The following is a 54,744-nucleotide window of genomic DNA, read 5'->3' on the forward strand; positions in this document are numbered from 1 at the left end:
AGTTCTCAAGGAACGGACGCTTCCTTTGTACTCACCCTCTCGGGCTTTCCTCCGGGCGCTTCCCTTCGGTCTTGCGTTTCCGACTCTATCAGATCCTTTTCGGTCCGATTCCCCGTCGGCGGGGTTTTGTCTGGGGTCTCGGACTTTCGCCCGTCGGCCTTTCGACATTCACTACGCTAGCCGATTTCTCCGTGGACTCATAATCGGGTCCGGCGAGTTGAATTCAGGCATGCGGGCACGCCGAATTCGCTCCCGCTCAGGGAAGTCGTAGGTAGTGGGTTGGCCGCTCTCGGCTGCTGGCGAATGCCGTAACCGGGTCAAGCGGCTCGGGCTACGTTACGCGCCCCCCAAAGGAGAGTCAACTTCGGCGCCGCTTCGGGACATGGGCCCGATACGGGCTGACCGTCGGGTCGTCGGCGACCCAGTAGCGCCACGGATGAACGCCGCCCTCGCCGGCCACGCCGGTCCGTGGACCGTTGCGTACCTGGTCGCGGGGCACGGCGGCGCCGGTCAGGATGCGCAGCGGGGTGTCCTCGGACGTGCACGCGTCGGTGCCGTCCAGGGCTCGGTCCACGCCCAGGGCGGTGGCCAAACGGGCCGGTCCTTTGGCCAGTTCCTTGTCATTGCGGGCGGAGAGTCGACGAGTCCGGGCCAGCTCGGCGCCCTCGATGATCTCGCCGGCGCGGAGCAGGACGGCGCTCGCGGTGCCGTCGGGACCGCACACCAGGTTCATGCAGAACCACATGCCGTAGGTGAAGTAGACGTACACGTGTCCGGGCGGACCGAACATCACGTCGTTGCGGGGGGTCCGACCGCGGTAGGCGTGCGAGCCGGGGTCGTTCTGACCGTCGTAGGCCTCGACCTCCGTCAGGCGGAGGGCGATCGGACCGTCCGGGGTGTCGCGCACGAGGATGCGGCCAAGGAGATCGGGGGCCACCTCGAGGACGGGCCGGTCGAAGAATTCCCTGGGCAGGGGCGTACGGTCGGGGCTCGCGATCATGCCGTCCGAGCGTAACGCAGCCGGGTCCGTGCGCGGGGTGGCCAGGGGGCGTCCGGCTTGCCAGGGTGTGGGACGCGGAACCGGCCACGGCCGGATCGCGTTTGTAGGGATCAAGGGTTCACACGCAAGCCTGGAGGAGAGACATGGCGTTCAAGAAGCTGCTCGCGAGCCTGGGGGCCGGCGGGGCTTCGGTCGAGACCGTGCTCAATGAGGTCAACGTCGTACCGGGGGGTGTCGTCCAGGGCGAGGTGCGGATTCAGGGCGGATCCGTCGACCAGGAGATCGAGGGGCTGTCCGTCGGGCTCCAGGCCAAGGTCGAGGTGGAGAGCGGCGACCAGGAGTACAAGCAGGACATCGAGTTCACCAAGGTGCGGCTCGGTGGGGCCTTCGAGCTGAAGGCCGGTGTCGTGCACGCGGTGCCGTTCGGTCTTGAGATCCCGTGGGAGACGCCGATCACCATGATCGACGGACAGTCGCTGCGCGGGATGAACATCGGCGTCACCACGGAGCTGGAGATCGCGCGTGCCGTGGACTCCGGTGACCTGGACCCGATCAACGTGCATCCGCTGCCGGCGCAGAAGGCGATCCTGGACGCGTTCATCGGGCTGGGCTTCCGGTTCAAGAGCGCCGACATGGAGCGTGGCCACATCCGGGGTACGCGGCAGCAGCTCCCCTTCTACCAGGAGATCGAGTTCCTGCCGCCGCAGCAGTACCGGGGGCTGAACCAGGTCGAGCTGAGCTTCGTGGCCGACGCCCAGGCAATGGACGTCGTCCTGGAGATGGACAAGAAGCCGGGGCTGTTCAGCGAGGGCAGCGACACCTTCCGCTCCTTCAAGGTGGGGCTGAACGACTACCAGGGCACCGACTGGACGGCGTACCTCAACCAGTGGCTGTCGGAGGTCGGCAGCAAGCGCAACTGGTTCTGATGGATCTAGGCTCGGTCATCTCTGCACCAGACATTCAGGAGGTACCGAGGTGACCGAGCTGAAGCGGCGTCCGCTCCCCCATGACTTCCACCCGCCCGTGCCGTCGTTCACGGTCACGAGTGACGACGTCCAGGAGGGCGGGGCGCTCAAGGACGCTCAGGTCCACGCGGCCGGCGACACCTCTCCGCACCTGCGGTGGGAGGGCTTCCCCGCCGAGACCAAGAGCTTCGCCGTGACCTGCTACGACCCGGACGCCCCCACGGGCAGCGGGTTCTGGCACTGGGTGGTGTTCGACATCCCGGCGTCGGTGACCGAGCTGCCGGTGGGTGCGGGCAGCGGCACGTTCGAGGGGCTGCCCCAGGGTGCCGTACACGCGCGCAACGACTACGGCAGCAAGGACTTCGGCGGTGCCGCGCCGCCGCCCGGGGACGGGCCGCACCGGTATGTGTTCACGGTGTACGCCGTGGACCAGGAGAAGCTCGGCCCGGACGCGGAGGGGAGCCCGGCGTTCGTCGGCTTCAATCTGCGGTTCCACACGATCGGGCGCGCCCAGCTGATCGGTGAGTACGAGGTGCCCGCCGACAGCTGAGCGTTCCGAGCGTTCATGGAACGTTTGCCCGCCCCCGGTCTTGGAATGGATCAGGGGCGGGCATTTTTATTGCCAGGGGTGGCGGGGGGGGATCGTCGCCCCTGGAGCAGCGGATATTGCGTTGTCCATCTCGGCGTGCCCGGCCAGAGTTGATCCCAGCCCGCCACGGGGTGGGCCGGTGCACACGGGAGGTGGGCTGGTATGCGGGACACGCTGGTGCTGAACGCGAGCTTCGAGCCGTTGTCGACGGTGACGTTGAACCGAGCCGTCGTTCTGGTGCTCCAGGACAAGGCCGTCGTCGAGCAGGCCCACCCCGAACTGCGGATGCGCGGAGCCGCGCTCGACATACCGGCGCCACGGGTGATCAGGCTCTGCCAATACGTACGGGTGCCTTTTCGAAGACGCGCTCCCTGGTCGAGGCGGGGCGTGCTGGTCCGGGACCGGCACCGGTGCGCGTACTGCGGGCGGCGGGCGACGACCGTCGACCACGTGGTGCCGAGGTCGCACGGTGGGCAGGACTCGTGGCTGAACACGGTGGCCTCGTGTGCGGAGGACAATCACCGCAAGGCGAACCGGACGCCGGAGCAGGCGGGGATGCCGTTGCTTCGGGAGCCGTTTGAGCCTACGCCCGCTGATGCGATGTTGCTGGCGCTGGCTCGGGACGACTTCGATGCGCTGCCGGGGTGGTTGGTGCTGGACGCGGCGTGACGGCTGCGCCGTCGGGGCATGGGTGGTCTTCGGGCTGCCGGCCGTCCGTGGCTGGTCGCGCAGTTCCCCGCGCCCCTGAGGGCGCGTACCGCGCCTTCAGTCGATCGTCGGCTTCTCTCGGCGTTCCTGGGCGGGGACGCTGGGGGTTCCGCCGCCGCCCAGGCCGCCGAGGTTGCCCATGGCGCCGGACAGGCCCTTGAGGGCGTCGCCGATTTCGCTGGGGACGATCCAGAGCTTGTTGGCGTCGCCCTCGGCGATCTTCGGGAGCATCTGGAGGTACTGGTAGGAGAGCAGCTTCTGGTCCGGGTCGCCGGCGTGGATGGCCTCGAAGACCGTGCGGACGGCCTGGGCCTCGCCCTCGGCGCGCAGGGCGGCGGCCTTGGCCTCACCTTCGGCGCGCAGGATCTGGGACTGCTTCTCGCCCTCGGCGCGCAGGATCTCGGACTGCCGGACACCTTCGGCCTGGAGGATGGCGGCGCGCTTGTCGCGGTCGGCGCGCATCTGCTTCTCCATCGAGTCCTGGATGGAGGTGGGCGGTTCGATGGCCTTGAGCTCGACGCGGTTGACGCGGATGCCCCACTTGCCGGTGGCCTCGTCGAGGACGCCGCGCAGGGCCGCGTTGATCTCCTCGCGAGAGGTCAGGGTCCGTTCCAGGTCCATGCCGCCGATGATGTTGCGCAGCGTGGTGACGGTGAGCTGCTCGATGGCCTGGATGTAGCTGGCCACCTCGTAGGTCGCGGCGCGGGCGTCGGTCACCTGGTAGTAGATGACGGTGTCGATGTTGACGACCAGGTTGTCCTGGGTGATGACCGGCTGCGGCGGGAAGGGGACGACCTGTTCACGCAGGTCGATGCGGTTGCGGATGGTGTCGATGAACGGGACCACGATGTTGAGGCCCGCGTTGAGGGTCCGCGTGTAGCGGCCGAAGCGCTCGACGATGGCGGCGCTGGCCTGCGGGATGACCTGGATGGTCTTGATCAGGGCGATGAAGACCAACACCACCAGGATGATCAAAACGATGATGACCGGTTCCATCGTGGTTGTCCGTCCCCTTCTCCGACCCTGACGACTGCTGATCTTACGGCTGTTGAGGATCTTGCTGGTCGAGTCTGACAGACCGTCGCACGACTCGGGGCCCGTTCGGGCCAGTTGTGCGCGGCGGGGTCACATGACGATCGCCGTGGCCCCCTCGATGTCCACGACGTCCACTTCCTCACCCGTTTCGAAGGCGCGCCCGGTGTCCAGGGCGCGTGCCGACCAGATCTCGCCGGCGAGTTTGATCCGGCCGCCGGAGCCGTCGACCCGCTCCACGACGACGGCCTGTCTGCCCTTCAGGGCGTCGACTCCCGTGGCCAGTTGGGGCCGTTGGGAGCGATGTCGCGCGGCGATGGGCCGTACGACCGCGATGAGGGCGACCGATACGACGACGAAGACGAGGACCTGGACGACGAGGTCCGCGCCGAACCCGGAGGCCACGGCGGCGGCGACCGCCCCGACGGCGAACATCCCGAACTCCGGCATCGCGGTCACGACGAGCGGGATTCCGAGCGCTGCCGCGGCGACGAGCCACCACACCCATGCGTCGATGTCGTTCACATGGTCATGGTAGGTCCGTCGGGTGGGCTGGGGACAGGGCGCACGGGGGGCGGGTCAGGACAGCGGCAGGCCCTGTGCGGTCCAGCGGTCGCCGTTCTGCTCGACGACGAGCGGGAGTCCGAAGCAGAGGGAGAGGTTGCGGGAGGTGAGTTCCAGCTCCAGCGGGCCGGCGGCCATGACCTTGCCCTGACGGATCATCAGGACGTGGGTGAAGCCCGGCGCGATCTCCTCGACGTGGTGGGTGACCATGATCATGGAGGGCGCGATGGGGTCGCGGGCGAGCCGGCCGAGGCGGCGGACGAGGTCCTCGCGGCCGCCGAGGTCGAGGCCGGCGGCCGGCTCGTCCAGGAGCAGCAGCTCGGGGTCGGTCATCAGGGCGCGGGCGATGAGGGTGCGCTTGCGCTCGCCCTCGGAGAGGGTGCCGAACTTCCGCTCCAGGTACTCGGTCATGCCGAGGCGGTCGAGGAAGGCGCGGGCGCGCTGCTCGTCGATGTCCTCGTAGTCCTCGTGCCAGCCGGCCGTCATGCCGTAGGCGGCGGTCAGCACGGTCTGCAGGACGGTCTGGCGCTTGGGCAGCTTGTCGGCCATGGCGATGCCGGCCATGCCGATGCGCGGGCGCAGCTCGAAGACGTCGGTGCCGGGCTTGCCGAGCGTCTCGCCGAGGATGGTGGCGGTGCCCTGGCTGGGGTAGAGGTAGCTGGACGCGACATTGAGGAGGGTGGTCTTGCCGGCGCCGTTGGGGCCGAGGATGACCCAGCGTTCGCCCTCCTTCACCGACCAGGAGACCTGGTCCACCAGAGCCCGGCCCTCGCGGACCACGGATACGTCCTGAAGCTCCAGAACATCGCTCATGAGCGCGTTGTCTCCCCTTGCATTGTGGCCGGTCTCGGCTGTCGCGTACGCCTTGGCTCGGGCCGCCGCGCCGGTGGGCGCAGGCCCTCCAGGAAATCTACGCCACCGGTCGGCATGACCGTTCCATCGGTCCGGTCCTTAGGGTGGGGGCATGCTCTCGGAACCACGCGCAGGGCGCCTTGCCGCCTGGGGAAATGCCCTTATTGCCGGAATGGTCTCGCCTGATGACGCCGCGGTGGCGATCGTCGGGGAGGACGCGGTGCATCGGGTGGAGGGGCTGCCGGGCGAACCGGCGCCCGTCGGTCTCACGCTGGCGCTCGGCCGGCTGCGGGCGCTCGGGGCGACGGGGCTGCGGGTCGCGCTGCCCGCGCCGGGGCATCCGCTGGGCCTGAGCGGGCCCCCGGACTTCAACGCGCGGGCGCTGGAGGCGGAGGAGGCGGTGGTCTGTCACGGTGCGGCGGTGGGGCTGGTGCCCGAGGTGCACGAGGCCGGGCCCGAGGGTGACGTGCATGTCGAGGTCGTCTGGCACTGCCTGCCGGTGCGGGAGGCGCCGCCCGCGGACGTGCCCACGCTCGGGGAGGCGGAGCGGGAGCTGGCGGAGGCGCTGCGCGACGCGACGGAGATGCTGACGCGGCTGGACGTGGCCGGGTCGGGACCGGTGGCGGAGGCGGCGGTCGCGGCGTACCGGGCGCGGGCCGAGCGCGGTCGGGAGGTGCTGGCGCCGGGGTATCCGCCGCGGGCGGTGCGGGTGCTGGAGTTGGCGCAGCGGGTGGGGGCGCTGGTGTCGCTGGCGTATGAGAACGGTCACGGTGGTGCGGTGAGCGCGTCCGAGATGGCGGCGCGGGGGGAGGCCTTGCGGCCGGTGGAGCGGACGGCTCGGCGGGCGCAAGTTGCGGCGTACAACTCCGTTGTGGAGGAGCGGGGTCGGTGACCGCAGCGGCTCTGACGAGGTGCCGCTGCGCCCACCCGTGCCGCCCCAGCGGCACGACTGCCCGCAGCTGTGCGGGAGGACCGAGGGGCGGCGTGGGGCCGGCTGGGTCAGTGGTTGACGCCCAGGTTGCCGAAGGCCGGGTTCAGGACGCCGATGACGTTGACGCTGTTGCCGACGGCGTTGACCGGGATGTGGATCGGCGCCTGGACCAGGTTGCCGGAGGCGACGCCCGGGGAGCCGATGGCCTCGCCGTGGGCCTGGGACCCGTCGGTGGCGGAGGCCATCCCCGCGCCGGCGGCGATCAGCCCGCCGGCCACCATCGTCACGGCCGCTGCCTTCTTCAGGTTCTTCACTTACAAGCCCTCCTTGCGATCGCCGCGGCAGTCGCCGCGGCACGCACTGGAGAACGGCCGGCCCCCGCAAAGGATGCGCCATATGGGGGACATTCCCACGACGGTATGAATCTCCGACCGGAAGGGAACCTTCCGTCAGCCGGTCACGCCGTGGCGTACGGCCCACAGCGCGGCCTGCGTGCGGTCCGACAGGTCGAGCTTCATGAGGATGTTCGAGACGTGGGTCTTGACGGTCTTCTCGGAGAGCACCAGCGCCCGGGCGATCTCCCGGTTGGAGCGGCCGTCCGCGATCAGACCCAGCACCTCGCGCTCGCGCTCCGTGAGTGAACCCGCCCTGCCCTGGCCGGAATTGCCCTCGTCCTGGCTGAGCAGGGCGCCGGCCACCTCGGGCTGGAGCAGGATGTGGCCGGCGTGGACGGAGCGGATGGCACCGGCCAGCGCCTCGGGGTCGACGTCTTTGTAGACGTAACCCGCCGCGCCCGCGCGCAGGGCCGGGACGACGGTGCGCTGCTCGGTGAAGCTGGTGACGACCAGTACGCGCGCGTGGTTGTCCAGCTCGCGGAGCCTGCGCAGCGCGTCGACGCCGTCCATGCCCGGCATCTTGACGTCCATGAGGATCACGTCGGGTTTCAGTTCCTGGGCGCGGTCGACTCCTTCGGCGCCGTCGGCGGCCTCCCCGACCACCACGATGTCGTCCTGCACCTCCAGGAAGGTGCGCAGGCCCCGGCGGACCACCTGGTGATCGTCGACGAGCAGCACCTTGATTGCGTCAGCCACCGGGGACCTCCATCTCGATCGTGGTGCCCTTGCCGGGCGCGGACTGCACGGTGAGTCTTCCCCCGGTGCCGTTGGCCCGGTCGCGCATCGAGACCAGGCCGAGGTGGCGTCCCGCGCGGCGCACGGTGCGCGGGTCGAAGCCGCTGCCGTCGTCGGTGACCCGCAGTACGGCGCCGGTGCCCTTCCGGTGCAGGGTCACGTCGACGCGTGCCGCCTCGGAGTGGCGCAGGGCGTTGTGCAGCGCCTCCTGGGCGACGCGCAGCATCGCCTCCTCCTGGGCGGCGGGCAGGGCCTTGACCCCGTGTCCGGCGAAGGTCACGCGCGCGCTGTGGGCGCGGTCGAGGACCTGGATCTGGGTGCGCAGGGTGGCGACGAGGCCGTCCTCCTCCAGGGCGGCGGGGCGCAGCTCCACGACGGCGGCGCGCAGCTCGTCGGCGGCCTCCGCGGCGAGGGCGGCGACCTGCTGCAGCTCACCCTTGGCCCGCGCGGGGTCGCGGTCGACCAGGGCGGTGGCGGCCTGGGCGGTCAGGCGCAGCGAGAAGAGCTTCTGGCTGACCGCGTCGTGCAGCTCGTGGGCGAGGCGGGAGCGCTCCTCGGCGATGGTCAGCTCGCGGCTGCGTTCGTACAGGCGCGCGTTGGTGAGGGCGATGGCGGCGTGCTGGGCGAGGATGCCGAGCAGTTCCTCGTCGTCGGGCGTGAAGCCGCAGGTGCCCTCGGGTTTGGGGCCCGGGGGGTGTGGGGGGTGTCCCTCCACAGGGCACAGCTTGTTGGCCAGGAACAAGGCGCCGATGATCTCGTCGCCGTCGCGGATCGGCAGGCCCAGGAAGTCGACCAGGTCGGGGTGGGCGGAGGGCCAGCCGCCGAAGCGGGGGTCCTCGCGGACGTCGGCGAGCCGCTCGGGCGTGGCCTCGTGGAGCATCGCGGCGAGGATGCCGTGCTGGCGCGGGAGGGGGCCGATGGCCTTCCACTGCTCGTCGCTGACGCCGTCGACCACGAACTGGGCGAAGCCGCCGTGGTCGTCGGGGACGCCGAGGGCGGCGTACTGGGCGTCCAGCAGCTCGCGGGCCGAGGCGACGATCGTCTTGAGGACGTCGCGCACCTCCAGGTGCCTGCTCATGGCCAGCAGCGCGGAACTCACCGCGGCGAGGCCGGACCGGGGGCCGTGACTCATGTCCTCACGGTACCGGCGGGGGGTGACAGGGGGGATCGGACCTGTGGCCGCCGCCGCCTAGGGCGGTGGGCCTAGGTCCGAGGTCCCGCCCTTCCGGCCTAGGGCGAAGGACCCTGCCCGGTTGGGGCCGGTGCCCGAGGCGGCGGGTGGGGCCCGGTTCCTACGTTGAGGATCACGCCGTACCGGACGGGTGGCGGCGGGGACGACGAGGGGACGTGTGTCATGCCGGTCGCGATCATCACGGGAGCGTCGAAGGGGCTGGGCCGAGCGCTCGCCGAGGCGCTGGCGGCTCGGGGCTGGGATCTGGTGCTGGACGCCCGGACCCCCGAGGTGCTCAAGGACACGGCGGCGGCGCTGGAGGCGTACGGCACGCGCGTGACGGCGTTGCCCGGGGACGTCACCGATCCCTGGCACCGGACCGGGCTGGTGACGGAGGCGGGGCGGCTGGGCGGGGTGGATCTGCTGGTCAGCAACGCGAGCGCGCTGGGTGCGGAGCCTCTGGTGCGGCTGGCGGAGCTGCCGGCGGACGGGCTGCGGCGGGCCCTGGAGGTGAACGTCGTGGCCGCGCTCGGCCTGGTCCAGGAGGCACTGCCTGCGCTGCGGGCGGCCCCGGCGGGCGCGGTGCTGACGATCAGCTCGGACGCGGCGGCCGAGGCGTACGAGACGTGGGGCGGCTACGGGGCGTCCAAGGCGGCGCTGGACCAGCTGGCGGCGGTGCTGGGCGTCGAGGAGCCGGGGCTGCGGGTCTGGGCGGTGGATCCGGGGGACATGGCCACGGACCTGTACGCGGCGGCCGTACCGGACGACGACGATCCGAGGCCCGATCCGGTGCGTGTCGTTCCGGCGCTCCTGCGGTTGCTGGACGAGCGGCCGGCCAGTGGGCGCTACGGGGCTCCGGCCCTGCTGGAGGCGCGGTCATGACGGTGGCGCTGAGGGTGCCGGAGGAGCTGTCGGCGCGGGTGCCGGCCGAGCAGCGGGGGCCGGGCCTGGACCGGGACGGCGTACGGCTGCTGGTGTCGCGGGGCACCGAGGTGTCGCATCACGTGTTCGGTGAGCTGCCGGGGCTGCTGCGGGCCGGTGATCTGCTGGTGGTCAACACGTCGCCGACGCTGGCGGCCGCGGTCGACGGGTCCGTCGGGCACGCGCGTGTGGTGGTGCACTTCTCCACGCGCGGGGACGACGGCCGGTGGGCGGTGGAGGTGCGGGAGCCGGACGGGAGGGGCACCACCACGCGCGCGCGTGCGTGCGTGGCGAAGGGGACGGTGGTGCGGCTGCCGGGCGGTGGGCGGCTGGTGGCGGAGGAGCCGCTGAGTACGCGCGGGGACCGGTTGTGGTGGGCGCGGGTGTCGGGGGCGGAGGTGACCGCGGTGCTGCGGGAGCACGGGCGGCCCATTCGCTACTCGTACACGGAACGGGACCAGCCGCTGTCCGTGTACCAGACGGTGTTCGCGCTGCCGACGCCCGACGGGACGGGCAGCGCGGAGATGCCGAGCGCGGCGCGCCCCTTCACGGCACGGCTGGTGACGGAGCTGGTGAGCCGCGGCGTGCAGTTCGCGCCCGTGACGCTGCACACGGGGGTGGCTTCGGCGGAGTCGCACGAGCCGCCGTATCCGGAGCGGTTCTCGGTGCCCGGGGAGTCGGCGCGGCTGATCAACGCCGCGCGGGCCGCCGGACGGCGGGTGGTGGCCGTGGGGACGACCGCCGTGCGGGCGGTGGAGTCGGCGGCCGGCGGTGACGGTGTCGTACGGGCCCGGGCGGGGTGGACCGATCTGGTCGTGACCCCGGAGCGCGGGGTGCGGGTGGTGGACGGGCTGCTGACCGGGCTGCACGAGCCCGAGGCCTCGCATCTGCTGATGCTGGAGGCGGTGGCGGGGCGGGCCGCGATCGACCTCGGGTACGACGCGGCGGTACGGGGGCGCTACCTGTGGCACGAGTTCGGCGACGTGCATCTCCTCCTGCCGTAGGAGAGGGTCGCGCAACCACTCACACAGTGCATTGCTCCAGCAACCAACGGTGAGAACGACGGGGGGTCGATGTGAGCCCGGGCATAGGGCGCACGTCACGTACGAAGAGGAGTAGGAGTACCACTCGTCCGTTTTGAGCGGGGCAGATAGTCCAATATGCCCCGTTTCGCCGTTCCCTGATCCACTACCCCGGATCGTACGTCACACCTTTGCCTCCGGATTTTGCGGCCGCTAAGAATTGCTCTCGTCGCTCAGCGCCGCGGGTTCTCCCGGGCGGCGTTTGTGCCGGAAGCACCCCTGTCCCCACCGGACGAGAGCGACCTCCGCGCTATTCGAAGAGGTCCATCCCGCCATGCTGAAGAACATCCTTTCCCGTGGTCGCAGTCGTTCCATGACCCGCACCCAGAAGGCCGCCATAGCCGGTGTCGGCACGCTCGGCGCCGCCGCCGTCGCCCTCACCGCCGTGCCGGCCAGCGGCCAGACGACCACGAGCGAGGCCGCTCCGACGGCCAAGGTGGCGTACAGCACCAAGCAGATCCAGGACGTCCACGCCGGCGTCACCGGCCAGCTGGCCGGTGCCAGCCAGAAGGTCGCCACCATCGAGGCCAAGAAGGAGGCGGCCGCGAAGAAGGCCGCCGCCGAGAAGGCCGCGGCGAAGAAGGCCGCGAAGAAGGCCGCCGCCAAGCGTGAGGCGAAGGAGGCCGCCAGCCGGTCCGCCAAGCGCGCCGAGGTCAAGAAGTCGTACCCGGACAACCTCGACGGCTGGATCCGCGAGGCCCGGGCCATCATGAAGAAGCACGACATCCCCGGCTCCTACGAGGGCATCCACCGCAACATCATGCGGGAGTCCTCCGGCAACCCGAAGGCCATCAACGACTGGGACATCAACGCCATCAACGGCATCCCGTCGAAGGGCCTGCTCCAGGTCATCCCGCCGACCTTCGAGGCCTACCACGTGGCCGGCACCTCGAAGAACATCTGGGACCCGGTCGCCAACATCGTCGCCGCGTGCAACTACGCCGCGGACAAGTACGGCACCATGGACAACGTCGACAGCGCGTACTGAGGTCGGCGCGGACCTCTTCACACCGACGCCGACACAGACGCCGCACCGAACGCCGAAGGGCGGCACCCTCCTGACGGGGTGCCGCCCTTCGGGGCGTCTCGCCGCGGTCACCCGCGGTCACGCGTCACTTGCGCATGACCTCGGGTTCGTGCCGGCGCAGGAAGCGGGCCACGAAGAAGCCGCAGATCACGCCGAGGACGATCAGCGCGGCCATGTCCATGCCCCAGGCGCCCACGGTGTGCTCCCACAGCGGATCGGCCTCGGCGCCCTCCTCGGGCGGACTGATCTTGTTGAAGTCCAGCGTGGCGCCGGCCGCGGCCACCGCCCAGCGCGAGGGCATCAGGTACGAGAACTGGTTGACGCCGACCGCGCCGTTCAGCGCGAAGAGGCAGCCGGTGAAGACGACCTGGATGATCGCGAACATGACCAGCAGCGGCATGGTCTTCTCGGCGGTCTTCACCAGCGACGAGATGATCAGGCCGAACATCATCGACGTGAAGCCCAGCGCCATGATCGGCAGGGACAGCTCGACGAGGGTCGCGCCGCCGAGGATCAGGCCCTCTTCGGGGATCTCGCGGTTGGCGAAGCCGATCACACCGACCAGCAGACCCTGCAGCACGGTGATCATGCCGAGCACGAAGACCTTGGACATCAGGTACGCGGACCGCGACAGGCCGGTCGCGCGTTCCCGCTCGTAGATCACCCGTTCCTTGATCAGCTCGCGGACCGAGTTCGCGGCGCCGGCGAAGCAGGCTCCCACCGCGAGGATCAGCAGGACCGTGGTGGCGGTGCCGTTCGGGATGATCCGGCCGCTCTGCGGATTGGGCGGGTTGGGCAGCAGGCCCTTGTCCGCGTCGATCAGCAGGCTCACCGCGCCCAGCACGGCCGGCAGGATCACCATCAGGGCGAGGAAGCCCTTGTCGGAGACGATCACCGAGACGTAGCGCCGCACCAGCGTCACGAACTGCGACATCCAGCCCTGCGGTTTCGGCGGCTTCATCGCCTGCATCGCCGGAACCGGTACGGACTGCGGGGCGACGGCGTCGATGTCCGCGGCGTACATCTGGTAGTGCTGCGAACCCTTCCAGCGGCCCGCCCAGTCGTAGTCGCGGTACTCCTCGAAGGCGGAGAAGACGTCGGCCCACGTGTCGTAGCCGAAGAAGTTCAGTGCCTCCTCGGGCGGACCGAAGTAGGCCACGGAGCCGCCCGGCGCCATCACCAGCAGCTTGTCGCAGATCGCCAGCTCGGCCACCGAGTGGGTGACGACGAGGACGGTGCGGCCGTCGTCGGCCAGCCCGCGCAGCAGCTGCATGACGTCGCGGTCCATGCCCGGGTCGAGGCCGGAGGTCGGCTCGTCCAGGAAGATCAGCGACGGCTTGGTGAGCAGCTCCAGGGCGACGGAGACGCGCTTGCGCTGGCCGCCGGACAGGGACGTGACCTTCTTGTCCTTGTGGATGTCCAGCTTCAGCTCGCGGAGCACCTCGTCGATGCGGGCGTCGCGCTCCGCGGCCGTGGTGTCGGCCGGGAAGCGGAGCTTCGCCGCGTACTTGAGGGCCTTCTTGACGGTCAGCTCCTTGTGCAGGATGTCGTCCTGCGGGACCAGACCGATGCGCTGCCGCAGCTCGGCGAACTGCTTGTACAGGTTCCGGTTGTCGTAGAGGACCTCGCCCTGGTCGGCCGGCCGGTAGCCGGTGAGCGCCTTGAGCAGGGTCGACTTGCCGGATCCGGACGGTCCGATGACCGCGATCAGCGACTTCTCGGGCACGCCGAAGGAGACGTCCCGGAGGATCTGCTTGCCGCCGTCGACCGTGACGGTCAGGTGCCGGGCGGAGAAGGAGACCTCACCGGTGTCGACGAACTCCTCGAGCCGGTCCCCTACGATCCGGAACGTCGAGTGGCCGACGCCGACGATGTCGGTCGGGCCGAGCAGCTGCGAGCCGCCCTTGGCGATCGGCTGGCCGTTGACGTACGTGCCGTTGTGCGAGCCCAGGTCACGGATCTCCATGCGCCCGTCGGGCGTCGCGTGGAACTCCGCGTGGTTGCGGGAGACCTGGAGGTCGGAGACGACCAGCTCGTTCTCCAGGGCACGGCCGATGCGCATCACACGGCCGAGCGAGAACTGGTGGAACGTGGTCGGGCTGCGGTCGCCGTAGACCGGCGGCGCCCCCGCCGCGCCACCGGAGCCCTGCTGCTGGGGAAAGTGCGGCGCGCCCTGCTGCTGCGGCTGCTGCCAGCCGCCCTGCTGGGGCTGCTGGTGCGGCTGCCCGTGCTGGGGCTGCTGGTGCGGCTGCCCGTGCTGCGGGACCTGCTGCGGCGGCTGCTGCGCCGGGGCCTGCTGGGCCCAGCCGGCGTTCGCGCCCTGCGCGGCGTACGGCTGCTGCTGGGGCTGGGCCTGCGGCGTCTGCTGGGGCTGGGCCTGCGGCGTTCCGGCCGGGGCCTGTACGCCGGTCAGCTCGACGCGCGGTCCGTCGGTCGCGTTGCCCAGGTTCAGCACGCTGCCGGCGCCGAGCTCCATCCGCTGGACGCGCTGCCCGTGCACGAACGTGCCGTTGGTGCTCCCGTGGTCCTCGACGACCCAACTGCGGCCGTTGAAAGTGATCGTGGCATGACGCCAGGACACCCTGGCGTCGTCAAAGACAAGCTCCCCCTGCGGATCGCGTCCGAGCGCGTATGACCGGGACGGATCGAGCGTCCAGGTCCGTCCGTTGGATTCCAGTACGAGTTCCGGCACTCCAAGCCCCACTGAGTTGTCCCCCGATGTACCCCCGTCGCGGGGAGTCTAGGGATGTCGAACATCGGGGGGAACTATTTCAGGCTCGGGCCCCTGACCGAAAGTCGGGCCTTGTGAAAACTGCGTAGGCACCCATCGGCCGATCCCGTTGACGGGGTTGAAACCTGCTCGGAGAGTGGTAATCCACGCGAGGGGGACATGCGCGGCAACTCCGCCGCGCAGCGGATCGGGGGGTCTGCCATGAGCGCGTGCACGAGCGTCGGGTCCGAGGGGTATGCCGCCAGGGTGCCGTGGGGAGACGTGCTGCTGTCCGCGATCGCCGCTGTGAGCTGGGCGTTGATCGGCATGGCGGGAACGGCGGCGCTCGGTCTGCACCTGCTGGACGCGGACGCGGCGGGCTCGCTGGGCCCGATGACGGCGGCGGTCGTGGCGCTGGGCGCGGGCGGTTCGGTGACACCAGACGGAGACGTGTCGGCGTTCGGGCTGAAGGGGGCGGAGGCGTACTCGGCCATCGAGATCACGCCATTGGGCGTGAGCGTGGTCGGCGCGCTGCTGCTGTCGTACTTCTTCCTGCGCTCCCTGCGCGGGGCCGGAGTTGTCGTCTCCCCCGCCGAACTCCTCGCACGCGCGGGTGCGGTGGTCGCCCTGTTCGTGGCGATGACGGGTGGTCTGGTCTGGGCGGGTCACGACATCATCACGATCGACGGCGGTGCGCTGGGGATCGACGAGCTGCCCGGCGGCGGCGTGGAGATTCCGGGGCTCGGGGACGTGGGTGACATCGGCGGGCTGCTCCCCGACCGGATCGGTGACCTCGTCGACGCCGAGGCCGCGGTCGGTATCAGCGTCGACACCGCGCCGACCCTGCTGGGCGGGCTGGCCTGGTCCGCCGGGGTTCTGCTGATCGCGCTGCTGGCCTCGCGCAGTACTCCGCTGCCGCGCGGGTGCGCGGCCGTGCACCGGGTGGTGCGGCCCGCCGTGTCCGCCGTGGTCACGGTGGCCCTGACCGCGGTGGCGGCCGGCATCGCGGCGGCCGTCTACGCGGCGGTCGGCGACGACCATCCGCGGCGGATCGCGGCCGCCGCGCTCCTCGGGGCGCCGAACGGGGTCTGGCTCGGCGTCCCGGTCGGCCTGTTCGTGCCGTGGGACGGGCGGGCCACCGGCGAACTCGTGCGGGTTCTCCCCGCTCCGCTGGACGACCTGCTGGGCGCGGGCGCCGACGAGCCGGTCACGCTGGCGCGGCTGGCGGAGCTGGACGGACGGGTGTGGCTGCTGGGGGTGGCGGCGGCCCTGATGATGTTGCTGGCCGGGGTCCTGACGGCGGTACGGACCCCCATGGCTCCGGGCGAGGGGCGCTCCCCCGCTTTCGTGGGGCGCTGCGCGCTGCGGCTCGGCCTCGCGACCGGGGCGGCGCTGCCGCTGCTCTCCTGGCTGAGCGAGGTGTCCGTGGACGCCTCGCTGTCGGTGCTCGGCATCGACGCCTTCGGCGCGGGCCTCGACCTCCGCGCCCACCTCGGCACGGCTCTGCTGCTGGGCGCCCTGTGGGGTGCGGGGGCGGGGGCCGCCGGGGCGTTGCTGGCGCGGGCGAGCGGGGCGGCGGGGGTGCGGGCGACGGGGCTGGCACGGGGTGCCGGGGTGGTGGCGGCGCCGGATGCCGGTGGCCTCGATCACGGGGCGTCCGCCTCGGGTCCGTGCCCGGGACCTGGGCAGGGTGCCGCCGGACAGTACGCCGACCCGCACCGCCGGGCGGGCGACGACGTGTACGGCGCCCCGACCGTGGCGGGCCCGCTCGGGCCGCCGCCGGGAGCACCCCGGCGGCCACCGCACCCGGGGGAACGGCCGCCGTCACGCCGCTGGGGCGAGGTCCCGCCGCCCCCGCCTCCGCCACCGCCCGCGCCGCCGAGGAGGCCGAGGGACGGGGAGTGAGAGGTGATGCAGGGTGGTGCGGGGCAGTGGCGCTGTCCGTCAGGCGGACCTCGAGGGCGGCAGGCACCGGGTGCCGGATACGGTTGGACCACCATGAGCGCTACGCAGACCTCTGACGTTCCCACGCTTCTCGTCAAGATCTTCGGCAAGGACCGGCCGGGCATCACGGCCGGCCTGTTCGACACCCTCGCCGCCTACTCCGTCGACGTCGTCGACATCGAGCAGGTCGTCACCCGTGGCCGGATCGTGCTGTGCGCGCTCGTGACCGAGCCGCCCCGCGGTCTGGAGGGCGATCTGCGGGCCACCGTCCACGGCTGGGCCGAGTCGCTGAAACTCCAGGCGGAGATCATCTCCGGTATCGGCGACAACCGGCCGCGCGGTCTCGGCCGCTCGCTGGTCACGGTGCTCGGGCACCCGCTCACCGCCGAGGCGACGGCCGCCATAGCGGCCCGGATCACCGAGGTCGGCAGCAACATCGACCGTATCTTCCGGCTGGCCAAGTACCCCGTGACCGCCGTCGAGTTCGCGGTGTCCGGCGTGGCGACCGAGCCTCTGCGCACGGCGCTGGCCACGGAGGCCGCGGCGCTCGGTGTGGACGTCGCGGTCGTCTCGGCGGGGCTGCACCGGCGGGCGCAGCGCCTGGTGGTGATGGACGTGGACTCCACGCTGATCCAGGACGAGGTCATCGAGCTGTTCGCCGCGCACGCCGGGTGCGAGGACAAGGTCGCCGACGTGACGGCGGCCGCGATGCGCGGGGAGCTGGACTTCGAGCAGTCGCTGCACGCTCGCGTGGCGCTGCTGGCGGGGCTGGACGCCTCCGTGGTGGACAAGGTCCGCGCCGAGGTGCGGCTGACGCCGGGTGCCCGCACCCTGATCCGCACGCTGAAGCGGCTCGGCTACCAGGTGGGGGTCGTCTCCGGCGGATTCACGCAGGTCACCGATGATCTCAAGGAGCGGCTGGGGCTGGACTTCGCCCAGGCCAACACCCTGGAGATCGTCGACGGCAGGCTGACCGGCCGGGTCACCGGGGAGATCGTGGACCGGGCGGGCAAGGCGCGGCTGCTGCGACGGTTCGCCGCCGAGGCGGGCGTACCGCTGTCGCAGACCGTGGCGATCGGTGACGGCGCCAATGACCTGGACATGCTGAACGCGGCGGGTCTCGGGGTCGCCTTCAACGCCAAACCGGTGGTGCGCGAGGCGGCGCACACCGCGGTGAACGTGCCCTTCCTGGACACCGTCCTCTACCTGCTCGGCATCACCCGCGAGGAGGTGGAGGCCGCGGACACGCTGGACGACGGTCTCGGCGAGGACCTCGGCCTGCCCTCCGACGGGCTCTGAACCTGCGACGAGGGCCCGGACCGTACGGCGCCGGGCCCGCCGCGTCAGCGGTGTGCGCCGGGTGCGGCCCGGTCAGTCGGTCGGCGCCCAGTAATCGACCAGGGAGGCCGCCCCGGGCTCCACGTCCTTCCAGGAGCCGGTGAAGGTCAGGACGGCGAAGGCGGCGGTCGGGAAGCCCCGGCGCCCCATCCGTCCGCGCGCCTCGTCCTCGGCCGAGCCGGCCAGGATCTCGGCGAGTCCCTCCATGCCCGGGTTGTGGCCGATCACCAGCACGTTCCGCAGGTCGTCGGGGGTCTCGTTGAGCACGGCGATCAGCTCGCCGGGCGAGGCCTCGTAGATCCGCTCCTCGTAGACGGTTTTCGGCCGGTGCGGGAACTCGTGGACGGCGAGCTTCCAGGTCTCGCGGGTCCGGGTCGAGGTGGAGCACAGGGCCTGATCGAAGGCGACACCGGTGTCCGCCAGCCGTCGCCCGGCCTCTGCGGCGTCCTTGCGACCCCGATCAGCGAGCGGTCGCTCGTGGTCGGTCACCTGTGGCCAGTCGGCTTTCGCATGCCGGAAAAGGACAATCCTGCGGGGTTCTGCGACGCTCATGGCATCCAGCTTCGCATGAAACAGGCCACGGGGCGCAGGTAGTTGACATGCGGATTCACCGCCGTACGCGCGTCCGGGCCCGGGTCCGGCCTCAGCCCACGGTCAGCTGGAGCAGCCGCTCCAGCAGGTGGGCGATGGCCGGCTGCTCGGTGGCCGCGTGCGCGTCGGCGGGGTTGAGTATCAGCAGGAGCAGCGTCACGAAGGCGAGCACGGGCAGGGCGAGGGCCCACCAGGGGAGCCGGCTGTCGACGCCGCCCCGGGTCGCGCGGGGAGGCCGGGTGTAGGTAGGGGCCGACATGAGTGCCTCCGCTGGTCTTCGAGCGTCCCTGGTCCGTGCTCCGCGTCCCGCCTGTCGCGGGCACATCTCGAAGCTACGGAATCCGCGGGCCCCGACCCATCCGGAGGTCCACCCACTTGACCCTGACCCTTACCCCCTAGGGGATGGGGGGTTAACCCCACCATCCGGCCGGGGCGGGGTCACGGCGAGGCGATCGTCGCGATGATGCCGATGATCACGAAGATCGCGAGGAAGCCGCCGAAGACGAGCAGCATCTTCTTCTGGCCGTTCTGGGGGTTCGGGTCGAGGACTGGCATGCGGCAAGTCTCCCATCCGCCCCCGGCGCGGTGCCGGGCGGGCCGCCCGCCCGCTCAGCGGGCCGCCTCGTCCTCCACCGTGCGGTCGCGTCCGGCCAGGACGCCCACCACGATCTGCGGCACCATCAGCGCGCTCATCAGCGCGATCGGCAGGCCCCAGCCGCCGCTGTGCTGGTAGAGCACGCCGACCAGGAGCGGGCCGGGGATGGAGATCAGGTAGCCGGTGCTCTGCGCGAAGGCCGAGAGCTGGGCGACGCCCGCGCCGGTCCTGGCCCGCATGCCGACCATGGTCAGCGCGAGCGGGAAGGCGCAGTTCGACACGCCGAGCAGCAGGGCCCAGGCCCAGGCACCGCCGGCCGGGGCGAAGTACAGACCGGCGTAGCCGGCGAGGCCGCACAGGCCCAGGACCAGGACGATCGGGCCCTGGTGGGGCAGGCGGGTGGCCACGCGCGGGATGACGAAGGCGAGCGGCACGCCCATCACCATGATCACGGCGAGCAGCAGCCCGGCCGTGCCCGCGGAGACTCCGGCGTCCCGGAAGATCTGCGCCATCCAGCCCATCGTGATGTAGGCGGCGGTGGCCTGGAGGCCGAAGAAGACGGCGAGCGCCCAGGCCGTACGGCTGCGGGTGATCCGTATCGGGGCCTGACCGGCGGCCGGCTCGGCGGGCCGCCCCGGAGACGGGGCGGGCGACACGGCGGAGGGCGCCTCGCGGTGGCGCACGAACGGGATCCACGGCAGGACGGCGGCCGCCCCCACCACGGCCCACACCGCGAGGCCGGGCTGCCAGTGGCCGCCCAGGGCGTTCGTCACCGGCACCGTCGCCGCGGCGGCGACGGAGGTGCCGAAGGCGAGGGCCATCGAGTAGAGGCCGGTCATGGAGCCGACGCGGTCGGGGAAGTAGCGCTTGACGATGACCGGCATCAGGACGTTGCTGACCGCGATGCCCATCAGCGCGAGCGCGGTCGCGGCCAGGAAACCGGCCGTCCCGCCGGCGTACGGCCGGATCAGCAGGCCCGCGGTGATGGCGGCCATGCCCGCGCAGACCACCGCGCCGGGCCCGAAGCGGCGGGCCACCCGGGGTGCCATGACCCCGAAGACGGCGAAGCACAGCGGGGGGACGGAGGTGAGCAGTCCGGCGGCGCTGCCGCTCATGCCGAGCCCGTCGCGGACCTCCTCCAGGAGGGCGCCCAGGCTGGTGATGGCGGGGCGCAGGTTGAGCGCGGCCAGGACGATGCCGAGGATCAGCAGCCGGGTCGTCCACGGCGTCCACGCGCGCGTGCCGGGCGCCTGGAGCGCCGTCGCCGCCTCGCCGGGTATCTCACGCATCCGCGTTTCCGTACGTGTCTCCGTGCGCGTCTCCGTCCGGGTGTCCGTCCGGGCTTCCTCACTAGCCATGAGGCCCATCATAGAATCATGGGATGATTGATTGTCCACTCCTATGTTGTCCACTCCACGTGCGAAGGTGAGCCATGCCTCTCAGCCATCCCCGTCGCTCGGCGCTGTCCGAGCAGGTCATCGCGGCGCTGCGGCAGCAGATCGCCTCGGGCGAGTGGCCGGTCGGTTCCCGCATCCCGACGGAGCCCGAGCTGGTCGAGCAGCTCGGGGTCGCCCGCAACACGGTCCGGGAGGCGGTCCGCGCGCTGGCGCACAACGGCCTGCTGGACATCCGTCAGGGCTCCGGCACGTACGTCGTGGCGACCAGTGAGCTGGCGGGCGTGATGCAGCGCCGCTTCGCCGAGGCCGACCCCCGGCACATCGCCGAGCTGCGGTCCACCCTGGAGTCGGCCGCCGCCCGGCTCGCCGCGGAGCGACGCACGGAGAAGGACCTCAAGCAGCTGGACGCGCTCCTGGTGCGCCGCGAGGAGGCCTGGGAGTCGGGTGACGCCGAGGCGTTCGTGACCGCGGACGCGACCTTCCACCTGGCCGTCGTGGCCGCCTCGCACAACGACGTGATGACCGCGATGTACGCGGACCTGGGCGAGGTGATGCGGGACTGGCTGCGAAGCGACGTCGGCAGCGAGCTGACGCCCGAGAGCCACATGGACCACACCAGGCTGGTGGACGCGATCCGCGCGGGCGACGCCGGGACCGCGGAGGCGGAGGCGGCGGGCTACCCGTTCCTGTGCCGCCCGGGCCGGTTCACCGCACCCTCCGGTGGCTGACCCACGCCGACCGGACCTCCTTCCAGCACCGCCCGTCCAGCCGTACGGTCTGCGCCGGCCCGGCCTCGACCGGCGCGGCGTCGCCGTCGAGGTCCCACCAGCGGGCGCACTCGACGTGCAGCCGCACGAAGTCGGTCGCCGGGTACGGGTTGTGGCAGTGGGCGGTCACGTCGGAGTCGACGACGCGGACCCGGCACGCCGAGCCGAACAGCTCCGCCCGCGCGGAGTCCCCGGTGCCCCCGCGCGCGTGGGACATCGCTTCGTACGGCAGGACCAGCACACAGGCGAGGGCGAGGGACGCCGAGGCGAGGCGGGCGAGCGGACGCACAAGAGGCCTCCTCGGCGGCACTGGGGAGGAAAGGCTCGTGGGGAACGCGGACTCCAGCGTGCGCCGACGGCCGGTCCACCGCCCGCCGGCTGGGCCGGACGGGTGACACGCGAAGGACCCGCACCCGAGGCGGATGCGGGTCCTTGGAGGCGTTCGGACAGGGCTTCCGGTCAGGCGCCGATGGCGTGCAGACCGCCGTCCACGTGGACGATCTCGCCCGTGGTCTTCGGGAACCAGTCGCTCAGCAGCGCGACGACACCGCGGCCGGCCGGCTCCGGGTCCTTGAGGTCCCACTCCAGCGGGGAACGGCTGTCCCACACCGAGGCCAGCTCGCCGAAGCCCGGGATGGACTTGGCGGCCATGGAGCCGATCGGACCGGCCGAGACCAGGTTGCAGCGGATGTTCTGCTTGCCCAGGTCACGCGCCATGTAGCGGCTGGTGGCCTCCAGGGCCGCCTTGGCCGGGCCCATCCAGTCGTACTGCGGCCAGGCGAACTGCGCGTCGAAGGTGAGGCCGACGACCGAGCCGCCGTTCTGCATCAGCGGCAGGCAGGCCATGGTCAGCGACTTCAGGGAGTACGCCGAGACGTGCATGGCCGTGGCGACCGATTCGAACGGCGTGTTCAGGAAGTTGCCGCCGAGCGCGTCCTGCGGGGCGAAGCCGATGGAGTGCACGACGCCGTCGAGGCCGCCCAGCTCCTCGCCGACGATGTCGGCCAGGCGCGCGAGGTGCTCGTCGTTGGTGACGTCCAGCTCGATGACCTTGGTCGGCTTGGGCAGCTTCCTGGCGATGCGCTCGGTCAGCGTGGGACGCGGGAACGCGGTCAGGATGATCTCGGCGCCCTGCTCCTGGGCCAGCTTGGCGGTGTGGAAGGCGATGGAGGACTCCATCAGCACACCGGTGATCAGGACGCGCTTGCCCTCGAGAATTCCGCTCATGGTGATCAGTGACCCATTCCCAGTCCGCCGTCAACGGGAATGACGGCTCCAGTGATGTACGACGCCTCGTCCGAGGCGAGGAACCGCACCGCGGCGGCGATCTCCTCGGGCCGCGCGTACCGGCCCAGCGGCACCTGCGACACGATGTTGGCCCGCTGCTCGTCGGTGAGCACCTTGGTCATGTCGGTGTCCACGAAGCCGGGCGCGACGACGTTGAAGGTGAGGTTGCGCGAACCCAGCTCACGGGCGAGCGAGCGCGCGAAGCCGACCAGACCGGCCTTGGAGGCGGCGTAGTTCGACTGACCCGCGGAGCCGAGGAGCCCGACCACGGAGGAGATCAGGACGACGCGGCCCTTCTTGGCCCGCAGCATGCCGCGGTTGGCGCGCTTGACGACCCGGAAGGTGCCGGTGAGGTTGGTTTCCAGGACCGAGGTGAAGTCCTCCTCGGACATGCGCATCAGGAGCTGGTCCTTGGTGACGCCGGCGTTGGCGACCAGGACCTCGACGGGACCGTGCGCCTCCTCGATCTCCTTGTAGGCCTGCTCCACCTGCTCGGTGTCGGTGATGTCGCACTTGACGGCCAGGAAGCCCTCCGGCGGCTCACCCGAGCGGTATGTGATCGCGACCTTGTCGCCGGCATCGGCGAAAGCGCGGGCGATGGCGAGGCCGATGCCCCGGTTGCCTCCGGTGACGAGAACCGAGCGGCTCAACGGATCACCCTTTCCCTAGCGGTCTGTGGTCCGCCCGAGCACCCGGATGACAGGCGGCTACGGCAGGCGGCTTCATCGAAAACCTATCGGGCCCCGCCTCCCGGCGGAGACTCGGGCACCCACAGTGGCTTACGGGGCTGACTGTCGGATCCCTACAGAACGGACCCGGCCACGGGTAACCGCGCGCGGCGGCAAAGGTGTGGTCGCCGTCCGGCCCGACGCGACATGATGCGGCCCAGGGCGACTGGCCCTGGCCCCCGGTGTCGCGGCAGACGACCGGTCACGTCGACAGAAAGAGACGCAGGTGCCTCACAGCATCGACGAAGCCTTCACGGCACTCCCCCTACGCGCCCTCGCCGACGCCGCCCTCGCACGCGCGCGAGCGCTCGGCGCGGAGCACGCGGATTTCCGCCTCGAACGGGTGCGCAACGCGTCCTGGCGTCTCAGGGACGCCAAACCCGCCGGGTCCTCGGACACCACCGACCTCGGGTACGCGGTGCGGGTGGTGCACGGCGGTACGTGGGGCTTCGCGTCCGGTGTGGACCTGACCATGGACGCCGCCGCGAAGGTCGCCTCGCAGGCGGTGGCGATGGCGAAGCTGTCCGCGCAGGTCATCAGGGCCGCGGGGTCGGACGAGCACGTGGAGCTGGCGGGCGAGCCCGTGCACGCCGACCGGACGTGGGTCTCGTCGTACGAGGTCGACCCGTTCACCGTGCCCGACGAGGAGAAGTCGGCCCTGCTGGCCGACTGGAGCGGGCGGCTGCTGGCGGCCGCCGGGGTCGACCACGTCGACGCCTCGCTGCTCACCGTGCACGAGAACAAGTTCTACGCCGACACGGCCGGGACCGTGACCACGCAGCAGAGGGTGCGGCTGCATCCGGTGCTCACCGCCGTGTCGGTCGACGACTCCAGCGGCGAGTTCGACTCCATGCGGACGCTGGCCCCGCCGGCCGGGCGCGGCTGGGAGTACCTGACCGGCACCGGCTGGGACTGGGACTCCGAGCTGGCCGAGATCCCGGAGCTGCTGGCCGAGAAGATGCGGGCGCCGAGCGTCGAGGCGGGGCTGTACGACCTGGTCGTCGACCCGTCGAACCTGTGGCTGACCATCCACGAGTCCATCGGGCACGCGACCGAGCTGGACCGGGCGCTCGGGTACGAGGCGGCGTACGCCGGTACCTCCTTCGCCACCTTCGACCAGCTCGGCAAGTTGCGCTACGGCTCGGAGCTGATGAACGTCACCGGCGACCGCACCGCCGAGCACGGCCTGGCGACCATCGGGTACGACGACGAGGGCGTCGAGGGCCAGTCCTGGGACCTGGTGAAGGACGGCACGCTGGTGGGCTACCAGCTCGACCGGCGGATCGCGCGGCTCACCGGGTTCGAGCGGTCCAACGGGTGCGCCTACGCCGACTCCCCCGCCCATGTGCCGGTGCAGCGCATGGCCAACGTCTCGCTCCAGCCCGACCCGGGCGGTCTGTCGACCGAGGACCTGATCGGGGGCGTGGACCGCGGGATCTACGTCGTCGGCGACCGTTCCTGGTCCATCGACATGCAGCGCTACAACTTCCAGTTCACCGGGCAGCGCTTCTTCCGGATCGAGAACGGGCGGCTCGCCGGTCAGCTGCGGGACGTGGCCTACCAGGCGACGACCACCGACTTCTGGGGCTCCATGGCGGCCGTCGGCGGCCCGCGGACGTACGTCCTGGGTGGCGCCTTCAACTGCGGCAAGGCCCAGCCGGGGCAGGTCGCGGCCGTCTCCCACGGCTGCCCCTCCGCCCTGTTCAAGGGAGTCAACATTCTGAACACCACGCAGGAGGCGGGTCGATGAGCGCGGGTACGAGCAGGCCGCACGAGATCGTCGAGCGGGCGCTGGAGCTGTCCCGGGCGGACGGCTGCGTCGTCATCGCCGACGAGGAGTCCACCGCCAACCTGCGCTGGGCGGGCAACGCGCTCACCACCAACGGCGTCACGCGCGGGCGCACGCTGACCGTCGTCGCCACCGTCGACGGTCAGCAGGGCACGGCGTCCGGTGTCGTGTCGCGCTCGGCGGTGACCGTGGACGAGCTGGAGCCCCTGGTGCGCGCCGCCGAGGCCGCCGCCCGCGGCGCCGGTCCCGCCGAGGACGCGCAGCCGCTGGTCACCGGCGTGCCCGAGTCGCCCGACTTCACCGACACCCCCGCCGAGACGTCCTCGGCCGTGTTCGCGGACTTCGCGCCCGCCCTCGGGGAGGCGTTCGCACGCGCGCGTGCGGGCGGCCGGGAGCTGTACGGATTCGCCAACCACGAGATGACGTCGACCTACGTGGGGACCTCCACGGGGCTGCGGCTGCGGCACGACCAGCCCAACGGGACGCTGGAGCTGAACGCCAAGTCGCCCGACCGGACCCGGTCGGCGTGGGCGGGGCGCTCCACGCGGGACTTCAAGGACGTCGATCCGGGTGCGCTCGACGCCGACCTGGCCGTACGCCTAGGCTGGGCGGAGCGGCGGGTGGAGCTGCCGGCGGGCCGGTACGAGACGCTGCTGCCGCCGACCGCGGTCGCCGACCTGCTGATCTACCAGCTGTGGTCGGCCTCGGGGCGGGACGCCGTCGAGGGGCGCACGGTGTTCTCCAAGCCGGGCGGCGGCACGCGCGTCGGCGAGCGGCTGGGCGAGCTGCCGCTGACCCTGCGCAGCGACCCGCACGAGCCGGGGCTGGAGAGCGCGCCCTTCGTGGTCGCGCACTCCTCCGGCGGCGACCAGTCGGTGTTCGACAACGGGCTGCCGGTGGCGGCCACCGACTGGATCCGCGCGGGTGAGCTGCACCGGCTGACGACCACCCGGCACAGCGCGGCCCTGACCGGGCTGCCGGTGGCCCCGGCGATCGGCAACCTGGTCCTGGACGGCGGCTCGGACCGCTCGCTGGAGGACATGGTGGCCGGCACGGAGCGCGGGCTGCTGCTGACCTGCCTCTGGTACATCCGCGAGGTCGATCCGGCCACGCTGCTGCTGACCGGGCTGACCCGGGACGGCGTCTACCTGGTCGAGAACGGCGAGGTCGTCGGCGAGGTGAACAACTTCCGGTTCAACGAGTCGCCGGTGGGCCTGCTGGGGAGGGCCACGGAGGCCGGGCGGACGGAGAAGACGCTGCCCAGGGAGTGGGGCGACTGGTTCACCAGGGCGGCGATGCCCGCGCTGCGGGTCCCCGATTTCAATATGAGCTCTGTCAGTCAGGGCGTATAACCTCGTAGTCGGCCGTCACCCGGCCGACCGAAGATCATTAAGCCGTATGAGCATGTAGGAGACAAGAGAACCGTGACGGACATCGTCGACGAGCTGAAGTGGCGCGGGCTGTTCGCCCAGTCCACCGACGAGGACGCTTTGCGCAAGGCGCTCGCGGACGGTCCCGTCACGTTCTATTGCGGTTTCGACCCGACCGCGCCGTCCCTGCACGTCGGGCACCTGGTGCAGGTGCTCACCGTGCGCCGGCTCCAGCAGGCCGGTCACCGGCCGCTGGCGCTGGTCGGCGGCGCTACGGGGCAGATCGGCGACCCGCGCCCGACCGCGGAGCGCACGCTGAACTCGCCGGAGACCGTCGCGGGCTGGGTCGACCGGCTGCGCGGCCAGATCGAGCCGTTCCTGACCTTCGAGGGCGAGAACGCGGCCGTGATGGTCAACAACCTCGACTGGACCGAGGGCCTCTCGGCCATCGAGTTCCTGCGGGACATCGGCAAGCACTTCCGGGTCAACAAGATGCTGACCAAGGACTCCGTGGCCCGGCGCCTGGAGTCCTCGGAGGGCATCAGCTACACGGAGTTCAGCTACCAGCTGCTCCAGGCCATGGACTTCCTCCAGCTCTACCGGAGGTACGGCTGCACGATGCAGCAGGGCGGCAGCGACCAGTGGGGCAACCTCACGGCCGGCCTCGACCTGCTGCACCGGCTGGAGCCGGACGCCGGCGTCCACGCCTACGCGACGCCGCTGATGACCAAGGCGGACGGCACCAAGTTCGGCAAGACCGAGGGCGGCGCGGTCTGGCTCGACCCGGAGATGACCACGCCGTACGCGTTCTACCAGTTCTGGCTGAACGTGGACGACCGGGACATCTCGACGTACTCGCGCATCCTGTCCTTCCGCTCCCGCGAGGAGCTGGAGGAGCTGGAGCGGCAGACCGAGGAGCGTCCGCAAGCCCGGGCGGCGCAGCGCGCGCTGGCGGAGGAGCTGACGACGCTGGTGCACGGCGCCGGGCAGACGGCCGCCGTGATCGCCGCGTCCAAGGCCCTCTTCGGCCAGGGCGACCTGGCCGAGCTGGACGACCGGACGCTCGCCGCGGCCCTCTCCGAGCTGCCGCACGTCGAGGTCACCGAGCTGGGCCCGGTCGTCGACCTGTTCGCCGAGGTCGGCCTGGTCGCCAGCAAGTCCGCCGCCCGCCGCACGGTGAAGGAGGGCGGTGCCTACGTGAACAACGTCAAGGTCGCCGGCGAGGACGCGGTCCCCGCCAAGGAGGACCTGCTGCACGGGCGCTGGCTGGTGCTGCGCCGCGGCAAGAAGAACCTGGCCGCGGTGGAGGTCACCGGCGCCTGAGCACACGGGTGGGGGCGGCCCCGGTACCTCGCGGTGCCGGGGCCGCCCCCGTGCCGTACGGGGTGCTCACCGTCAGGCCCGGCCGCGTCGTTTGTTGCCGCGGACCGCCATGTAGGCCGCATCGCCGAGGGCGACGATGATGATCGCGGCGACCAGCTGGAACACGTGCCGCCACCAGTCGATGCCCGAGGTCGCGTCCACCCCGGCCGCACGGGCCACCGCGTTGCCGACGATCGCGCCGAGCATGCCGAAGATGGTGGTCAGCCACAGCGGACTGTGCTGCTTCCCGGGGATGATCGCCTTGGCGATGAGACCGAGCACGAATCCGACGATGATCGCCCACAACCAGCCCATGACTGCCTCCTCGTACGGCTCCACGCGAGCATTGCCGCCAGTCTTCGGCCGTACCGCGTACGGCGCATGCGGGATACGGCCGAACGGGGGACCCGCGGCTGTGCCGACCGGCGCAGGCCGTCCGCGCACCGAGTGGTGCCCCGGTCTCGTGGGCGGCGCGAGGGCGGCGTAACGTGGGGAGTTGTCCGGGACCGGTGTCCCCGAGCGGCCACGGACGGAAGCGGGGCGGGGACGGTCCGATCGGGCGGATGGTGGAACCAGATGCGGAAGCACAGTGCCGGCGGCGTCGAGGTGTTCCGGATCACCGGGGCCCGGACGGGCCTCCATGACGACGTGCGCGCGCGACAGCGCCGGTACGTCATCTCGATGTCGGTCCGCACCGTGTCGGTGGTCCTCGCGGCCTGCCTGTGGAACGTGGAACGGCACGTCGCGATCGTGGCCCTGGTACTCGGCGTGGTCCTGCCGTACATCGCGGTCGTGATCGCCAACGCCGGGCGCGAGAACGCGCCATCTTTGCCGTCGACGTTCGTGAGGCCCCAGACGCCTCCGATGATCTTGCCGCCGCGGGCGGACGACGCCTCCGAGGAATCCGTCCCGGAGGACGCGATGTCGGATCCGTCGCCGGGAGCGGCGGGCGAGTCGCGCGGCCGGCCGTGACCTCGCGGCGCCCTCCGGCGGGGGCGTGCATTCCGCGCCAGGCCGAAGATCTGCTCAGATGAATCGTGCTGTTCCGGTGCCGGGCGATGGGTGACCCATGACATACTTCCTACGCGCTCCGCATCCCCCGTCGGAGCGACGGACCGACGCCGGGCAGCTCCCCCCGTGGCTGCTCGGCGTCGCCTTTTGTGTGAACCTGTGAGACGAACCTGTGAGTGACGACACCGCCCCGGACAACGCTCCGGAGGCCGCCCCCATCTGCTCCGCCAAGGGCTGCCGCACGGCCGCCGTGTGGGTGCTGGCGTGGAACAACCCGAAGATCCACACGCCCGAGCGGCGCAAGACGTGGATCGCCTGCGACGAGCACCGGGAACATCTGTCGCAGTTCCTCGGCATGCGGGGCTTCCTCAAGGACGTGGTCCCGCTGACCGAGTGGGAGCCCCCGGAGACCCCCTAGCCCGGACCGGCCCGCCGCTAGCCCCCGATCGCCGACATCGGCCGGTCGGGCTGCACGAACGACGGGTCGTCGAGGCCGGCGCCGGCCTTCTTGCCCCACATGGCGAGGCGCCAGATCCGGGCGACCTCCTCGTCGGGGGCGTCGGAGCGCAGGGCGGCCCGCAGGTCGGTCTCCTCGCGGGCGAAGAGGCAGGTGCGCACCTGGCCGTCGGCGGTCAGGCGGGTGCGGTCGCAGGCCGAGCAGAACGGGCGGGTGACGGAGGCGATGACGCCGACGCGGTGCGGGCCGCCGTCCACGACCCAGCGCTCGGCGGGGGCCGAGCCGCGCTCCTCGGAGCCCTCAGCGGTCAGCTCGAAGCGGGTGCGCAGCGAGGTGAGGATGTCACCGGCGGTGACCATGCCGTCGCGCTTCCAGCCGTGCTGGGCGTCCAGGGGCATCTGCTCGATGAACCGCAGCTCGTAGTCGTGCTCGACCGCCCAGGCGAGCAGGTCGGGGGCCTCGTCGGCATTGAGCCCCGGCATCAGGACGCTGTTGACCTTCACCGGGGTCAGCCCCGCCTCGCGGGCGGCCGCCAGGCCCTCCAGGACGTCCTTGTGGCGGTCCCGGCGGGTGAGGGTCTTGAAGACGTCGGGGCGCAGGGTGTCCAGCGAGACGTTGACCCGGTCCAGGCCCGCCGCCTTCAGGGCCGTCGCCGTGCGCCTGAGGCCGATGCCGTTGGTGGTGAGGGACATCTGGGGGCGCGGGGCGAGGGCGGCGACGCGCTCGACGATGCCGACCAGGCCGGGGCGCAGCAGCGGCTCGCCGCCGGTGAAGCGGACCTCCTCGATGCCGAGGGAGGTGACCGCGATGTCGATGAGGCGGACGATCTCGTCGTCCGTGAGCAGGTCGGGCTTGGCCAGCCACTGGAGGCCCTCTTCGGGCATGCAGTAGGTGCAGCGCAGGTTGCAGCGGTCGGTGAGCGAGACCCTCAGGTCGGTGGCCACTCGGCCGTAGGTGTCGATGAGCACGTGGGCCCCCTCCCTCGACGCGGATCGGCGGAGCACTTGGCTCCTGCTACACCTGCGAGCCTACGTGACCGGTCCGACATCCACAGGGGCCCGATCCCTACGACGTGCGGCGCGGCCCCGTCGTAGGGATCTACGACGGGGCCGCGGGCGAGGCGGATCAGTGCGCTCCGGTGCCGGTCAGGGAGCGGACCTCCAGCTCGGCGTACTTCGCCTTGTCGGGTTCCTCCTTGGACAGGACCGTGCCGAGCCAGCCCATGAGGAAGCCGAACGGGATGGAGATGATGCCCGGGTTCTTCAGCGGGAACCAGGCGAAGTCGACGTCGGGGAACATCGCCTTCGGGTCGCCGGAGACCACGGGCGAGAACAGCACCAGGCCGACGGCGACGATCAGACCGCCGTAGATCGACCACAGGGCGCCCTGGGTGGTGAACTTCTTCCAGAAGAGGCTGTACAGGATGGTCGGCAGGTTGGCGGACGCGGCGACGGCGAAGGCCAGGGCGACCAGGCCGGCCACGTTCAGGTCGCGGGCGAGGGCGCCCAGCCCGATGGAGACGACGCCGATGAAGACGGTCGCCCAGCGGGCCGCCCGCATCTCCTCCCGCTCGGTGGCCTTCCCCTTGCGGATGACGTTGGCGTAGATGTCGTGCGCGAAGGAGGAGGACGAGGCGAGGGTGAGGCCGGCGACCACGGCGAGGATGGTCGCGAAGGCCACCGCCGAGATCGTGGCCAGCAGGATCGCGCCCCAGGCCGAGTCGACGCCGCCCACGTGCAGCGCGAGCAGGGGCGCGGCCGTGTTGCCGGATGGGTTGGACGCGATGATCTCGTCCTTCCCGACGAGCGCGGCGGCACCGAATCCGAGGGCGATGGTCATCAGGTAGAAGGCGCCGATGATGCCGATCGCCCAGTTCACGGACTTACGGGCGGCCTTGGCGTTGGGCACCGTGTAGAAGCGGATCAGGATGTGCGGCAGGCCGGCGGTGCCGAGCACCAGGGCGATGCTCAGGGAGATGAAGTCCAGCTTGGTGGTGCCGCTCGTGCCGTACTGGAGGCCCGGCTCCAGGAAGGCGGCGCCCGCGCCGCTGTTGTCCGCGGCCTTGCCGAGCAGGTCGGAGATGTTGAAGTCGAACTTCAGCAGCACCAGGAAGGTGATCAGGATGGTGCCGCTGATCAGCAGCACGGCCTTGACCATCTGGACCCAGGTGGTGCCCTTCATGCCGCCGATGGAGACGTACACGATCATCAGGATGCCGACGAGGGCGACGATGAGGATCTTGCCCGCGTCGGAGGTGATGCCGAGCAGCAGCGAGACGAGGACGCCCGCGCCCGCCATCTGGGCCAGCAGGTAGAAGATCGAGACGACGATCGTGGAGGTGCCGGCGGCGGTGCGCACGGGGCGCTGGCGCATGCGGTACGCGAGGACGTCACCCATGGTGTAGCGGCCGGAGTTCCGCAGCGGCTCGGCCACCAGGAGCAGGGCGACCAGCCAGGCGACCAGGAAGCCGATGGAGTACAGGAAGCCGTCGTAGCCGAAGAGGGCGATCGCGCCGGCGATGCCGAGGAAGGACGCGGCGGACATGTAGTCGCCGGAGACGGCGAGTCCGTTCTGGAAGGCGCTGAAGGACCGGCCGCCCGCGTAGAAGTCGGCGGCGTCCTTGGTCTGGCGGCCCGCCCAGACGGTGATCCCGAGCGTCGCGAGGACGAAGACCGCGAAGAGCGTGATGATGAGCGGCCGGTGCTCGCTGGCCTCGTTGGCGGCCAGCTCGGCGGCGAGAACGGTCTGTGCGGGGCTCATGCGCCGCCCTCCATCCGGGACTTGATGGCCTCGGCCTTGGGGTCGAGCTTCGCGGCGGCGTGCCGCGAGTACCACCAGGCGATGAGGAACGTGGTGACGAACTGGGCGATGCCGAAGACGAAGGCGACGTTGATGTTGCCGAACAGCTTGGTGCCCATGAAGTCGCCGGCGTAGTTCGACAGCAGCACGTACAGCAGGTACCAGACGACGAACGCGATCGTCAGCGGGAACGCGAAGGAGCGGAAGGAGCGGCGCAGTTCGGCGAACTCGGCGCTCTGCTGCACTTCGGAGAACTCCTCGGCGGAGGGGAGTCGGTGTTCCTCTGTCGAGGGGGGCTCCTCTTTCGAGGGGGGTGGTGCGTCGGTGGCCACGGAGTCTCCTCGTACGACGGACATGACGGCTTGGACCTCGGTGTTCTCGCTGGGAGCTGATCGTGCTCGGGCTCCCTGTCCAACGACACGGCCCCCCACGGGGACCGGTTCAACGCCCGGGCCACTTTCCGAAGTCACCCTCGGTGGGTCATTGCTGGCCAGCGACTTCGGGGGATAGCTTCACCCTGCACCACTCCGTCATGTACCTGCCCGAGCACCACCCGTGTCTCGGGCCGGTTTCGTTTCCGGATGATGTGGAGACCCCATGGATCATCTGCGTTCCCCGCGTTCCAGACGCAGGCTCGCCCTCGCCGTACCGGTCGTGCTCTCGCTCACCGCGTCGCTCGGCTTCCTGCCGGCGGCCGCGCAGGCGGCCCCGGACGCGCGGGCAGGCCAGTCCGCGGCCGCCGAAGCGCCGAGCCTGGCGTACGTCGTCAACACCCGCACGGACCACCGGACGATCGCGTCCGTCGAGCGCGCGATAGCCAGGACGGGCGGCACCGTGGTCGCCACCTACGACAAGATCGGGGTGATCGTCGCCCACTCGGCCGAGCCCGGCTTCGCCGCCGCGATGCGCGAGGTCCGGGGCGTGCGGTCGGCGGGCGCGACCCGCACCGCGCCGCTGACCGCCGCCGCGACGACGGACCAGGGCGCCGCCCAGCCGCTCACCGCCGAGCAGGCCGCGCGGACCGCGCGGGCGTCCGAGGCCGCGGGAGCGGGCGAGCCGCTGGAAGCGGACCAGTGGGACCTGCGCGCGATAGGCGCCGACAAGGCCGCGAAGATCAACCCGGGCAGCTCCCGCGTCACCGTCGCCGTGATCGACACCGGCGTCGACGACACCCACCCCGACCTCGCCCCGAACTTCTCCGCCTCGCAGTCCGCCAACTGCGTCGGCGGCAAGGCGGACACCAGCGCGGGCGCCTGGCGGCCGTACACCGCCGAGGACTACCACGGCACCCACGTGGCGGGTGAGATAGCCGCCGCCCGCAACGGCGTCGGCGTCGCCGGTGTCGCACCGGGCGTGAAGGTGTCGAGCATCAAGGTGAGCGACCCGGACAACGGGCTCTTCTACCCCGAGAACGTCGTGTGCGCGTTCATGTTCGCCGCCGACCGCGGGGTGGAGATCACCAACAACAGCTACTACGTGGACCCGTGGCTGTACAACTGCATGGACGACCCCGACCAGCGCGCCATCGTCGACGCGGTCAACCGGGCCCAGCTGTACGCCCAGCGCAAGGGAACCCTGCACCTCGCCTCCGCCGGCAACTCCAACCACGACCTGGACTCCGACGCGATCGTCGACGACTCAAGCCCCGACGACTCCACGCCGGTGACGCGGACGATCGACCCGCACGAGTGCTACGACGTGCCGACCCAGCTGCCGGGCGTCGTCACGGTCAGCGCGACGGGTGTCGACAAGGAGAAGTCGTACTACTCCTCGTACGGCAAGGGCGTCGTCGACGTCGCCGCGCCGGGCGGTGACGGGCGCTACCAGATCCCGGACACGCCCTCGAAGAACGGCCGCATCCTGTCGACCATGCCGAACAACGCGTACGGCTACCTCCAGGGCACCTCGATGGCCTCGCCGCACGCGGCGGGCGTGGCCGCGCTGCTGAAGTCGGAGCATCCCTGGGCGTCCCCCGCGCGGTTGCAGTGGCTGCTGAAGGCCCAGGCGGACAACCCGGGCTGCCCCGACTCCTACGACCAGGACGGCGACGGCGCGCAGGACGCCACGTGCGAGGGCGGCGGGCGCGTCAACGGCTTCTACGGCTTCGGCATCGTCAACGCGCTCCGCGCGGTGAAGTGACCCGCCCGACACCGGCCCCCCTCTACCTTCCTTCCCGTCACGCACCGGTTTCAGCAACGAACTGGAGACACCGCACATGACAGCACCTCTCTCGCGTCACCGCCGCGCCCTCGCGATCCCGGCCGGCCTGGCCGTGGCCGCCTCGCTGGCGTTCCTGCCGGGCACCCCGGCCGCCGCGGCGGAGGCCGCCCCCTCCTCCGCGGCGGACGCGACCTCGCTCAGCTACGTCGTCAACGTCTCCCCCGGGCACGGGCCTTCGGCGTCCGTGCGCAAGGCGATAGCCAAGGCCGGCGGCACGATCGTGACGTCGTACGACCGGATCGGCGTGGTCGTCGTCCACTCCGCGAACCCGGACTTCGCCAAGTCCGTCCGCAAGGTGCGGGGCGTGCACTCGGCCGGTGCCACGCGTACCGCGCCGCTGCCCTCGGCCGCCACGACCGACACGGGCGCGCCGAAGGTGCTCAGCGGCAAGGAGATCGCCGCCGCCGAGGCCTCCGAGGGCCAGGACCCGCTGCAGGGCCTCCAGTGGGACCTGCCCGCCATCAAGGCGGACAAGGCGCACGAGAAGACGCTGGGCAGCAAGAAGGTGACCGTCGCCGTCATCGACACCGGCGTGGACGACACCCACCCGGACATCGCCCCGAACTTCGACCGGGACGCGTCCGTCAACTGCGTCTCGGGCAAGCCGGACACCACGGATGGCGCCTGGCGGCCGGGCGCGGCGGAGAGCCCGCACGGCACCCACGTGGCCGGTGAGATCGCCGCCGCCAAGAACGGCGTCGGCATGACCGGTGTGGCGCCCGGGGTGAAGGTCTCCGGCATCAAGGTGTCCAACCCCGACGGCTTCTTCTACACCGAGGCCGTGGTCTGCGGCTTCGTGTGGGCGGCCGAGCACGGCGTCGACGTGACCAACAACAGCTATTACACCGACCCCTGGTACTTCAACTGCAAGGACGACCCGGACCAGAAGGCGCTCGTCGAGGCCGTCTCCCGGGCGTCGCGGTACGCGGAGCGGAAGGGCGCGGTCAACGTCGCCGCGGCCGGCAACGAGAACTACGACCTCTCCGCCGACGAGATCACCGACCCGTCCTCCCCGAACGACACGACGCCCGGCGACCGGACCGTCGACCCGTCCGAGTGCCTGGACATCCCGACCCAGCTGCCGGGTGTCGTGACGGTCGCGTCGACCGGCGCGAAGGGCCTCAAGTCGTCCTTCTCCAACCACGGTCTGGGCGTCGTCGACATCGCCGCGCCCGGCGGTGACTCGACGGCGTACCAGAAGCCCGAACCGCCCGCCACCAGCGGACTGATCCTCGGCACGCTGCCCGGCGGCAAGTGGGGCTACATGGCCGGTACGTCGATGGCGTCGCCGCACGTCGCGGGCGTCGCCGCGCTGATCAAGTCGACGCACCCGTACGCCCCGCCGGCCCTGGTCAAGGCGCTGCTGTACGCACAGGCCGACGCCACGCCGTGCACCAAGCCGTACGACATCGACGGCGACGGCAAGGTCGACGCGGTGTGCGAGGGCTCGAAGAACCGCAACGGTTTCTACGGGTGGGGCATGGCCGACGCGCTGGACGCGGTGCGCTGGTAGCCGGTATCCACCGGGGAACTTGCCCGGATCTGGGGACTTGGTGAAGATCCTGGGGTGACCCCGATACGACCCAAGTCCCGGACCACCGGTACCGGACGGCACGCGACGCCCTCCGGTACCGGCCGGACCGCGGCCGTACTCGCGCTGGTGGCGCTGGCCGCGCTGATACCGGTGCTCGGCCCCTCCCCCGCCCTGCGCGGCACGGGAGAGGCCGAGGCACCGGGCACCGGCGGCATCGCGCTGCTGCGCGCGGCGCTCTTCGCCGCGCTGTGCGTGCCGCTCGGCGAACTGTTCGTGAACCGGCTGGCCCGGTCGCTGCCCGGCGCGCCCCCGGAGCGGCCCCGCAGTTGGTCGCCGTACGCCGCCGGGGTCGGATTCGTCGCCGCCCTGGGGCTGGCGTCGGTCGTGGCGACGGGCAACCTGGTGCCGGACGGCGCCGCCGACATCGACGTGGGCGGTCTCTACGCCTCCCGGGACGGCAAGCTCGCGCTGCTGGAGGTCAACGGGTTCCTCGCGGCCGGTCTGTGCGCCGCCTCGCGCCGGCCCGGCAGCCAGGTGTGGCCGCTGGCCGCCGTGATCGTCGCGGAGGCGCTGCGCGCCCACCCCACGACCGAGTACAGCCCGCTGACCGGCTCCGGTCTGACCCTGGTCCATCTGACGTGCGCCTCGCTGTGGGCGGGCGGCCTGCTGTACGCCCTGCGGACGCTGCGGCGGTGGCGGGGTGCCGAGGCGGGTCCGGCGCTGCTCGGGCTCTACGCGCGCGTGGCGGCCGTTCTGCTGGCCGCGCTCACGGCGACCGGGGTGTGCAGTTCGCTGCGCCGGATGGAGCCGGGCACGATCGTGGACCAGCTGACGGACACGGCGTACGGGCGGGTACTGCTCGCCAAGGTGCTCCTGGTGGCCGCCGTCGCCGCCCTCGCCCTGTGGGCCAGGATCCGGCTGAGCCGCGCGGCGGACCCGCTGACGGCCTGCTCCCCCGCGCGCGCGGAGGTCGTCGCGCTGGGGGCGGTGGTCGCGGTGTCGGGTCTCCTGACGGCCCTTCCGGTACCGATCCGGTGGTGAGCAACCCTCCCCGGCGGTGGAGAACTTGACGGAGGAACCGTTTCGCCGGTGGAGCGGGCGGCACCTCCGGCACCGCGGTGTCGGTCCCGGCCCGTATCCTCAGTGACCATGCTCGAAGACCGTACGATCGCGGCGCCGTCCGCGACTGCCTGGCCGGCCGCGTATCCGCGGGGATACGCGGTCGTCGACGTGGAGACCACCGGCCTGGCCCGCGACGACCGCATCATCTCCGCTGCCGTGTACCGGCTGGACGCGCGCGGCGAGGTCGAGGACCACTGGTACACGCTGGTCAATCCGCAGCGGGACCCGGGTCCGGTGTGGATACACGGTCTGACGAGCGACGTACTGCGGGACGCGCCGCTCTTCCCCGACGTCGCCGAGGAGTTCGCGGCCCGGCTCGACGGGAGGGTCCTCGTCGCGCACAACGCGGTCTTCGACTGGCAGATGATCGCCCGCGAGTACGCCCGCGCGCGGCGGGAGGCGCCGGTGCGTCAACGGCTGTGCACCATCGCGCTCTCCAAGGAGCTGCGCCTGCCCCTGCCCAACCACAAGCTGGAGTCGCTGGCCGCCCACTACGGCGTCGTACAGCAGCGGGCGCACCACGCGCTGGACGACGCGCGGGTGCTGGCGGAGGCGTTCCGGCCGAGCCTGGCCGCGGCGGCGGCCGGGGGCGTGCGGCTGCCGCTGCACGAGTGCCGGCCGCTGACCGAGTGGTCGGACCGGCCCGCGCCCCGCATCGGGCAGCAGGCGGGCTACGGCTCCTACCGGCCGAACAGTTGGCGCCCCTCCCGCAAGAGGCCCGCCTGCCCGTATCCCAACCCGGGCCGGTACGAAGCGGGCAAACGGCTCAAGCAGGGCATGCGGGTCGCCTTCTCGGGTGACACCTCCGTGGAGCGGGACCTGCTGGAGGACCGGGCGACCGAGGCCGGGCTGCACGTCGCCACCAGCCTGTCCCGGCTGACCAGCCTGCTGGTCACCAACGACCCGGACTCGGGCACCTCCAAGGTGGTCAAGGCCCGGCAGTACGGCACGCCGGTGGTGGACGAGGCGGCGTTCGGACAGCTGCTCGCGGACGTCGAGGCGGCGGACGTGGCCCCGTGACGGGGGCCGGGACGGAGCCGGGACGGGCCGTACGGACGGGTGATTCCCGGCGACTCGCCCGGCGTCCGCTCGCCCGCGTCGCGACGACGGCCCACCCTGTGGCGCATGGCGACATGTGAAGTCTGCGGCAACAACTACGGAATGACCTTCGAGGTCCACGCCCAGGGAGCGGTGCACGTCTTCGACTGCTTCTCCTGCGCGATCCACCGGATGGCACCCATCTGCGAGCACTGCCGGGTACAGATCATCGGCCAGGGCGTCGAGGTCGAGGGCCACTGGTACTGCGGCGCCCACTGCGCCCGCGCGGAGGGGAGGGCGGGGATCATCGACAAGGTCTGAGCCCCGGCCCGCGCAAGCCCCCACCCGCCGCGTCGCGCCCCACGACCGAGTTGTACCGTCGTGGGGTGTACCGGTTCCTGTTGTCCCGCCAGTGGGTGATCCTCACCCTCGTGGCGCTCGCGCTCATCCCGACGATGATCGAGCTGGGCTTCTGGCAGCTGCACCGCCATGAGCACAGGGTCGCGCTGAACAAGGTGATCGCGGACTCCCTGGCGGCCCGGCCCGTACCGGCCGAGACCATGACCTCACCCGGGGCGAAGGTCGGCGACGACGACCTCTACCGCCGGGTGACGGCCAAGGGGCACTTCGACACCGCCGAGGAGGTCGTCGTGCGCCGCCGCACCAACGCGGACGACCGGGTCGGCTACCACGTCCTCACCCCGTTCGTGCTGGACGACGGCAAGGTGCTGATGGTCAACCGGGGCTGGATCCCCTCGAACGGCGCCAGCCAGACCGCCTTCCCCGAGATTCCGGCGCCCCCGGCGGGCGAGACCACCGTCACCGGCCGGCTGATGCCCGACCAGACGACCGAGGACAGCGGCATCAAGAACGTCGCGGGCCTGCCCGACCGCCAGGTCATGCTCATCAACAGCGAGCAGCAGGCGGAACGCCTCGGCAAGCAGGTCCTCGGGGGCTACGTCGAGATGACCGAGCCGAAGCCCGCGGGCGACACGCCCGAGCTGATCGCGGAGCCCGACCACGACAGCATCGGCAACCACATGGCGTACGCCGTCCAGTGGTGGCTGTTCGCCGCCGGTGTGCCGATCGGCTGGTTCGTGCTCGCCCGCCGCGAGGTCCGGGACCGGGCGTCCGAGGACGGCGAGGACGAGGACGAGACCGAGGAGGCCGCGGAGCCCGCCGCGGTGTAGCCGGACGGCAGCAGGACGGCGGTCCGATTGCGCCGCTCCCGGTCGGGAAGACGAAATCCCGTGCACACCGACATCGAGGACTACGCGCTCATCGGCGACCAGCAGACCGCCGCCCTGGTCTCCACGGACGGCTCCGTGGACTGGCTCTGCCTCCCCCGCTTCGACTCCGCGGCCTGCTTCGCCAAGCTCCTGGGCGACGAGGACAACGGCCACTGGCGCATCGCCCCCAAGGGCGCCGAGCGCTGCACCCGGCGCGCCTACCGGCCGGACACCCTCGTCCTCGACACCGAGTGGGAGACCGAGGAGGGTTCGGTCCGGGTCACCGACCTGATGCCCCAGCGGGACCGCGCCCCGGACCTGGTCCGTGTCGTGGAGGGCCTGAGCGGCGAGGTCACGCTGCACAGCGTGCTCCGGCTGCGCTTCGACTACGGCTCGGTCGTCCCGTGGGTGCGCAGGTCCGACGGGCACCGCGTGGCCGTCGCCGGGCCGGACTCGGCGTGGCTGCGCAGCGAACCCGAGGTGCGCAGCTGGGGCGAGGACTTCGGAACCCACTCGGAGTTCACGGTCGCCGCGGGCGAGAAGGTCGCGTTCGTGCTGACCTGGCACCCCTCGCACGAACAGCGTCCGCCGCTGATCGACCCGTTCCTCGCGCTGGAGCACAGTGTCGAGGACTGGCGGGAGTGGGCCGCGCGATGCCGCTACGACGGTCCGCACCGGGATGCCGTGGTCCGCTCCCTGATCACGCTGAAGGCGCTCACCTACCAGCCCACCGGCGGCATCGTGGCCGCCCCCACCACCTCGCTGCCCGAGGAACCGGGCGGCGTGCGCAACTGGGACTACCGCTTCTGCTGGCTGCGCGACTCCACGCTCACCCTGGGCGCCCTCCTGTCGGCCGGGTACCTGGAGGAGGCCGAGGCATGGCGCGACTGGCTGCTGCGCGCGGTCGCGGGCAGCCCGGACGACCTCCAGATCATGTACGGCCTCGCGGGCGAGCGGCGGCTGCCGGAGTTCGAGCTGCCGTGGCTGTCCGGCTTCGCCGGGGCCGCCCCCGTACGGATCGGCAACGACGCGGTGAACCAGCTCCAGTTGGACGTGTACGGCGAGGTCATGGACTCCCTGTCGCTGGCCCGGCAGGCGGGCATGCGTCCGCGGCCGCAGATGTGGGAGCTGCAGTGCGCCCTGATCGACTTCCTGGCCACGGCGTGGCGGGAGCCCGACGAGGGGCTCTGGGAGGTGCGCGGCGGGCGCCGGCAGTTCGTGCACTCGAAGGTGATGGCGTGGGTGGCCCTGGACCGCGCGGTGCGCACCCTGGAGGACCATCCCGAGCTGGACGGCGGTGACCTGGAGGGCTGGCGCGCGCTGCGCGAGGAGGTGCACCGCGAGGTGTGCGAGAAGGGGTACGACCCGGAGCGGAACACCTTCACCCAGTCCTACGGCTCGCGGGAGCTGGACGCCTCGCTGCTGCTGATACCGCGCGTGGGCTTCCTGCCCGCGGACGACCCGCGGGTGGTCGGCACGGTCGACGCGATCGGCGCGGAACTGACCCGGGACGGCCTGGTGCGCCGCTACAGCACCGAGGGGGAGCCCGTCGACGGGCTGCCGGGCAGCGAGGGGACGTTCCTCGTGTGCTCGTTCTGGTACGCGGACGCGCTGCACGCGACCGGCCGGACCAAGGAGGCCCGGCAGCTGTTCGAGCGGCTGGTGGCGCTCACCAACGACGTCGGGCTGCTGGCCGAGGAGTACGACCCGGCGGCCGGACGTCAGCTCGGCAACTTCCCGCAGGCGTTCAGCCACGTCGGTCTGGTGAACACCGCCCTCGCCCTGTTCGGGGAGGAAGGGGCAGGATAGGACCATGGATCTTGGACTGAAGGACCGGGTGTACGTCGTCACGGGAGCCACCCGGGGCCTGGGCCACGCCGCCGCGCGCGAACTGGTCGCCGACGGGGCGAAGGTGGTCGTCACCGGGCGGGACGAGCAGAGCGTCGCCCAGGCCGCGGCCGCGCTGGGCCCGGACGTGGTGGGCGTGGCCGTGGACAACGCGGACCCGCAGGCGCCCGAGCGGCTGATCGCCACCGCGCGTGAGCGCTTCGGCCGCTTCGACGGCGTACTGATCAGCGTGGGCGGGCCGCCGCCCGGGTTCGTCGCCGACAACACGGACGATCAGTGGCAGGCGGCGTTCGAGTCGGTGTTCCTCGGCGCGGTGCGGCTGGCCCGGGGTGCGGCGGCCGAGCTGGAGGAGGGCGGGGTGGTCGGGTTCGTGCTGTCGGGCTCGGTGTACGAGCCGATCCCGGGCCTGACCATCTCCAACGGCCTGCGGCCGGGGCTGGCCGGCTTCGCCAAGTCCCTCGCCGACGAGCTGGGCCCGCGCGGCATCCGCGTCGTCGGCCTGCTGCCGGGCCGCGTCGACACCGACCGCGTGCGCGAGCTGGACGGGCTGTCCGCCGACCCGGAGGCGACCAGGGCGGCCGCCGAGTCCCGCATCCCACTGCGCCGCTACGGCACCCCGGAGGAGTTCGGCCGCACGGCGGCGTTCCTGCTGTCCCCGGCGGCGTCGTACCTCACGGGCGTGATGCTGCCGGTGGACGGCGGGGTGCGGCACGGGTTCTAGCGGCACGGGTTCCAGCGGCACGGGTTCCAGCGGCACCGGTTCTGGCGGCACGCCGGACGCGTCGGTCAGCTGACGCGTTCGGCGTGGTGCTTGACGCCGCGGAGCTGGACCTCCGCCGGGAGGGACGGGAGACCGGCCGAGTCCCGGGCGTGGGTCAGGGCCCCGCTGGTGAGGTCGTGCAGGGCGGTGCCGGGATCGACGTGGGGGGCCAGCAGCAGCCGGACGCGGGTTGCCGGGGCGTCGCGGCGTCCGGTGAGCCGGACCGCGGCCCGCTCCACCCCGTCCACCCGGTCCGCCTCCTCGGCGAGGACGCCCTCCAGCGCCCGGCCGCGCAGCGTCGCGGCCTCGCCGTCCCCGGTGTCGACGAGGACCTCGGTGAGCCGGCGGCGGCGCAGGACCGCGACCAGCCACCACAGGGCGAGCAGCAACAGCACGGCGAGCGCGGCGATGACGACCGGCCACCACCAGCCCTCGTCCCGCCACCGGGTCCGCTCCGCGGTACTGAGCAGCACGTCGTGCGGACCCTGGTGGACCCACCAGGAGGGCGCGGGGAGGTCGAACCCGACGGCGAGCACGGCGCCGCCGAGGGCGAGCAGGACCAGGCCCACGAAACCGGTCAGCACACGGTCGACGGTCCTGAGCACCGCCCTCACCCCTTCCGGCCGGGACGCGCCACCCGCAGGGACACGGCGGGCGGCCTGGCCAGGCCAAGACCGCGCACCGCGTCGTCGAGCGCGCCGTCCAGTTCGGCCCGTACGTCGTCCAGTTCACGGAAGTGCGACAGTGCGCGCACGCGTGCCTTGCGGCGGCGCATCCGCACCCGGGCCGACTGCACCCCGGCGACCTCCATGGCCCGGTCGCGCAGCACGGTGGCGGCCGCGTCCCGGTGCAGCCCGGCGCGTACGTCCGGGTGGGTGCGCCGCATCGGCAGCACCCGGCGCAGGCCGGGGGTGAGCGCCAGCAGCAGGAGCCAGAGCCCGAGGGCCGCGGCGATTCCCGCGCCGACCAGCACCCACGTGTCGTCGAGGGGGCGCTCCGCGAGTTGCCGGGCCAGGTCGCGGCGCCAGCCGAGGGCGTCGCGGCCCGCACGTACGGCAACGACGTCGTAGAGGAAGGCCCCCGCGAGCAGCAGGATCAACAGGGCGACGATGCCGGCGGGGACGCGGCGCGCGGACCAGAAGCGGTGGGCCGTTCCGCTCTCCGGCGCGTCGGGGGCGTGCTTCTCCATGACGGGCGGACCGGGCTGCTCCGGGCCGGGTTCCACGACCGGCAGACGCCGGGTGCTGCCCTCGGTCGCCTCGGGGCCCTGGGACTCGCTCATCGCGTCCTCCCCCGCTTCCCGCCGTACTCCCGCGCCAGGTGCAGCCGCTCCACCTGGACGGCGACCTCCGGCACCGCCATGCCCACCAACGTCCTCACCCGCTGCACGACTTGGTGACGCACCTGACCGCAGCGGGCGCCGATGTCGCACGGGTAGTCGAGTTCGAGGTGGACCCTGACGTGCGCGATGTCGTGGTGGACGGCCACGCTCGCGTGCGGGCGCGCGGCGTCCGGATGGAGCGGGCCGACCGCCTCGCGGGCCGCCTCGGCGACGACCTTGGCGACCACCCGGTCGGCGATCCGCGTGGCACCGCGCTCGCCGGGTGCGACGACCGCCAGGGGTTCCAGGACCTCGCCGGTCCCACCGCTCACGCCAGTCACCGCCGTCGGTCGTCGCGGGCGCGGAAGAAGTCACCGAGTTCCATGTCGCCCTCCAGGAGGCGGCCGACGACGAACCCGACCGCGCCCAGGGCCGCCACCAGCAGGAAGGCGCCGAATCCGCCGAAGTACCCGGCGAACCCCAGCGCCATGCCGGCGATCAGGCCGACCACGGCCATGCTCATGGTGCGCTCCCCTCGTTCACCGCTGCCTCGTCCTCCACGTCACTTGATCCGGGGCTCCGGTTCCTCGTCCTCCTCGTCGGGCAGCTTCACATCGCTGACCGCGATGTTGACCTCGACGACCTCGAGACCGGTCATCCGCTCCACCGCGGCCACCACGTTCTCCCGCACGTCCCGGGCCACGTCCGAGATCGACACGCCGTACTCGACGACGATCTCCAGGTCGAGGGCGGTCTGCTTCTCCCCGACCTCGGCCTTCACTCCGCGTGTCACGCCGGACTTGGTCCCGCCGGGCACCCGGTCGCGTACGGCGCCGAAGGTGCGCGACATGCCGCTGCCCATGGCGTGCACACCGGCGACGTCGCGTGCCGCCATTCCGGTGATCTTCTCCACGACGCCGTCGGCGATGGTGGTCCGTCCCCGGCTCCCGGGGTCTCCGCCGCCGCGCCGGATCTGGCCCTTGCCCGCACCGGGGGTCTCGATCGTGTCCTGCCCGGCCCGGTGGCTCTCCATGTCGGTCATGGCCGTACGTCCCTTCCGGTCGTAGTACCTGTGACCACGGTAGTTCTGGTTGGGGCGCGGCGCGCCACGGATGCGGCAGGGTGGAGGAATGACGACGGCGGAGCGGTGGACGCGCACGATGCGGGAGCGGTTGGGGCTCGGCAGGCTGCTGCCGCTGGGCGGGCCCCGGGACGGGGCGTGGATCGCGGAACGTGCCGCGCGGGAGGTGCTGCTGGCCGCGGCCCGCGACGTGGCCGGGGTGCGCCCCGGCGGCCTGCGCGTCGGGCTCGCGGACCCGCGGGACACGCGGGAGCCGGCCGTACCGCCGCCGCTGGGCGCCCTGCCACCGGGGCCGCTGCGGGTGACGGCCGACTTCACGGCGACGGTGGGCGGCGCGGCGGCGACCGCGGAGCCGCTGCCGGCGACGGCCGCGCGACTGCGGGCGGCGCTGACGGAGGCGGCCGACGGGCTCGGTCTCACGGTGACGGACGTGGACCTGCGGGCGACGGGCCTGCTGGACACGCCGGCGGACGCGGCTCCCGAGCGGGAGCCGCGCGGGTCTCAGCCGGATGACGGAACGGAACCGGGACCGGCCGACGCCGCCGCCGAAGCCGACGACGGCGCGGGCGGGGACGAAGAGCGCGCCGCCGGGGCCGCGCTGGGGGTACCGGGTGTGGTCCGGCTGACCGGCGTACTGGGCCGTCCGGTGCACGTGGCGGAGCCGCCGACGCGGGAGGGGGCCCTGCCGCGCCGCCATGTCCGGCTGGAGCTGGCGGTGGCGGCGGACCACCGGGCCGTGGAGGTGGCCCGGCGGGTCCGTGCGGCGGTGTCCGAGGCGCTGCCGGACCGTCCGTCGGTGGCGGTGGTGGTGACGGCGGTCGGCTGAGGCACCGGGCCGACCGCGCGCCGCGCCCTGTCCGACTACTCCCCGAGCCCCGCCAGGTCGCGCAGGCGGCGTGCCTGGGCGGCCCGCTCGGCGGTGCGCTGGGTCTCGTAGTCGCGGTTCTGGGCGCCCTGGAGCAGGACCTTGGTCTCGACGACCGCGTCGCGGGGCGCGGCGAGGACCGCCGACACCAGGTCGTGCACGGCGCCGTCGAGTTGGTCCGCGGGTACGGCCAGGTTGGCCAGGCCGCTGTTCACCGCCTCCTCGGCCATGACGAAGCGCCCGGTCGCGCAGATCTCCAGCGCGCGGGCGTAGCCGACGAGGGACACCAGGGGGTGCGTGCCCGTCAGGTCCGGCACCAGGCCCAGGCTGGTCTCGCGCATCGCGAACTGCACGTCGTCGGCGACGACCCGCAGGTCGCAGGCGAGGGCCAGCTGGAAGCCCGCCCCGATGGCGTGCCCCTGCACGGCCGCGACGGACAGGATGTCGCCGCGCCGCCACCAGGTGAATCCCTCCTGGTACTCGGCGATGGCCGCGTCCAGCTCGGCGTCGCCGCCCCGCGCGAGGTCGATGAACGACGGTTCGCCGTCGAAGCCCTCGGGCGTGAACGCCTGCCGGTCGAGACCGGCCGAGAAGGACTTGCCCTCGGCCCGCAGCACCACGGCCCGGACGGAGCCGGGCAGCAGCCGGCCGGCCTCGGCGAGCGCCCGCCACAGAGCGGGGCTCTGCGCGTTGCGCTTGGCGGGGTTGGTCAGCGTCACCGTGGCGATCGCGTCGTCGACGGTGAGCCGCACGCCGTCCCGGTCGAGTGCGGGACCGGTGTCGTGGGCGGGCGAAGCCATGGGGCGCCTCCGAAAGGTGCGGTCGTCGTCCCCGCCGTACGCCGGCCCGTGAGCCGTGTGACGGCGGAGCTAAGTGACTGCACAGTAACCACCCGGACGGTCGGACGACCGACCGGGTGACCACCTTCACTTTCGGAGCCGAGGGGCCACCGGGATGTCAGGCCGAAGTGGCCTTTTTGCCCCGGGTAGCCCCGCCACGCCCTCGGAGCGTGACGCCCGACTCGCTGAGCATGCGGTGCACAAAGCCATACGAGCGGCCGGTTTCCTCGGCCAACGCCCGGATGCTCGCACCGGCGTCGTACTTCTTCTTCAGGTCTGCCGCGAGCTTGTCGCGCGCGGCGCCGGTAACCCGGCTGCCCTTCTTCAGAGTCTCGGCCACCCGTGCCTCCTCAAGGAAGTGCGCTCTGGTCTCCTCATGATCACCCCTTCCGCGCCTCCTGGCCACCCATTCGGCAAGGTCGATGAGTCAAGGATGTGACGACAGGAGCGTGTCCCCACATGTGGAATGCGGAATTCCAGAGATTCTCGCCCGTACCGCCGAACGGGTTTCCGCGCGTAATTCCAGGTCAGAAAGGCGTCGCGGCCGGACCCCCGGCAATGGGGGGTCCGGCCGTGAATTGGATGTAGGACGCACCTCTTGATGAGGAGATCTCACACAGATGGTGGATCACGACTCGGCCGAATGATCCATACTCAGTGGATCATCCTTTCGATCAAGCCAGGGCGACGAGATCCGCGTAGTCGGCGCCCCACAGGTCCTCGACGCCGTCCGGAAGCAGAATGATCCGTTCCGGCTGGAGGGCGTCGACGGCGCCTTCGTCGTGGGTGACGAGGACGACCGCGCCCTTGTAGGTGCGCAGCGCGCCGAGGATCTCCTCGCGGCTGGCCGGGTCGAGGTTGTTGGTGGGCTCGTCGAGGAGCAGCACGTTCGCCGAGGACACCACGAGGGTGGCCAGCGCGAGGCGGGTCTTCTCGCCGCCGGACAGGACCCCGGCCGGCTTGTCGACGTCGTCGCCGGAGAACAGGAACGAGCCCAGCGTCTTGCGGACCTCGACCAGGTCGAGGTCGGGGTTGGCGGAGCGCATGTTCTCCAGGACGGTGCGCTCGGGGTCGAGGGTCTCGTGCTCCTGGGCGTAGTAGCCGAGCTTGAGGCCGTGGCCCTCGACGACCTGGCCGGTGTCGGGCTTCTCAACGCCGCCGAGGAGCCTGAGCAGCGTGGTCTTGCCGGCGCCGTTGAGGCCGAGGATGACGACCCGGGAGCCCTTGTCGATGGCCAGGTCGACGTCGGTGAAGATCTCCAGGGAGCCGTACGACTTGGAGAGGCCCTCGGCGGTCAGCGGGGTCTTGCCGCAGGGCGCCGGCTCGGGGAAGCGGAGCTTGGCGACCTTGTCGGACTTCCGCTCGGCCTCCAGACCGGCCAGCAGCTTGTCCGCCCGGCGGGCCATGTTCTGCGCGGCGACGGTCTTGGTGGCCTTGGCGCGCATCTTGTCGGCCTGCGAATGCAGCGCGGACGCCTTCTTCTCCGCGTTCTGCCGCTCGCGCTTGCGGCGCTTCTCGTCGGCCTCGCGCTGCTGCTGGTAGAGCCTCCAGCCCATGTTGTAGACGTCGATCTGGGAGCGGTTGGCGTCCAGGTAGAACACCTTGTTGACGACCGTCTCGACCAGGTCGACGTCGTGGGAGATCACGATGAAGCCGCCGCGGTAGGTCTTCAGGTAGTCGCGCAGCCAGATGATCGAGTCGGCGTCGAGGTGGTTGGTCGGCTCGTCGAGCAGCAGCGTGTCGGCGTCGGAGAACAGGATGCGGGCCAGCTCGATCCGGCGGCGCTGACCGCCGGAGAGGGTGTGCAGGGGCTGGCCGAGGACCCGGTCGGGCAGGTTGAGCGCGGCGGCGATGGTGGCGGCCTCGGCCTCGGCGGAGTATCCGCCCTTGGTGAGGAACTCGGTCTCCTGGCGCTCGTACTGCCGGAGCGCCTTCTCGCGGGTGGCGCCCTGGCCGTTGGCGATGCGCTGCTCGTTCTCCCGCATCTTGCGGATCAGTACGTCGAGGCCGCGGGCGGAGAGGACGCGGTCGCGGGCGAGCACGTCGAGGTCGCCGGTGCGCGGGTCCTGCGGGAGGTAGCCGACCTCGCCGGAGCGGGTGACGGCGCCGGCGGCGGGCTGGCCCTCGCCGGCGAGCACCTTGGTGAGGGTGGTCTTGCCGGCGCCGTTGCGGCCGACCAGGCCGATGCGGTCGCCCTTGGCGATGCGGAAGGTGGCGCTTTCGATGAGGACGCGGGCACCGGCGCGCAGCTCGATGCCGGAGGCGGAGATCACGGTCAGACTCCTGGGGCGGGTGGGGGCGGGATGGGTGGCTGAGGACGTTTCCCGCCGTCTAATGCGCGAGGAGAATGGCCATGGGGGCCAGTCTAACGGGGCGGTGCAAGCTCTTTTCCCCGGTTCCGGTGTCAGTGGGCGGTGCCAGACTGGACGCACGGGGCCGGTCCGGCACCGTCCACCGGCTCACAAGGGAGTGATCGGCATGGCAGGCACCGACGGCGGGCGCCCGAGCATCTGTCCGACGCTGCTGTACGCGGACGCCAAGGCGGCGGTCCGGCAGCTCACCGAGGCCTTCGGCTTCAGGGAGCTGGCGGTGTACGAGGGCGAGGACGGCACGGTGGCCCACGCCGAGCTGGCCCAGGGCAACGGCGCGGTCATGCTCGGCTCCAAGGGCACGGGCAGCCGCTTCGACGAGGCGATGAAGAACTCCGGCACGACGGGGGTGTACGTCGTCGTGGAGGACGTCGACGCCCATCACCGGCAGGCCGTGGAGCACGGCGCGGAGATCCTGATGCCCCCGACGGACCAGGACTACGGCTCGCGCGACTACATGGCCCGTGACCTGGAGGGCAACGTCTGGAGCTTCGGGACGTACGCGCCGGAGGTGGGCGGCTAGCTCTTCGTTCGGCCGCGCACGCCCCGTCGGTCAGCTGCCGCCGGTGTGGACCTGGAAGGCGGCCCGGCGTACGGCCTTGGCCAGGGCGGGGTCGGGATGGGCGGCGGCGAGGGCCACCAGGACCTGCACGGTGCGGGGGTGGCCGACCGCGCGGACCTCGTCGAGCAGGGCGGGGACGGTGAACTGGACCGCCGCCTCCAGGTGCCGGACGAGCAGCGGTGCCTCCCCGTGGTCGGCGACGGCGGCCGCGGTGTCCACCCAGAGCCAGGTGGCCTCCCGGCGGGTGAGGACCTCGTGGGCGTCCTCGGGGTCGGCCCCGTCGTGCTCGGCCAGCCACAGCAGGGCGTACGGCCGCAGCGTCGGCTCGTCGACCACGCCGCGGACGTCGGGCTCGGCGGGGGCGCCGACGACCCGCAGCGCGTCGAAGGCGAGGCCGCGCAGCAGGGCGTCCTCGCCGCGCGCGGCGCCGAGCAGTTCGGCGACGGCGCTGCCGACGGGGCGGGCGGCGAGCCAGGCGCGGTACTCGGCGCGGGCGGCGTTGGGCCGGAGTTGGGCGCAGCCGCGGAGCATGCCCTCGGCGGACTGCTCGATGTTCCCGGCGGGGCTCTGGGCGGCCACGCAGATCTGCTCCAGCTTGACCCAGACCGCCCAGTTGCCGAGCGGGGTGAGCGTGGCCTGTCCGTCGCCGCAGGTGAGGGCGCCGACGGAGGCGAGGGCGTGCAGGGCCCAGTCGAGGAGCGGGGCGAGCGGGGTGTCGGCGGTGACGTCCGGGACCGGCTGGGGGCCGGGCTCCAGGCGGGGGCCGTAGGGCACCTCGCAGCGTTCGGTGCGCAGCTCGGTGACGCGCTGCTCCAGCAGGTCCAGGAGCTGGTCCACGGGGACGGGCCCGGCGGACAGCTGGAGGAAGGAGAGCACCTGGGGCATCGCGGAGACGACCTCGGCGACGGCGGCGGGCTCCTCGCCGGCGGGCTCGGGGTGGGCGAGCGACCAGGCGTCGAAGAGCGCGACCCAGCCGCGCAGCACCGCGCTGTCGTCGCGGTTCCAGGCGCGCAGCCGCCAGCCGGGGCGGGCGGTGTCGCCGTGCACCTCGACCAGTCCGGCGAGGCGGGCGGTGTCCCAGTCGGCGAGGACCCTGGCCGCGGGCAGGCCCAGTTCGCGGGCCGCCTGGTCGGCGGTCGCGTCGGAGAGGGTGGCCTTGCCGTCGGCGGTGGCACTGCCGCGGCCGGGGCCGAGCGCGGAGTCGGCCCAGCGGGCGACGCGGGCCGCGCCGGCCAGACCGGAACGCGCCATTCGGGCCAGCTCCGACCGGGCCGGTGTGCCCTCCGGGGGGCGCGGTGCGGGGCGGCGCGGACGCCGCTGGTTGATCGCTTGGGGGGCGGCGGCCAGGGGTCGTGGGCGGACGAGTCGAAGCCTGGAGTCGCGCGGGATACGGGACGTCACGGGTGCAGTCTTCCGGTTGACGGTCCGAAAACCCAAACGGAATGCCCCGACGGCCGCCGGGGAGGGCGGAGTCGGGGGTCGGGCGCGCTGCCCGGGCAGCGGATCAGGCCAGTGGTACGGCGCTAAACGGAACCGGAGGATCACACGCTGCGACGGCGCCGTGCCGGGTCACACGAGGGGGGTCATGAAGCGGCGGAGCTTCTCTTCGTAGTCGTCGGGGTCGGCGTTCCACATGGCGCCGTGCGGGGCGTCCCGGACGGTGTGCAGGGCGACCAGTCGGGGGTGGGTTTCGGCCAGCCGCCGGGAGAGCCGCCAGGGGGCCACCGCGTCGCCTGGGCCGTGGAAGATCAGCGTGGGGACCGCGGGGCGGTGCAGGCCCGCCGTGCCGGTGTCGTGGTCGGCGTGCAGCCCGGCGCGGCCCTGGGCGGCGCGGACGGCGAGCGGCAGGAGCGGTCCGGGGGTGCGGCGGGCGGCGGCGAGGGCGCGCAGGGTGGTCTCCCAGCTGAGGACCGGGGAGTCCAGGACGAGCCCCGCGATGCGCCCGCGTACGCCGGAGAGGGCGGCAGTGCGCAGGGCCATGGTGGCGCCGGTGGACCAGCCGAGCAGGACGACCTGGCGGGCGCCGTGGTCGAGGGCGTAGCGGACGGCCGCGTCCAGGTCGCGCCACTCGGTCTCGCCGAAGTGGTGCAGCCCGTCGGGCGAGGGCGGCGCGCCGACGTCGCCGCGGTAGGCGAGGGCGAGCACCGGGACGCTGCGGTCGTGCAGGGGGGCCAGCAGGTTCAGGACGTGTTCGCGGGTGGCGGCCAGGCCGTGCACGGCGATGATCCAGGTCGGGCGGGCGCCGGGCACGAACCAGGCCGGAAGCGGGCCGAGTTCGCCCGGGATCTCGACGTCGGTGTGGTCGAGGTCGAGGGCGCTGCCCGGGTTGCCGACGTACAGGTTCGGCGTGAACCAGGCGCGGTCCCCGGCCTCCAGCGTGCCGTGCGTGACGCGTTCGAGGCGGCGTACGACCGTGTCGGCGCCGTGCTCGGCGGTGTCGAGGACCGGGCCGACGACCGCGTGGGAGCCGTCGCCGGCGAGCCCGTACCGGCCGGGGCGGAGCGCGGCCAGGTCCCGGGTGAGGGTGATCCGGCCGGCCGCGGTGCCGTGCACGGTGAGCCGCGGTTCGGTGGGCAGCGGCCGGCCGGGGGGCGCCTTGAGCGCGGCGTCGCTGGCGAGCCGGCCGGCGGCGACGCTCGCTGCGCCGGCCGCCAGGGCTGCGGTGAGGGCGGCGGCCGTTGCTGTGACAGTGCGCATGGGGCCAGTCTCCTGGTGGAGTCCTCGGGCGGCCAGTGGGCGGAGGACGGGGGGTGACGGCGCTCCGTCAGGGACGCCTTCCGCCTGTCCGCCGGGGCCGGGAGCCATGGTGCGGTCCCGCTGCCGGTACCCCGGAACGGGCCGGGTACGCGCCGCGTCAGCCCCGCTGCCCGCCCCGGAGCCGCCCTCCTCCGCCGGCCGACCCGGCCAAGCCCCCGACAGCCGACGGACGACGCGACCCGGAGCCGACAACGCCCCGTCAGAGACACCCGTCCCCGCGACCGCCGTAGCCGGGGACGGGGTCCGATCCCGCTGCCACCACCCCGGAACGGGCCGGACACGCGCCGCGTCAGCCCCGCTGCCCGCCCCGGAGCCGCCCTCCTCCGCCGGCCGGCCCGGCCAAGCCCCCGACAGCCGACGGACGACGCGCCCCGGAGCCGGCAACGCCCTGTCAGAGACACCCGTCCCCGCGACCGCCGTAGCCGGGGACGGGGTGCGATCCCGCTGCCACCACCCCGGAACGGGCCGGACACGCGCCGCGTCAGCCCGGCTGGCCGTACCCCTGGAGCCGCTCCGCCGCCTCCGCCAACTGCCCCGGCGTCAGGAGCGACGGGGTGCGGCCCGGGACCGAGGAGGCCGTCAGCCAGAGCCGGCACATCCACTCCAGTTGGGCGGTGCGGTCGTAGGCCTGGTCGAGGGAGGTGCCGTAGGTGAGCGTGCCGTGGTTGCGCAGCAGGCAGCCGGTGCGGCCGGTGAGGGCGTCGAGCATGGAGCGGGCCAGTTCGTCGGTGCCGTAGGCGGCGTAGGGCGCGACCCGGACGGGGCCGCCGAGCGCGGCGGCCATGTAGTGCACCGGCGGCAGTTCGGGCACCAGCAGCGAGACGGCCGTCGCGTGCACGGCGTGGGTGTGGACGACGGCCCGGGCGGCGTCGTCCGCGCGGTACACGGCGAGGTGCAGGGGCAGTTCGCTGGTGGGGACCAGGGTGCCGAGCACCTGTCGTCCGTCGAGGGCGACGCCGGTCACGTCACCCGGGGCCAGACGGTCGTACGGCACACCCGAAGGGGTGACGAGGACCGTGTCGCCGACGCGCACCGAGACATTGCCGGAGGTGCCGACCACGAGCCCGTCCGCGACCGTGCGCCGGGCCGCCGCGACGAGTTCCGCCCAGGCCCGCTCCTCGTCCGGGCCGGCAGCCCGTCCGACCCGCGAATACGTCACAGTCACCGTCTCCTCACGAGCGCTCCCGCGCCTCTCCCGGCACGTCATGGACCGGTCTCGCGGCGATCCTGCCAGGGGCGTCTCCGGAGAGCACCGGGACGGCCACGCAGAGGGAGGCGGCGACGCCGCTTCCGGTCACCGCGGCGCCCTGCCCAGTTCATCTTCCGTTCACCATGGTTACCTACGTTCGTCCAGCCAATGACCTCGAACGATTGCCTGGGTAAATGGAAAGCTTCTCGCTGATCCTCGCGATTGTGGTGGTAACCGCACTCGCGTTTGATTTCACGAACGGTTTCCACGACACCGCGAACGCGATGGCAACGACCATTTCGACCGGTGCGCTCAAGCCCAAGGTGGCGGTGGCGATGTCCGCCGTCCTCAACCTTGTAGGCGCCTTCCTCTCGGTGGAGGTCGCCAACACGATCTCCAAGGGTCTCGTCGACGAGACCGGCATCCGTCCCGAGGTCATCTTCGCCGCCCTGGTCGGCGCGATCCTCTGGAACCTGCTGACCTGGCTGGTCGGCCTCCCGTCCAGTTCCTCGCACGCCCTGATGGGCGGTCTGATCGGTGCCGCGGTCGCCTCGGCCGGCGTCGGCGCGGTCAACGGCGACGCGCTCGTCACCAAGGTGCTGATCCCCGCGATCGCCGCCCCGCTCGTCGCGGGCCTCGCGGCGCTGCTCGGCGCACGGCTGACGTACAAACTCGGCCGCAGGGCCGACGGCAAGGCCGCCGCCAAGGGCTACCGCGCCGGGCAGATCGCCTCCGCCGGACTGGTCTCGCTGGCCCACGGCACCAACGACGCCCAGAAGACGATGGGCATCATCACCCTCGCCCTGGTCGCCGGCGGCTCGCTCGCCCCCGACTCCGACCCGCCCCTGTGGGTCATCCTCTCCGCGGGCGTCGCCATCGCGCTCGGCACCTACCTCGGCGGCTGGCGCATCATCCGCACCATGGGCAAGGGCCTGACCGACCTCCAGCCGCAGCAGGGCTTCGCCGCCCAGACCAGCGCCGCGACGGTCATCCTGGCCTCCTCCCACCTCGGTTTCTCCCTCTCCACCACGCACTCGGTCTCCGGTGCGGTGATGGGCGCGGGCCTCGGCCGCAAGGGCGGCGTGGTGCGCTGGTCCACGGCCACCCGGATGTTCGTCGCCTGGGGTCTGACGCTCCCGGCCGCGGCCCTGGTCGCCGCCATCGCCGAGTGGGTCTGCCGCCTCGGCGACTGGGGCACGGCGATCGTCGCGGTCTTCCTGGTGGTCTCCAGCGCCGCCATCTGGAAGATCTCCCGGCGCGAGGTCGTCGACCACACCAACGTCGTCGACCCCCACGAGCCCGAGTCGGCCGGTGTGGTCACCACGGCGATGGCCGCCGTCTCCCCGCCCCCGGCGCACGTGGCCGAGGAGCTGCCGGCCGACCCGTCCGAGGCCAAGACCCCGTCGGCCGCCACCACCGTCTGAGCCCGCGTCCCGGGTACGAAGGAAGCGAACCCCCATGAGCATCGACTGGGCAGCACTGGGCTCCGTCTTCGGCGTCAGCCTCGTGGCCACCGTGGCCCTGGTGGGCCTTTTCACCCTCGGCATCGTCGGACTCTCCCGCCAGGAGCGGGCCACCGCCGAGGGCGGCTCCGCTGCCCTCGCGGTCACCGGCGCGTACGCGTGCTTCGCGGCCTGCGCGGCGGCGGTGGCGTACGGCATCTATCTGATCGTCGCCTGACCCACCGAACACCCCCGGGGCGGGGCGCGGGACGGACTCGGACCGTCGCGCGCCCCGCCTCTTCGTGTACCGGCGCACACCACCCGTGTGTGGGGCTTCGCACACTCCCCCGCCGCAGGTCAACGCCAGGTTGACGGGTGTTCTCGGGCCGTGGTGGACTTCCGGGGCCATCTACGGCGGCAGGAGAGGAAGCCCGGTGCGATTCCGGCGCGG

The 54,744-nt window shown here is 72.1% G+C and carries 57 protein-coding genes and 1 riboswitch (1 of these 58 only partly in view); of the genes, 27 read left to right on the plus strand and 30 right to left on the minus strand.

Annotated features, from left to right (window positions below):
* Nucleotides 1-358: 358 nt before the first annotated feature.
* The gene (locus ACFC1X_RS27045) at nt 359-1,000 is read right to left on the minus strand and encodes a DNA-3-methyladenine glycosylase (RefSeq protein ID WP_376357903.1); all 642 of its coding nucleotides are present in this window, start codon (nt 998-1,000) and stop codon (nt 359-361) included.
* 143 nt (nt 1,001-1,143) lie between these two features.
* On the opposite strand from ACFC1X_RS27045, the gene ACFC1X_RS27050 reads away from it, so the two are divergent.
* The 3 genes from ACFC1X_RS27050 to ACFC1X_RS27060 all read left to right on the plus strand — a co-directional run bounded on the left by ACFC1X_RS27050 (nt 1,144) and on the right by ACFC1X_RS27060 (nt 3,223).
* Nucleotides 1,144-1,926 carry a sporulation protein gene (locus ACFC1X_RS27050; protein WP_376357906.1) on the plus strand — a complete coding sequence of 261 codons (783 nt, stop codon included), beginning with the start codon at nt 1,144-1,146 and terminating at the stop codon, nt 1,924-1,926.
* A gap of 49 nt (nt 1,927-1,975) precedes the next feature.
* The gene (locus tag ACFC1X_RS27055; protein WP_376357909.1) at nt 1,976-2,515 is read left to right on the plus strand and encodes a YbhB/YbcL family Raf kinase inhibitor-like protein; all 540 of its coding nucleotides are present in this window, start codon (nt 1,976-1,978) and stop codon (nt 2,513-2,515) included.
* Between the two features lie 201 nt (nt 2,516-2,716).
* On the plus strand, nt 2,717-3,223 hold the full coding sequence (locus tag ACFC1X_RS27060; RefSeq protein WP_376357912.1) for an HNH endonuclease: 507 nt from the start codon (nt 2,717-2,719) through the stop codon (nt 3,221-3,223).
* A gap of 96 nt (nt 3,224-3,319) precedes the next feature.
* Here ACFC1X_RS27060 and ACFC1X_RS27065 read toward each other — a convergent pair whose 3' ends face one another.
* The 3 genes from ACFC1X_RS27065 to ACFC1X_RS27075 form a co-directional block, all read right to left on the minus strand.
* Complete coding sequence (locus ACFC1X_RS27065; RefSeq protein WP_376357914.1) at nt 3,320-4,258, minus strand: SPFH domain-containing protein; 939 nt, start codon at nt 4,256-4,258, stop codon at nt 3,320-3,322.
* 129 nt (nt 4,259-4,387) lie between these two features.
* On the minus strand, nt 4,388-4,819 hold the full coding sequence (locus tag ACFC1X_RS27070) for an NfeD family protein (protein WP_376357917.1): 432 nt from the start codon (nt 4,817-4,819) through the stop codon (nt 4,388-4,390).
* Nucleotides 4,820-4,873: 54 nt separating this feature from the next.
* Nucleotides 4,874-5,671 (minus strand): ABC transporter ATP-binding protein, encoded by a 798-nt coding sequence (locus ACFC1X_RS27075; protein ID WP_234953224.1) that lies wholly within the window; start codon nt 5,669-5,671, stop codon nt 4,874-4,876.
* A 151-nt stretch (nt 5,672-5,822) separates the two neighbouring features.
* Here ACFC1X_RS27075 and ACFC1X_RS27080 point away from each other — a divergent pair, with 151 nt between their 5' ends.
* Nucleotides 5,823-6,602: a hypothetical protein gene (locus tag ACFC1X_RS27080; protein WP_376357921.1), complete on the plus strand. Its 780-nt coding sequence runs from the start codon at nt 5,823-5,825 to the stop codon at nt 6,600-6,602.
* Nucleotides 6,603-6,709: 107 nt separating this feature from the next.
* Here ACFC1X_RS27080 and chpE read toward each other — a convergent pair whose 3' ends face one another.
* From chpE to ACFC1X_RS27095, 3 genes are all read right to left on the minus strand, one after another.
* A complete protein-coding gene (gene chpE / locus ACFC1X_RS27085) occupies nt 6,710-6,955 on the minus strand; it encodes a chaplin ChpE (protein ID WP_376357924.1) in 246 nt (81 codons plus the stop codon).
* Between the two features lie 135 nt (nt 6,956-7,090).
* Entirely contained in the window at nt 7,091-7,732 is a 642-nt protein-coding gene (locus ACFC1X_RS27090; protein WP_376357926.1) for a response regulator, read from the minus strand.
* A complete protein-coding gene (locus tag ACFC1X_RS27095; protein ID WP_376357929.1) occupies nt 7,725-8,903 on the minus strand; it encodes a GAF domain-containing sensor histidine kinase in 1,179 nt (392 codons plus the stop codon). Before ACFC1X_RS27095 ends, ACFC1X_RS27090 begins: the two co-directional genes overlap by 8 nt.
* Before the next feature lie 222 nt (nt 8,904-9,125).
* On the opposite strand from ACFC1X_RS27095, the gene ACFC1X_RS27100 reads away from it, so the two are divergent.
* From ACFC1X_RS27100 to ACFC1X_RS27110, 3 genes are all read left to right on the plus strand, one after another.
* A complete protein-coding gene (locus tag ACFC1X_RS27100; RefSeq protein ID WP_376357931.1) occupies nt 9,126-9,824 on the plus strand; it encodes an SDR family NAD(P)-dependent oxidoreductase in 699 nt (232 codons plus the stop codon).
* On the plus strand, nt 9,821-10,867 hold the full coding sequence (locus ACFC1X_RS27105; protein ID WP_376357934.1) for an S-adenosylmethionine:tRNA ribosyltransferase-isomerase: 1,047 nt from the start codon (nt 9,821-9,823) through the stop codon (nt 10,865-10,867). Before ACFC1X_RS27100 ends, ACFC1X_RS27105 begins: the two co-directional genes overlap by 4 nt.
* 352 nt (nt 10,868-11,219) lie before the next feature.
* On the plus strand, nt 11,220-11,933 hold the full coding sequence (locus ACFC1X_RS27110) for a transglycosylase SLT domain-containing protein (protein ID WP_376357936.1): 714 nt from the start codon (nt 11,220-11,222) through the stop codon (nt 11,931-11,933).
* Between the two features lie 124 nt (nt 11,934-12,057).
* Here the strand turns inward: ACFC1X_RS27110 and ACFC1X_RS27115 are convergent, their stop codons facing one another.
* Nucleotides 12,058-14,664, minus strand: coding sequence for an FHA domain-containing protein (locus tag ACFC1X_RS27115; RefSeq protein ID WP_376357939.1), 2,607 nt, complete (start codon nt 14,662-14,664; stop codon nt 12,058-12,060).
* Nucleotides 14,665-14,904: 240 nt separating this feature from the next.
* On the opposite strand from ACFC1X_RS27115, the gene ACFC1X_RS27120 reads away from it, so the two are divergent.
* A complete protein-coding gene (locus tag ACFC1X_RS27120) occupies nt 14,905-16,587 on the plus strand; it encodes a streptophobe family protein (RefSeq protein ID WP_376357942.1) in 1,683 nt (560 codons plus the stop codon).
* Nucleotides 16,588-16,680: 93 nt separating this feature from the next.
* Nucleotides 16,681-17,925 (plus strand): phosphoserine phosphatase SerB, encoded by a 1,245-nt coding sequence (gene serB, locus ACFC1X_RS27125; protein ID WP_376357945.1) that lies wholly within the window; start codon nt 16,681-16,683, stop codon nt 17,923-17,925.
* Between the two features lie 72 nt (nt 17,926-17,997).
* Here serB and ACFC1X_RS27130 read toward each other — a convergent pair whose 3' ends face one another.
* The 4 genes from ACFC1X_RS27130 to ACFC1X_RS27145 all read right to left on the minus strand — a co-directional run bounded on the left by ACFC1X_RS27130 (nt 17,998) and on the right by ACFC1X_RS27145 (nt 20,439).
* Nucleotides 17,998-18,516 carry a histidine phosphatase family protein gene (locus ACFC1X_RS27130; protein WP_376357948.1) on the minus strand — a complete coding sequence of 173 codons (519 nt, stop codon included), beginning with the start codon at nt 18,514-18,516 and terminating at the stop codon, nt 17,998-18,000.
* A 91-nt stretch (nt 18,517-18,607) separates the two neighbouring features.
* Nucleotides 18,608-18,814: a hypothetical protein gene (locus tag ACFC1X_RS27135; RefSeq protein ID WP_125492635.1), complete on the minus strand. Its 207-nt coding sequence runs from the start codon at nt 18,812-18,814 to the stop codon at nt 18,608-18,610.
* A gap of 179 nt (nt 18,815-18,993) precedes the next feature.
* Nucleotides 18,994-19,110: an SGM_5486 family transporter-associated protein gene (locus ACFC1X_RS27140; protein ID WP_107420105.1), complete on the minus strand. Its 117-nt coding sequence runs from the start codon at nt 19,108-19,110 to the stop codon at nt 18,994-18,996.
* A gap of 54 nt (nt 19,111-19,164) precedes the next feature.
* Nucleotides 19,165-20,439, minus strand: a complete 1,275-nt coding sequence (locus ACFC1X_RS27145) for a CynX/NimT family MFS transporter (protein WP_376357952.1) — start codon at nt 20,437-20,439, stop codon at nt 19,165-19,167.
* Between the two features lie 143 nt (nt 20,440-20,582).
* On the opposite strand from ACFC1X_RS27145, the gene ACFC1X_RS27150 reads away from it, so the two are divergent.
* A complete protein-coding gene (locus ACFC1X_RS27150) occupies nt 20,583-21,275 on the plus strand; it encodes a FadR/GntR family transcriptional regulator (RefSeq protein WP_376357955.1) in 693 nt (230 codons plus the stop codon).
* Here the strand turns inward: ACFC1X_RS27150 and ACFC1X_RS27155 are convergent.
* The 3 genes from ACFC1X_RS27155 to fabG all read right to left on the minus strand — a co-directional run bounded on the left by ACFC1X_RS27155 (nt 21,253) and on the right by fabG (nt 23,251).
* Nucleotides 21,253-21,603 (minus strand): hypothetical protein, encoded by a 351-nt coding sequence (locus ACFC1X_RS27155; RefSeq protein ID WP_376357958.1) that lies wholly within the window; start codon nt 21,601-21,603, stop codon nt 21,253-21,255. The two genes, ACFC1X_RS27150 and ACFC1X_RS27155, sit on opposite strands and share 23 nt — an antisense overlap.
* A gap of 170 nt (nt 21,604-21,773) precedes the next feature.
* A complete protein-coding gene (fabI, locus tag ACFC1X_RS27160) occupies nt 21,774-22,541 on the minus strand; it encodes an enoyl-ACP reductase FabI (protein ID WP_376357960.1) in 768 nt (255 codons plus the stop codon).
* Between the two features lie 5 nt (nt 22,542-22,546).
* Complete coding sequence (gene fabG / locus ACFC1X_RS27165; RefSeq protein WP_376357963.1) at nt 22,547-23,251, minus strand: 3-oxoacyl-[acyl-carrier-protein] reductase; 705 nt, start codon at nt 23,249-23,251, stop codon at nt 22,547-22,549.
* A 304-nt stretch (nt 23,252-23,555) separates the two neighbouring features.
* Between fabG and ACFC1X_RS27170 the strand changes: the two genes are divergently transcribed.
* From ACFC1X_RS27170 to tyrS, 3 genes are all read left to right on the plus strand, one after another.
* Complete coding sequence (locus ACFC1X_RS27170) at nt 23,556-25,079, plus strand: TldD/PmbA family protein (RefSeq protein WP_376357966.1); 1,524 nt, start codon at nt 23,556-23,558, stop codon at nt 25,077-25,079.
* A complete protein-coding gene (locus ACFC1X_RS27175) occupies nt 25,076-26,470 on the plus strand; it encodes a metallopeptidase TldD-related protein (RefSeq protein ID WP_376357969.1) in 1,395 nt (464 codons plus the stop codon). The genes ACFC1X_RS27170 and ACFC1X_RS27175 overlap by 4 nt, the downstream gene beginning before the upstream one ends.
* A gap of 72 nt (nt 26,471-26,542) precedes the next feature.
* Nucleotides 26,543-27,811, plus strand: a complete 1,269-nt coding sequence (gene tyrS, locus ACFC1X_RS27180; RefSeq protein WP_376357972.1) for a tyrosine--tRNA ligase — start codon at nt 26,543-26,545, stop codon at nt 27,809-27,811.
* A gap of 72 nt (nt 27,812-27,883) precedes the next feature.
* On the opposite strand, the gene ACFC1X_RS27185 is transcribed toward tyrS, so the two are convergent.
* Entirely contained in the window at nt 27,884-28,165 is a 282-nt protein-coding gene (locus tag ACFC1X_RS27185; RefSeq protein WP_376357975.1) for a GlsB/YeaQ/YmgE family stress response membrane protein, read from the minus strand.
* Between the two features lie 261 nt (nt 28,166-28,426).
* Here ACFC1X_RS27185 and ACFC1X_RS27190 point away from each other — a divergent pair, with 261 nt between their 5' ends.
* Both ACFC1X_RS27190 and ACFC1X_RS27195 read left to right on the plus strand, forming a co-directional pair.
* Nucleotides 28,427-28,822, plus strand: coding sequence for a DUF3099 domain-containing protein (locus tag ACFC1X_RS27190; RefSeq protein WP_376357978.1), 396 nt, complete (start codon nt 28,427-28,429; stop codon nt 28,820-28,822).
* Nucleotides 28,823-29,033: 211 nt separating this feature from the next.
* Nucleotides 29,034-29,279 (plus strand): hypothetical protein, encoded by a 246-nt coding sequence (locus ACFC1X_RS27195; RefSeq protein WP_376357980.1) that lies wholly within the window; start codon nt 29,034-29,036, stop codon nt 29,277-29,279.
* A 17-nt stretch (nt 29,280-29,296) separates the two neighbouring features.
* Here the strand turns inward: ACFC1X_RS27195 and moaA are convergent, their stop codons facing one another.
* The 3 genes from moaA to ACFC1X_RS27210 all read right to left on the minus strand — a co-directional run bounded on the left by moaA (nt 29,297) and on the right by ACFC1X_RS27210 (nt 32,449).
* Nucleotides 29,297-30,286 (minus strand): GTP 3',8-cyclase MoaA, encoded by a 990-nt coding sequence (moaA, locus tag ACFC1X_RS27200; protein ID WP_376357983.1) that lies wholly within the window; start codon nt 30,284-30,286, stop codon nt 29,297-29,299.
* Between the two features lie 157 nt (nt 30,287-30,443).
* Complete coding sequence (locus ACFC1X_RS27205) at nt 30,444-32,078, minus strand: cation acetate symporter (RefSeq protein ID WP_376357986.1); 1,635 nt, start codon at nt 32,076-32,078, stop codon at nt 30,444-30,446.
* Entirely contained in the window at nt 32,075-32,449 is a 375-nt protein-coding gene (locus tag ACFC1X_RS27210; protein ID WP_376357989.1) for a DUF485 domain-containing protein, read from the minus strand. The genes ACFC1X_RS27205 and ACFC1X_RS27210 overlap by 4 nt, the downstream gene beginning before the upstream one ends.
* A 265-nt stretch (nt 32,450-32,714) precedes the next feature.
* Here ACFC1X_RS27210 and ACFC1X_RS27215 point away from each other — a divergent pair, with 265 nt between their 5' ends.
* From ACFC1X_RS27215 to ACFC1X_RS27250, 8 genes are all read left to right on the plus strand, one after another.
* A complete protein-coding gene (locus tag ACFC1X_RS27215; RefSeq protein WP_376357992.1) occupies nt 32,715-34,256 on the plus strand; it encodes a S8 family serine peptidase in 1,542 nt (513 codons plus the stop codon).
* Between the two features lie 76 nt (nt 34,257-34,332).
* Nucleotides 34,333-35,850, plus strand: coding sequence for a S8 family serine peptidase (locus ACFC1X_RS27220; protein WP_376357995.1), 1,518 nt, complete (start codon nt 34,333-34,335; stop codon nt 35,848-35,850).
* A gap of 54 nt (nt 35,851-35,904) precedes the next feature.
* The gene (locus ACFC1X_RS27225; RefSeq protein WP_376357998.1) at nt 35,905-36,912 is read left to right on the plus strand and encodes a CopD family protein; all 1,008 of its coding nucleotides are present in this window, start codon (nt 35,905-35,907) and stop codon (nt 36,910-36,912) included.
* A gap of 108 nt (nt 36,913-37,020) precedes the next feature.
* A complete protein-coding gene (locus ACFC1X_RS27230) occupies nt 37,021-38,013 on the plus strand; it encodes a DEDDh family exonuclease (protein WP_376358001.1) in 993 nt (330 codons plus the stop codon).
* Between the two features lie 105 nt (nt 38,014-38,118).
* The gene (locus ACFC1X_RS27235; protein WP_376358004.1) at nt 38,119-38,352 is read left to right on the plus strand and encodes a hypothetical protein; all 234 of its coding nucleotides are present in this window, start codon (nt 38,119-38,121) and stop codon (nt 38,350-38,352) included.
* A 65-nt stretch (nt 38,353-38,417) separates the two neighbouring features.
* On the plus strand, nt 38,418-39,221 hold the full coding sequence (locus ACFC1X_RS27240; RefSeq protein WP_376358007.1) for an SURF1 family protein: 804 nt from the start codon (nt 38,418-38,420) through the stop codon (nt 39,219-39,221).
* Between the two features lie 60 nt (nt 39,222-39,281).
* The gene (locus ACFC1X_RS27245; RefSeq protein ID WP_376358009.1) at nt 39,282-41,069 is read left to right on the plus strand and encodes a glycoside hydrolase family 15 protein; all 1,788 of its coding nucleotides are present in this window, start codon (nt 39,282-39,284) and stop codon (nt 41,067-41,069) included.
* 4 nt (nt 41,070-41,073) lie between these two features.
* A complete protein-coding gene (locus ACFC1X_RS27250; protein WP_376358012.1) occupies nt 41,074-41,829 on the plus strand; it encodes an SDR family oxidoreductase in 756 nt (251 codons plus the stop codon).
* Nucleotides 41,830-41,894: 65 nt separating this feature from the next.
* Here the strand turns inward: ACFC1X_RS27250 and amaP are convergent, their stop codons facing one another.
* The 5 genes from amaP to ACFC1X_RS27275 are packed head-to-tail and all read right to left on the minus strand — an operon-like array spanning nt 41,895 to nt 44,231.
* Nucleotides 41,895-42,482, minus strand: coding sequence for an alkaline shock response membrane anchor protein AmaP (gene amaP / locus ACFC1X_RS27255; RefSeq protein ID WP_376358014.1), 588 nt, complete (start codon nt 42,480-42,482; stop codon nt 41,895-41,897).
* Complete coding sequence (locus ACFC1X_RS27260) at nt 42,479-43,150, minus strand: DUF6286 domain-containing protein (protein WP_376358017.1); 672 nt, start codon at nt 43,148-43,150, stop codon at nt 42,479-42,481. Before ACFC1X_RS27260 ends, amaP begins: the two co-directional genes overlap by 4 nt.
* The gene (locus ACFC1X_RS27265) at nt 43,147-43,530 is read right to left on the minus strand and encodes a hypothetical protein (RefSeq protein WP_376358020.1); all 384 of its coding nucleotides are present in this window, start codon (nt 43,528-43,530) and stop codon (nt 43,147-43,149) included. Before ACFC1X_RS27265 ends, ACFC1X_RS27260 begins: the two co-directional genes overlap by 4 nt.
* Nucleotides 43,527-43,712 (minus strand): hypothetical protein, encoded by a 186-nt coding sequence (locus ACFC1X_RS27270; RefSeq protein WP_376358023.1) that lies wholly within the window; start codon nt 43,710-43,712, stop codon nt 43,527-43,529. Before ACFC1X_RS27270 ends, ACFC1X_RS27265 begins: the two co-directional genes overlap by 4 nt.
* 39 nt (nt 43,713-43,751) lie before the next feature.
* Nucleotides 43,752-44,231: an Asp23/Gls24 family envelope stress response protein gene (locus ACFC1X_RS27275; RefSeq protein ID WP_376358026.1), complete on the minus strand. Its 480-nt coding sequence runs from the start codon at nt 44,229-44,231 to the stop codon at nt 43,752-43,754.
* 88 nt (nt 44,232-44,319) lie between these two features.
* Here ACFC1X_RS27275 and ACFC1X_RS27280 point away from each other — a divergent pair, with 88 nt between their 5' ends.
* Nucleotides 44,320-45,096 (plus strand): nucleopolyhedrovirus P10 family protein, encoded by a 777-nt coding sequence (locus ACFC1X_RS27280; RefSeq protein WP_376358029.1) that lies wholly within the window; start codon nt 44,320-44,322, stop codon nt 45,094-45,096.
* Between the two features lie 35 nt (nt 45,097-45,131).
* Here ACFC1X_RS27280 and ACFC1X_RS27285 read toward each other — a convergent pair whose 3' ends face one another.
* From ACFC1X_RS27285 to ACFC1X_RS27295, 3 genes are all read right to left on the minus strand, one after another.
* Complete coding sequence (locus ACFC1X_RS27285) at nt 45,132-45,935, minus strand: enoyl-CoA hydratase/isomerase family protein (RefSeq protein WP_376358032.1); 804 nt, start codon at nt 45,933-45,935, stop codon at nt 45,132-45,134.
* A 157-nt stretch (nt 45,936-46,092) separates the two neighbouring features.
* Nucleotides 46,093-46,314 (minus strand): helix-turn-helix domain-containing protein, encoded by a 222-nt coding sequence (locus ACFC1X_RS27290; RefSeq protein ID WP_003976983.1) that lies wholly within the window; start codon nt 46,312-46,314, stop codon nt 46,093-46,095.
* A 334-nt stretch (nt 46,315-46,648) separates the two neighbouring features.
* On the minus strand, nt 46,649-48,247 hold the full coding sequence (locus tag ACFC1X_RS27295) for an ABC-F family ATP-binding cassette domain-containing protein (RefSeq protein ID WP_376358035.1): 1,599 nt from the start codon (nt 48,245-48,247) through the stop codon (nt 46,649-46,651).
* Between the two features lie 205 nt (nt 48,248-48,452).
* Here ACFC1X_RS27295 and ACFC1X_RS27300 point away from each other — a divergent pair, with 205 nt between their 5' ends.
* Nucleotides 48,453-48,866, plus strand: a complete 414-nt coding sequence (locus ACFC1X_RS27300; RefSeq protein ID WP_376358038.1) for a VOC family protein — start codon at nt 48,453-48,455, stop codon at nt 48,864-48,866.
* Nucleotides 48,867-48,896: 30 nt separating this feature from the next.
* Here ACFC1X_RS27300 and ACFC1X_RS27305 read toward each other — a convergent pair whose 3' ends face one another.
* From ACFC1X_RS27305 to ACFC1X_RS27315, 3 genes are all read right to left on the minus strand, one after another.
* Complete coding sequence (locus ACFC1X_RS27305; protein WP_376358040.1) at nt 48,897-50,306, minus strand: hypothetical protein; 1,410 nt, start codon at nt 50,304-50,306, stop codon at nt 48,897-48,899.
* A 168-nt stretch (nt 50,307-50,474) separates the two neighbouring features.
* On the minus strand, nt 50,475-51,602 hold the full coding sequence (locus ACFC1X_RS27310; RefSeq protein ID WP_376358043.1) for an alpha/beta hydrolase: 1,128 nt from the start codon (nt 51,600-51,602) through the stop codon (nt 50,475-50,477).
* A 541-nt stretch (nt 51,603-52,143) separates the two neighbouring features.
* Nucleotides 52,144-52,821: a class II aldolase/adducin family protein gene (locus ACFC1X_RS27315; RefSeq protein ID WP_376358228.1), complete on the minus strand. Its 678-nt coding sequence runs from the start codon at nt 52,819-52,821 to the stop codon at nt 52,144-52,146.
* 224 nt (nt 52,822-53,045) lie between these two features.
* On the opposite strand from ACFC1X_RS27315, the gene ACFC1X_RS27320 reads away from it, so the two are divergent.
* Together ACFC1X_RS27320 and ACFC1X_RS27325 are read left to right on the plus strand one after the other, a co-directional pair.
* Nucleotides 53,046-54,275 (plus strand): anion permease, encoded by a 1,230-nt coding sequence (locus tag ACFC1X_RS27320; RefSeq protein ID WP_376358045.1) that lies wholly within the window; start codon nt 53,046-53,048, stop codon nt 54,273-54,275.
* 34 nt (nt 54,276-54,309) lie between these two features.
* Complete coding sequence (locus ACFC1X_RS27325; RefSeq protein ID WP_234953312.1) at nt 54,310-54,531, plus strand: hypothetical protein; 222 nt, start codon at nt 54,310-54,312, stop codon at nt 54,529-54,531.
* Between the two features lie 136 nt (nt 54,532-54,667).
* A riboswitch (cobalamin riboswitch) is annotated at nt 54,668-54,744 on the plus strand (it continues 66 nt past the right edge of the window).

This window comes from Streptomyces sp. NPDC056128, assembly GCF_042263835.1.
In the GTDB taxonomy this organism is placed as follows: domain Bacteria; phylum Actinomycetota; class Actinomycetes; order Streptomycetales; family Streptomycetaceae; genus Streptomyces.

Bases quoted from the DNA above. Each gene is read 5' to 3' on its own strand.
- ACFC1X_RS27280 (WP_376358029.1), top strand. From the start codon at position 44,320: ATGACGACGGCGGAGCGGTGGACGCGCACGATGCGGGAGCGGTTGGGG.
- serB (WP_376357945.1), top strand. From the start codon at position 16,681: ATGAGCGCTACGCAGACCTCTGACGTTCCCACGCTTCTCGTCAAGATC.
- ACFC1X_RS27120 (WP_376357942.1), top strand. From the start codon at position 14,905: ATGAGCGCGTGCACGAGCGTCGGGTCCGAGGGGTATGCCGCCAGGGTG.
- ACFC1X_RS27110 (WP_376357936.1), top strand. From the start codon at position 11,220: ATGCTGAAGAACATCCTTTCCCGTGGTCGCAGTCGTTCCATGACCCGC.
- fabI (WP_376357960.1), bottom strand. From the start codon at position 22,541: ATGAGCGGAATTCTCGAGGGCAAGCGCGTCCTGATCACCGGTGTGCTG.
- ACFC1X_RS27140 (WP_107420105.1), bottom strand. From the start codon at position 19,110: ATGCCAGTCCTCGACCCGAACCCCCAGAACGGCCAGAAGAAGATGCTG.
- ACFC1X_RS27285 (WP_376358032.1), bottom strand. From the start codon at position 45,935: ATGGCTTCGCCCGCCCACGACACCGGTCCCGCACTCGACCGGGACGGC.
- ACFC1X_RS27135 (WP_125492635.1), bottom strand. From the start codon at position 18,814: ATGTCGGCCCCTACCTACACCCGGCCTCCCCGCGCGACCCGGGGCGGC.
- ACFC1X_RS27050 (WP_376357906.1), top strand. From the start codon at position 1,144: ATGGCGTTCAAGAAGCTGCTCGCGAGCCTGGGGGCCGGCGGGGCTTCG.
- ACFC1X_RS27310 (WP_376358043.1), bottom strand. From the start codon at position 51,602: ATGCGCACTGTCACAGCAACGGCCGCCGCCCTCACCGCAGCCCTGGCG.
- ACFC1X_RS27100 (WP_376357931.1), top strand. From the start codon at position 9,126: ATGCCGGTCGCGATCATCACGGGAGCGTCGAAGGGGCTGGGCCGAGCG.
- ACFC1X_RS27060 (WP_376357912.1), top strand. From the start codon at position 2,717: ATGCGGGACACGCTGGTGCTGAACGCGAGCTTCGAGCCGTTGTCGACG.
- ACFC1X_RS27300 (WP_376358038.1), top strand. From the start codon at position 48,453: ATGGCAGGCACCGACGGCGGGCGCCCGAGCATCTGTCCGACGCTGCTG.
- ACFC1X_RS27075 (WP_234953224.1), bottom strand. From the start codon at position 5,671: ATGAGCGATGTTCTGGAGCTTCAGGACGTATCCGTGGTCCGCGAGGGC.
- ACFC1X_RS27230 (WP_376358001.1), top strand. From the start codon at position 37,021: ATGCTCGAAGACCGTACGATCGCGGCGCCGTCCGCGACTGCCTGGCCG.
- ACFC1X_RS27105 (WP_376357934.1), top strand. From the start codon at position 9,821: ATGACGGTGGCGCTGAGGGTGCCGGAGGAGCTGTCGGCGCGGGTGCCG.
- ACFC1X_RS27095 (WP_376357929.1), bottom strand. From the start codon at position 8,903: ATGAGTCACGGCCCCCGGTCCGGCCTCGCCGCGGTGAGTTCCGCGCTG.
- ACFC1X_RS27250 (WP_376358012.1), top strand. From the start codon at position 41,074: ATGGATCTTGGACTGAAGGACCGGGTGTACGTCGTCACGGGAGCCACC.
- ACFC1X_RS27045 (WP_376357903.1), bottom strand. From the start codon at position 1,000: ATGATCGCGAGCCCCGACCGTACGCCCCTGCCCAGGGAATTCTTCGAC.
- ACFC1X_RS27145 (WP_376357952.1), bottom strand. From the start codon at position 20,439: ATGCGTGAGATACCCGGCGAGGCGGCGACGGCGCTCCAGGCGCCCGGC.
- ACFC1X_RS27205 (WP_376357986.1), bottom strand. From the start codon at position 32,078: ATGAGCCCCGCACAGACCGTTCTCGCCGCCGAGCTGGCCGCCAACGAG.
- ACFC1X_RS27275 (WP_376358026.1), bottom strand. From the start codon at position 44,231: ATGACCGACATGGAGAGCCACCGGGCCGGGCAGGACACGATCGAGACC.
- ACFC1X_RS27175 (WP_376357969.1), top strand. From the start codon at position 25,076: ATGAGCGCGGGTACGAGCAGGCCGCACGAGATCGTCGAGCGGGCGCTG.
- ACFC1X_RS27260 (WP_376358017.1), bottom strand. From the start codon at position 43,150: ATGAGCGAGTCCCAGGGCCCCGAGGCGACCGAGGGCAGCACCCGGCGT.
- ACFC1X_RS27190 (WP_376357978.1), top strand. From the start codon at position 28,427: ATGCGGAAGCACAGTGCCGGCGGCGTCGAGGTGTTCCGGATCACCGGG.
- ACFC1X_RS27215 (WP_376357992.1), top strand. From the start codon at position 32,715: ATGGATCATCTGCGTTCCCCGCGTTCCAGACGCAGGCTCGCCCTCGCC.
- ACFC1X_RS27150 (WP_376357955.1), top strand. From the start codon at position 20,583: ATGCCTCTCAGCCATCCCCGTCGCTCGGCGCTGTCCGAGCAGGTCATC.
- ACFC1X_RS27235 (WP_376358004.1), top strand. From the start codon at position 38,119: ATGGCGACATGTGAAGTCTGCGGCAACAACTACGGAATGACCTTCGAG.
- ACFC1X_RS27130 (WP_376357948.1), bottom strand. From the start codon at position 18,516: ATGAGCGTCGCAGAACCCCGCAGGATTGTCCTTTTCCGGCATGCGAAA.
- ACFC1X_RS27185 (WP_376357975.1), bottom strand. From the start codon at position 28,165: ATGGGCTGGTTGTGGGCGATCATCGTCGGATTCGTGCTCGGTCTCATC.
- ACFC1X_RS27325 (WP_234953312.1), top strand. From the start codon at position 54,310: ATGAGCATCGACTGGGCAGCACTGGGCTCCGTCTTCGGCGTCAGCCTC.
- ACFC1X_RS27080 (WP_376357921.1), top strand. From the start codon at position 5,823: ATGCTCTCGGAACCACGCGCAGGGCGCCTTGCCGCCTGGGGAAATGCC.
- ACFC1X_RS27320 (WP_376358045.1), top strand. From the start codon at position 53,046: ATGGAAAGCTTCTCGCTGATCCTCGCGATTGTGGTGGTAACCGCACTC.
- ACFC1X_RS27220 (WP_376357995.1), top strand. From the start codon at position 34,333: ATGACAGCACCTCTCTCGCGTCACCGCCGCGCCCTCGCGATCCCGGCC.
- ACFC1X_RS27065 (WP_376357914.1), bottom strand. From the start codon at position 4,258: ATGGAACCGGTCATCATCGTTTTGATCATCCTGGTGGTGTTGGTCTTC.
- ACFC1X_RS27270 (WP_376358023.1), bottom strand. From the start codon at position 43,712: ATGAGCATGGCCGTGGTCGGCCTGATCGCCGGCATGGCGCTGGGGTTC.